General features: G+C 58.3%; 49 protein-coding genes (1 of these 49 only partly in view). 16 read left to right on the top strand and 33 right to left on the bottom strand.

The window, feature by feature from the left end:
- On the bottom strand, positions 1–263 hold the start of the coding sequence (locus AB6729_RS13840; protein WP_371082210.1) for a glycerophosphodiester phosphodiesterase family protein. The gene continues 910 nt to the left of window position 1, outside the view; 263 of the gene's 1,173 nt are visible here — the first part of the coding sequence; its start codon is at positions 261–263; its stop codon lies off the left edge, out of view.
- A gap of 126 nt (positions 264–389) precedes the next feature.
- Between AB6729_RS13840 and AB6729_RS13835 the strand changes: the two genes are divergently transcribed.
- Complete coding sequence (locus AB6729_RS13835) at positions 390–1,697, top strand: aspartyl protease family protein (protein ID WP_371082209.1); 1,308 nt, start codon at positions 390–392, stop codon at positions 1,695–1,697.
- A 115-nt stretch (positions 1,698–1,812) separates the two neighbouring features.
- On the opposite strand, the gene AB6729_RS13830 is transcribed toward AB6729_RS13835, so the two are convergent.
- From AB6729_RS13830 to AB6729_RS13810, 5 genes are all read right to left on the bottom strand, one after another.
- Complete coding sequence (locus AB6729_RS13830) at positions 1,813–2,307, bottom strand: DinB family protein (RefSeq protein ID WP_371082208.1); 495 nt, start codon at positions 2,305–2,307, stop codon at positions 1,813–1,815.
- An 18-nt stretch (positions 2,308–2,325) separates the two neighbouring features.
- Positions 2,326–4,017 (bottom strand): acido-empty-quinoprotein group A, encoded by a 1,692-nt coding sequence (locus AB6729_RS13825; protein ID WP_371082207.1) that lies wholly within the window; start codon positions 4,015–4,017, stop codon positions 2,326–2,328.
- An 11-nt stretch (positions 4,018–4,028) separates the two neighbouring features.
- The gene (locus AB6729_RS13820) at positions 4,029–4,985 is read right to left on the bottom strand and encodes a c-type cytochrome (protein WP_371082206.1); all 957 of its coding nucleotides are present in this window, start codon (positions 4,983–4,985) and stop codon (positions 4,029–4,031) included.
- A 485-nt stretch (positions 4,986–5,470) separates the two neighbouring features.
- Positions 5,471–7,090: an acido-empty-quinoprotein group A gene (locus tag AB6729_RS13815; RefSeq protein ID WP_371082205.1), complete on the bottom strand. Its 1,620-nt coding sequence runs from the start codon at positions 7,088–7,090 to the stop codon at positions 5,471–5,473.
- Positions 7,087–7,935, bottom strand: coding sequence for a c-type cytochrome (locus AB6729_RS13810; RefSeq protein ID WP_371082204.1), 849 nt, complete (start codon positions 7,933–7,935; stop codon positions 7,087–7,089). The genes AB6729_RS13815 and AB6729_RS13810 overlap by 4 nt, the downstream gene beginning before the upstream one ends.
- 165 nt (positions 7,936–8,100) lie before the next feature.
- On the opposite strand from AB6729_RS13810, the gene AB6729_RS13805 reads away from it, so the two are divergent.
- From AB6729_RS13805 to AB6729_RS13780, 6 genes are all read left to right on the top strand, one after another.
- Complete coding sequence (locus AB6729_RS13805) at positions 8,101–10,212, top strand: M14 family zinc carboxypeptidase (RefSeq protein WP_371082203.1); 2,112 nt, start codon at positions 8,101–8,103, stop codon at positions 10,210–10,212.
- 46 nt (positions 10,213–10,258) lie between these two features.
- Positions 10,259–11,482 (top strand): hypothetical protein, encoded by a 1,224-nt coding sequence (locus AB6729_RS13800; RefSeq protein WP_371082202.1) that lies wholly within the window; start codon positions 10,259–10,261, stop codon positions 11,480–11,482.
- Positions 11,483–11,671: 189 nt separating this feature from the next.
- On the top strand, positions 11,672–12,790 hold the full coding sequence (locus AB6729_RS13795) for a reverse transcriptase family protein (protein ID WP_371082201.1): 1,119 nt from the start codon (positions 11,672–11,674) through the stop codon (positions 12,788–12,790).
- Between the two features lie 459 nt (positions 12,791–13,249).
- Positions 13,250–13,597, top strand: coding sequence for a PadR family transcriptional regulator (locus AB6729_RS13790; RefSeq protein WP_371082200.1), 348 nt, complete (start codon positions 13,250–13,252; stop codon positions 13,595–13,597).
- Positions 13,598–13,611: 14 nt separating this feature from the next.
- A complete protein-coding gene (locus AB6729_RS13785) occupies positions 13,612–16,359 on the top strand; it encodes an ADOP family duplicated permease (RefSeq protein ID WP_371082199.1) in 2,748 nt (915 codons plus the stop codon).
- Positions 16,360–16,504: 145 nt separating this feature from the next.
- Positions 16,505–18,391, top strand: coding sequence for a hypothetical protein (locus AB6729_RS13780; RefSeq protein ID WP_371082198.1), 1,887 nt, complete (start codon positions 16,505–16,507; stop codon positions 18,389–18,391).
- A gap of 10 nt (positions 18,392–18,401) precedes the next feature.
- On the opposite strand, the gene AB6729_RS13775 is transcribed toward AB6729_RS13780, so the two are convergent.
- Together AB6729_RS13775 and AB6729_RS13770 are read right to left on the bottom strand one after the other, a co-directional pair.
- Positions 18,402–19,469 (bottom strand): hypothetical protein, encoded by a 1,068-nt coding sequence (locus AB6729_RS13775; protein ID WP_371082197.1) that lies wholly within the window; start codon positions 19,467–19,469, stop codon positions 18,402–18,404.
- A gap of 53 nt (positions 19,470–19,522) precedes the next feature.
- On the bottom strand, positions 19,523–20,128 hold the full coding sequence (locus AB6729_RS13770) for an HIT domain-containing protein (protein WP_371082196.1): 606 nt from the start codon (positions 20,126–20,128) through the stop codon (positions 19,523–19,525).
- Positions 20,129–20,200: 72 nt separating this feature from the next.
- On the opposite strand from AB6729_RS13770, the gene AB6729_RS13765 reads away from it, so the two are divergent.
- On the top strand, positions 20,201–20,398 hold the full coding sequence (locus tag AB6729_RS13765; RefSeq protein WP_371082195.1) for a hypothetical protein: 198 nt from the start codon (positions 20,201–20,203) through the stop codon (positions 20,396–20,398).
- Positions 20,399–20,403: 5 nt separating this feature from the next.
- Here AB6729_RS13765 and AB6729_RS13760 read toward each other — a convergent pair whose 3' ends face one another.
- Complete coding sequence (locus tag AB6729_RS13760; protein ID WP_371082194.1) at positions 20,404–20,979, bottom strand: hypothetical protein; 576 nt, start codon at positions 20,977–20,979, stop codon at positions 20,404–20,406.
- A gap of 243 nt (positions 20,980–21,222) precedes the next feature.
- Here AB6729_RS13760 and AB6729_RS13755 point away from each other — a divergent pair, with 243 nt between their 5' ends.
- The gene (locus AB6729_RS13755) at positions 21,223–21,471 is read left to right on the top strand and encodes a hypothetical protein (protein ID WP_371082193.1); all 249 of its coding nucleotides are present in this window, start codon (positions 21,223–21,225) and stop codon (positions 21,469–21,471) included.
- Positions 21,472–21,556: 85 nt separating this feature from the next.
- On the opposite strand, the gene AB6729_RS13750 is transcribed toward AB6729_RS13755, so the two are convergent.
- The 3 genes from AB6729_RS13750 to AB6729_RS13740 form a co-directional block, all read right to left on the bottom strand.
- Positions 21,557–22,123, bottom strand: a complete 567-nt coding sequence (locus tag AB6729_RS13750) for a nuclear transport factor 2 family protein (RefSeq protein WP_371082192.1) — start codon at positions 22,121–22,123, stop codon at positions 21,557–21,559.
- 198 nt (positions 22,124–22,321) lie between these two features.
- Positions 22,322–22,609 (bottom strand): putative quinol monooxygenase, encoded by a 288-nt coding sequence (locus AB6729_RS13745; RefSeq protein WP_371082191.1) that lies wholly within the window; start codon positions 22,607–22,609, stop codon positions 22,322–22,324.
- On the bottom strand, positions 22,606–23,928 hold the full coding sequence (locus AB6729_RS13740; protein ID WP_371082190.1) for an adenylosuccinate synthase: 1,323 nt from the start codon (positions 23,926–23,928) through the stop codon (positions 22,606–22,608). The genes AB6729_RS13745 and AB6729_RS13740 overlap by 4 nt, the downstream gene beginning before the upstream one ends.
- A gap of 156 nt (positions 23,929–24,084) precedes the next feature.
- Between AB6729_RS13740 and AB6729_RS13735 the strand changes: the two genes are divergently transcribed.
- Positions 24,085–24,411, top strand: coding sequence for a hypothetical protein (locus tag AB6729_RS13735; protein WP_371082189.1), 327 nt, complete (start codon positions 24,085–24,087; stop codon positions 24,409–24,411).
- A 166-nt stretch (positions 24,412–24,577) separates the two neighbouring features.
- Positions 24,578–25,735, top strand: coding sequence for a hypothetical protein (locus AB6729_RS13730; RefSeq protein ID WP_371082188.1), 1,158 nt, complete (start codon positions 24,578–24,580; stop codon positions 25,733–25,735).
- Between the two features lie 4 nt (positions 25,736–25,739).
- Here the strand turns inward: AB6729_RS13730 and AB6729_RS13725 are convergent, their stop codons facing one another.
- Positions 25,740–26,099, bottom strand: a complete 360-nt coding sequence (locus AB6729_RS13725) for a YidH family protein (RefSeq protein WP_371082187.1) — start codon at positions 26,097–26,099, stop codon at positions 25,740–25,742.
- Between the two features lie 208 nt (positions 26,100–26,307).
- Positions 26,308–26,883, bottom strand: coding sequence for an elongation factor P (gene efp / locus AB6729_RS13720; RefSeq protein WP_371082186.1), 576 nt, complete (start codon positions 26,881–26,883; stop codon positions 26,308–26,310).
- A 501-nt stretch (positions 26,884–27,384) separates the two neighbouring features.
- Between efp and mutM the strand changes: the two genes are divergently transcribed.
- On the top strand, positions 27,385–28,200 hold the full coding sequence (mutM, locus tag AB6729_RS13715; protein WP_371082185.1) for a bifunctional DNA-formamidopyrimidine glycosylase/DNA-(apurinic or apyrimidinic site) lyase: 816 nt from the start codon (positions 27,385–27,387) through the stop codon (positions 28,198–28,200).
- A 1-nt stretch (position 28,201) separates the two neighbouring features.
- On the opposite strand, the gene AB6729_RS13710 is transcribed toward mutM, so the two are convergent.
- Positions 28,202–28,777, bottom strand: coding sequence for a thiamine phosphate synthase (locus tag AB6729_RS13710; RefSeq protein WP_371082184.1), 576 nt, complete (start codon positions 28,775–28,777; stop codon positions 28,202–28,204).
- 108 nt (positions 28,778–28,885) lie between these two features.
- Between AB6729_RS13710 and AB6729_RS13705 the strand changes: the two genes are divergently transcribed.
- On the top strand, positions 28,886–31,393 hold the full coding sequence (locus AB6729_RS13705; protein ID WP_371082183.1) for a glycogen/starch/alpha-glucan phosphorylase: 2,508 nt from the start codon (positions 28,886–28,888) through the stop codon (positions 31,391–31,393).
- Here AB6729_RS13705 and AB6729_RS13700 read toward each other — a convergent pair.
- The 4 genes from AB6729_RS13700 to AB6729_RS13685 form a co-directional block, all read right to left on the bottom strand.
- On the bottom strand, positions 31,390–32,544 hold the full coding sequence (locus AB6729_RS13700) for a serine hydrolase domain-containing protein (RefSeq protein WP_371082182.1): 1,155 nt from the start codon (positions 32,542–32,544) through the stop codon (positions 31,390–31,392). The two genes, AB6729_RS13705 and AB6729_RS13700, sit on opposite strands and share 4 nt — an antisense overlap.
- A gap of 312 nt (positions 32,545–32,856) precedes the next feature.
- On the bottom strand, positions 32,857–33,519 hold the full coding sequence (locus AB6729_RS13695; RefSeq protein WP_371082181.1) for an OmpH family outer membrane protein: 663 nt from the start codon (positions 33,517–33,519) through the stop codon (positions 32,857–32,859).
- Between the two features lie 188 nt (positions 33,520–33,707).
- Positions 33,708–34,634, bottom strand: a complete 927-nt coding sequence (locus tag AB6729_RS13690) for an ROK family protein (RefSeq protein ID WP_371082180.1) — start codon at positions 34,632–34,634, stop codon at positions 33,708–33,710.
- A 193-nt stretch (positions 34,635–34,827) separates the two neighbouring features.
- The gene (locus tag AB6729_RS13685) at positions 34,828–36,756 is read right to left on the bottom strand and encodes a M2 family metallopeptidase (protein WP_371082179.1); all 1,929 of its coding nucleotides are present in this window, start codon (positions 36,754–36,756) and stop codon (positions 34,828–34,830) included.
- Between the two features lie 464 nt (positions 36,757–37,220).
- On the opposite strand from AB6729_RS13685, the gene AB6729_RS13680 reads away from it, so the two are divergent.
- The 3 genes from AB6729_RS13680 to AB6729_RS13670 all read left to right on the top strand — a co-directional run bounded on the left by AB6729_RS13680 (position 37,221) and on the right by AB6729_RS13670 (position 39,736).
- Complete coding sequence (locus AB6729_RS13680; RefSeq protein ID WP_371082178.1) at positions 37,221–38,228, top strand: hypothetical protein; 1,008 nt, start codon at positions 37,221–37,223, stop codon at positions 38,226–38,228.
- 61 nt (positions 38,229–38,289) lie between these two features.
- The gene (locus AB6729_RS13675; RefSeq protein WP_371082177.1) at positions 38,290–39,078 is read left to right on the top strand and encodes a class I SAM-dependent methyltransferase; all 789 of its coding nucleotides are present in this window, start codon (positions 38,290–38,292) and stop codon (positions 39,076–39,078) included.
- Positions 39,079–39,208: 130 nt separating this feature from the next.
- Positions 39,209–39,736 carry a GNAT family N-acetyltransferase gene (locus AB6729_RS13670; RefSeq protein ID WP_371082176.1) on the top strand — a complete coding sequence of 176 codons (528 nt, stop codon included), beginning with the start codon at positions 39,209–39,211 and terminating at the stop codon, positions 39,734–39,736.
- A 54-nt stretch (positions 39,737–39,790) separates the two neighbouring features.
- Here AB6729_RS13670 and AB6729_RS13665 read toward each other — a convergent pair whose 3' ends face one another.
- The 14 genes from AB6729_RS13665 to AB6729_RS13600 all read right to left on the bottom strand — a co-directional run bounded on the left by AB6729_RS13665 (position 39,791) and on the right by AB6729_RS13600 (position 57,417).
- A complete protein-coding gene (locus tag AB6729_RS13665) occupies positions 39,791–42,466 on the bottom strand; it encodes an ADOP family duplicated permease (protein WP_371082175.1) in 2,676 nt (891 codons plus the stop codon).
- The gene (locus tag AB6729_RS13660) at positions 42,463–42,810 is read right to left on the bottom strand and encodes a PadR family transcriptional regulator (RefSeq protein WP_371082174.1); all 348 of its coding nucleotides are present in this window, start codon (positions 42,808–42,810) and stop codon (positions 42,463–42,465) included. The genes AB6729_RS13665 and AB6729_RS13660 overlap by 4 nt, the downstream gene beginning before the upstream one ends.
- A gap of 284 nt (positions 42,811–43,094) precedes the next feature.
- The gene (locus AB6729_RS13655) at positions 43,095–43,487 is read right to left on the bottom strand and encodes a cytochrome C oxidase subunit IV family protein (RefSeq protein ID WP_371082173.1); all 393 of its coding nucleotides are present in this window, start codon (positions 43,485–43,487) and stop codon (positions 43,095–43,097) included.
- 79 nt (positions 43,488–43,566) lie between these two features.
- Positions 43,567–44,316, bottom strand: coding sequence for a cytochrome c oxidase subunit 3 family protein (locus AB6729_RS13650; RefSeq protein ID WP_371082172.1), 750 nt, complete (start codon positions 44,314–44,316; stop codon positions 43,567–43,569).
- 78 nt (positions 44,317–44,394) lie between these two features.
- Positions 44,395–46,056, bottom strand: coding sequence for a cbb3-type cytochrome c oxidase subunit I (locus AB6729_RS13645; RefSeq protein ID WP_371082171.1), 1,662 nt, complete (start codon positions 46,054–46,056; stop codon positions 44,395–44,397).
- On the bottom strand, positions 46,053–47,105 hold the full coding sequence (gene coxB / locus AB6729_RS13640) for a cytochrome c oxidase subunit II (protein ID WP_371082170.1): 1,053 nt from the start codon (positions 47,103–47,105) through the stop codon (positions 46,053–46,055). Before coxB ends, AB6729_RS13645 begins: the two co-directional genes overlap by 4 nt.
- 87 nt (positions 47,106–47,192) lie before the next feature.
- On the bottom strand, positions 47,193–48,110 hold the full coding sequence (locus AB6729_RS13635) for an SCO family protein (protein ID WP_371082169.1): 918 nt from the start codon (positions 48,108–48,110) through the stop codon (positions 47,193–47,195).
- Positions 48,111–48,134: 24 nt separating this feature from the next.
- A complete protein-coding gene (locus AB6729_RS13630) occupies positions 48,135–48,869 on the bottom strand; it encodes a hypothetical protein (RefSeq protein WP_371082168.1) in 735 nt (244 codons plus the stop codon).
- Entirely contained in the window at positions 48,859–50,211 is a 1,353-nt protein-coding gene (locus AB6729_RS13625) for a hypothetical protein (RefSeq protein WP_371082167.1), read from the bottom strand. Before AB6729_RS13625 ends, AB6729_RS13630 begins: the two co-directional genes overlap by 11 nt.
- Before the next feature lie 31 nt (positions 50,212–50,242).
- On the bottom strand, positions 50,243–51,328 hold the full coding sequence (locus tag AB6729_RS13620; RefSeq protein ID WP_371082166.1) for a cytochrome c: 1,086 nt from the start codon (positions 51,326–51,328) through the stop codon (positions 50,243–50,245).
- A gap of 53 nt (positions 51,329–51,381) precedes the next feature.
- Complete coding sequence (locus AB6729_RS13615) at positions 51,382–51,924, bottom strand: DUF3341 domain-containing protein (protein WP_371082165.1); 543 nt, start codon at positions 51,922–51,924, stop codon at positions 51,382–51,384.
- Positions 51,924–53,372 (bottom strand): NrfD/PsrC family molybdoenzyme membrane anchor subunit, encoded by a 1,449-nt coding sequence (gene nrfD / locus AB6729_RS13610; protein ID WP_371082164.1) that lies wholly within the window; start codon positions 53,370–53,372, stop codon positions 51,924–51,926. Before nrfD ends, AB6729_RS13615 begins: the two co-directional genes overlap by 1 nt.
- A complete protein-coding gene (locus tag AB6729_RS13605; RefSeq protein ID WP_371082163.1) occupies positions 53,372–56,491 on the bottom strand; it encodes a TAT-variant-translocated molybdopterin oxidoreductase in 3,120 nt (1,039 codons plus the stop codon). The genes nrfD and AB6729_RS13605 overlap by 1 nt, the downstream gene beginning before the upstream one ends.
- Before the next feature lie 20 nt (positions 56,492–56,511).
- Positions 56,512–57,417, bottom strand: a complete 906-nt coding sequence (locus tag AB6729_RS13600; RefSeq protein WP_371082162.1) for a cytochrome c3 family protein — start codon at positions 57,415–57,417, stop codon at positions 56,512–56,514.
- Positions 57,418–57,671: the final 254 nt, after the last annotated feature.

Genomic DNA, 57,671 nt, shown 5'->3' with positions numbered 1-57,671 from the left:
CACGGCACCACGTGAATGCCCAAGGCCTGCAACTGCTTCACCGGCACCAGTGGCATATCCGCTGGCAAACCCGGCGAACGCACCACCGTGCGATCCAGCGGCGACAGCAGCGGCATACGCCCGCCATGCTGCTTCGCATGTGCGGCGGCCTTCGTCATCAACGTGATCCACGGATTCTCCATACCTGAGGTAGATGCGGCCTGCTGCGCAACAAGCGGCGCAGTGGCAAAAAGAAAAACAGCAGCAGAAAGTCGAAAGTTCATAGCATGTCCACCATGGAGCATTCAGATGAAGAGAAGGTAAATCACCCACGGACCGATATGGAACTCGACAATATCCCGCAGGGGAAACCTCTGCGATAGAAACTGCTCAAATACACCTGAAATCAAGTGACGAAAAGTGCATTTCACGGGACCGATCATTTCAGAAGCCCATGCAAGCCTTATAAAAAGGATATGGATTCTGTGACGCGCCTTCTTCCCAAAGTCTTATTGCTCTGTTCCTTCTTTCTGCGTACAGGCGTGGCGAACTGCCAGCAGAGCTCAGCAGAGTTGAAGAAGCTATATGACGCACATTCCTGCTTCCAGATGAGGGAGAAGGTACATGCATCCAATACGCCCTTGTTTTACCGCGCCGTCGCGGCCTGCAATTTTCGAGAATCGCGTTGCGCAAAGGAACTTTCCAAGGTTCAAAGGCAGAGCACCTCTGCAGATGAAGTATGGGAAGCGACTTCGCTGCTGGCTCAGGATGCACTTGCGGACGGACACTACAGCGAAGCCCTCAAGCAAGTCGAGGCGTTGCTGAAGCTGCGTCCAACGGACAAGGATGCGCAAAATGCGCAGGCCTTCTTCGGGGCCCTCACCACATCTGGAGATCAGCGGGTGGTGCGGCATAGGCGCGGACAGGCCTCCGTCGTACAGTTCGATGGGAACGTCGGGGCGAAAATTCTGGTCAACGGGCGCTCGACGGCCTTCATTTTTGATACCGGAGCGAACGTCTCCGTCATCAGCGAAGGTCAAGCAAAGTTGCTGGGTCTTGAGGTCCATGCTGTCGATGCCAGGATGAACGTCGTAACGGGAGCGAAAATCGGTTTCTGCGTCACAACTGCCACCAGTCTGCGGTTGGGAAACGTGGAACTGAAAAATGTCGCCTTTCTTGTGGTCGGCGACGATGCCGAACCCTTCGTCGAAATGCCGATTGGCCAACGTGGAATCCTTGGCTTGCCTGTCCTGCTCGCGGCAGAAACGCTGCGCATGCACGATGGTGTCTTTGATATCGGGTATAAGCCTGCCCGGTACACACGTGATGCTGCGAATATCTGCGCTTATGGCTCAACTCTGAATGTCGAACTCACACATGAGAGCAAACCGTTGACGTTTGCTCTTGACACAGGCGCAACCCACACTGACCTATACCCCCTTTTTGCCAGCGAATTCTCTGATTTGTTGACTAGCGGAAGCAAGGAAACCTTCACACAAAAAGGAATCGGCAGCACCCAGGATTTCCCGGTCGTCACGATCAAAGCCGTGGCATTCACTTTGGCAGGGCATCCCGTTGTTCTCTCACCGGCAAGAGTGTTCCTGAAGCCGAGTCTTGAAGGCAGCGAAACGCTGGCAGGCAATTTGGGTATGGACGTTCTAAGACAAGGTAACCAGTTGACCTTCGACTTTCACGCCATGCGCATTTCGCTCAAGTGAACGCGACGATCTTGAACCAAGCGACTCTGCTCGACAAAACTTAGGCGTCGCCGAGGCTATGGGCTTGTGTGAGGATTAGTAACGCTATGTCGTCTTCCGAGAAATAATCCATTCCCTATTCCCTCCCCACAACTCCCATAAACAGATAGTCCATAGGCCATCCCGGAGCAATACCCGCCTGCCGCACAAGCATGGCCATCTGCGCATAGTGCCGGATTCCGTGCAGCACAGTATGGTTCAACACCGTACGTCGCGAAGCCCGCAGCACTCCCATGCTTCGCGTTTGGAATGGAATGATCTGTTCCCAATCGAACGCGGCATCCGCCAGCAGTGCGCGAATGCGATTCAGCATTCCAACATGTGCCGCTTCCATCCCCGCCACATCCGCGGGAATTTCTTCATACGAAGTCTCTGCCTCGCCGCAAAGCCGTTGCGCATAACGCAGTTCCACGGCAACAATGTGGTGCAGCAGGCCATTGATATCCGCAACGCTATACACATCGCACGGCAGGCGCAGTATCTCAGGATGACGCTTCACCAACTCCATCCATCGGATGAAGGTAGCGTCGCTCCACGCAAGCAGTTCTTCCCCACTCAATCCTGCTGACACTGCGCCTCCCGGTTCGAACTACTGCAAACGGAACGCGTACACCATGTCACCCGCACCGGCCAGCACATACTGATGACCATCCAGCATGTACGTCTCCGGCGCATTGCTGACACCAATCCGCGTGTGCCACAACTGCTTGCCCGTTGCCGATTCATACGCGACCAGGTTTCCATGTTGATCGCCGCTGAACAACAGCCGTCCCGCTGTTGCCGTCACACCAATCAGTGAACCGCCACCGACGCCGGGATAACGATGCTTCCATGCAGCCTTGCCCGTCTTGTAATCCATGCCGATGAGATACGTTCCCAGCGTGCCCAGCCCAACCTCATCCTTACCACCCAGCCCCATCGCACCGCGCGGGTCCGTCGTGGCCAGGTAATACATGGCATAACTCTCGTTCGCATTCACATAGAACAAGCCCGTCTGCGGACTGAACGCCGGTGGAGGCCAATTCACAATGCCGCCATTCGCAGGCGAAACCAGCGCACCGCCATAGTCAAAGTCCTTCGCCGGAATGCGCACCGGAGCGCCGTTTTTATCCAGCTTCTCCTCCGCCCAGTTCGGCGAATCCACCAGCTTGCTCGTCAACAGATGCTCGCCCGTAGTGCGATCCAGCACAAAGAAGTAGCCGTTGCGCGCCGCAGTCATCACCATCTTGCGCGGCTTGCCCTTCCATATGCCATCGACTAACACCTGCGTCTGTGCCGAATCAAAATCATGCGTGTCATGCGGCGACGTCTGGTAATACCACGCCATCTTGCCGGTATCCACATTGATCGCCACCGTGGCGCATGTGTATAGGTTCGCGCCCGGTCCACGCATCTGCGACGTATACGCCGCCGTAGGATTGCCTGTGCCAAGAATGTAGAGATGTGTCTCCGGATCATACGACCCGTTCACCCACACATTGCCACCACCATGCGAAGCCGCATCCACGTTGCGCCATGTCTCCATGCCCGGATCATCCTTCTTCATCGGCACGGCAAACCACTTCCACTCCACCTCGCCCGTCTGCGGACTGAAGCTCTGCAACATACCCGGCTCGTCCAGGTCATTGCCCGTGCCAACAAGCAGATGATCGCCAATCACCACAGGAGCCATCGTCGAGAAGTACTGCAGATCGAATGATGCAATTTCCTTATGCCAGATCTCCTTGCCCGTCTTTGCATCAATGGCCACCAGGTAATCGTCCGGCGTCTCCAGGAACAAACGATCATGCCACATCGCCACCCCGCGATTGCCAATGTGCGTACCGCCGCGCGTCTTCCATAGGAAGTGCCACAGTACATGCCCATCCATGGCATCCATCGCCCACACGTTATCCGGCGTGCTGACAAACAGGTATCCATCCACCTGCAGAATCGCGCCTTTAATCGAACCCATCGGCGCCACCGCGGTTCCCACACCGCCAACATTCGTCGGCACCGCAGCCGGCCCAAATCCCGGAGGCCCACCGCCACCCGGAGCACCTTCACCACCGGTCAAACGCTGCGCCCACGCCAGCGTCAGCCCCTTCACATTCAGCGAATTGATCTGCGTCAACGAGCTATACCGGCGCCCGCTGTAATCACCCGAATACGTAGGCCAGCTATCCGGCTTGGGTTTAAGAATGTCCTTCGGGTCAAGCCACTGCGCGTTCAGCGCGGTGGTCACCATCGTCATCGCCGCGCACAGAGCAGCGGCACATTGAATCTTGCGAAGAATACGCATGTGGCTGTCCTTTATTTCAGCGACTCGAGGTACGCCGTGATGTCGTGGATATCTTTATCGGTAATGGTGCGGAACATCGCGCGATGCGCCTTCAGCGGATCGTGAATCTCCACCTTCGGCACACCGTTGTTCAGCGTGAAGCGATGCACCACGCCGTCGTCCGTGATGATCTCCGCATAGAAGTCATCCAGCACGCCCAGTCGCCCGGTCACCTTCTTCCCACTGGCCAGCGTCACCGTCGCCGTCGTCGGCGGCACATGAAGTTGCGGAGGAGGAGGCCCACCGCCGCCACGCCTTCCAAACGCAGCCACACCGGGCAACATCCACGCCTGCTGCATACCGCGCGGATCCTCATACTTCGCAGCAAACCCCTTCAGATCACCATCTACGGAGTGGCATGAAGCGCATAGTCGACCAAACGCCGCCTTACCCTCATCCGCCTTGCCGACAACGATGTTGATCTTCTCGGTGGAGCGCATATTGCCACCGGTCTTCAGGCTATGCAGCCACGCCGCAATGTCCACCACGCTGCTGTCGGGAATATCAATCTTTGGCATCCCCTGTTCTGCACGCGCACCGTGCACAATCGGCATGATCTTCTCACCCGCGGCATCCTGCAGCACCACTTCACTGCGCAGCAGATTCGGTCCCACCGATCCGCCACCCGCATCCGATCCATGACAGAAGGCGCAGTTCACGCTGAACGCCGTCTTGCCGCGATCCAAAACCTCTTTCGGCGCCGTAGGACGATCCGGGTAAGCCACAATGCCAAACGGTGCGGCCTGCTGCGTCGCGGCGCCATGCGACTGGTCCGCCGACTGCGCCTGCGCACCTTCGTTCGGTCCGGCAGCGGCACCACCTGTAGGACGTTCCGATCCGCCAGGACGTCCGCCTCCGCGTGGCTGCTGTTGTTGCGCATGGACCGCCATCGACGGTCGCACCGCATACCCCAGCACCAGAATTCCCACTCCTACAAAGGCACTGGATACAGCACCTTTGCAAAGACGATTCAAAGGAAACCGCATAAACCCCGCTTTCAGGCTTTCTTTTTTATGCGAACTGTTTGTAACACCTTCTCTCTACAGAAGAAAAGCTGCTGCCTCAAAGACGAACGGACGTCCGCTCAGGCCGCATGGCGAATAACACTTTCTCACCAAAACTATCTGGCCGTGATAAACACCAAAAGCACAACTCAGGTCCGAGCACCAAAGACACGACTCAGGCCTGAGCACCAAAGGCCACGACTCAGGCCTGAGCGCCAAAGGCGCGACCACATATTAGCCTGGGCCGAAGGCCCAGGTAGGGCACAGCCTCAAACGCAAGGGCCAAAGGCCCGCCCTATCTTCCCGCCACAGAACCGGGTGCCCCAGGTGCGCGAAGCTCACCTGGGATCATCGCGCAACGCGCGATCCCGCCGCCTCACTGAACTCGCTGACTCACTGACCTCGCTGACTTACGGCAAACGAAACGCGTACAACGTATCGCAGCCAGCTTCCAGCACATACTGCTTACCATTCAGCACAAACGTCTCCGGCGCATTCGATGCGCCGATATGCTGATGCCACAACTGCCGCCCCGTCGCCGCGTTGTATGCAATGAGGTTGCCATGAATATCCGGCGCAAACAGCAGGTGCCCGGCAGTCGTCATCACACCCGCCGCCAGCCCGCCCGTCACTCCGGGATACCGATGCTTCCACCGCGGCTTCCCCGTCGTGTAATCAATCGCCAGCAACCATCCGCCATTCGACGGCAGATTCATCAACTGCTCGCCGCCCAATCCCATCGCTCCGCGCGGATCAGTCGTCGTCAGGTAAAACATCTCCCACGTCTCTGAAGTATTCACATAGAACAAACCCGTCTGTGGGCTATAAGCAGGCGGTTGCCAGTTCACAACACCCTGCGTCGAAGGCGATACCAACGCTCCGGCAAAATCAAAGTCCTTTGCCGGAATCCGCACCGGCGCACCCTTCGCATCCAGCGTCGACTCAGCCCAGTTCGTAGAAGCAAACATCTTCGAAGTCAGTAAATGCTCACCCGTCACACGATCCAACACAAAGAAATAACCATTGCGCGCCATGGTCATCACTAACTTGCGTGGCTTGCCCTGCCACGTTCCATCCACCAGCACCTGTGTCTGCGCAGAATCGTAATCGTGCGTATCATGCGGCGACGTCTGGTAATACCACGCCAGCTTGCCCGTATCCACATTCACCGCAACCGTCGAACACGTGTATAGGTTCGCGCCAGGCCCACGCAGTTGCGATGTAAACGCGGCACTCGGATTGCCCGTACCAAAGATGTACAGGTGTGTCTCCGGATCATACGATCCATTCACCCACACATTGCCGCCACCATGTGACGACGCATCTACGCTGGCCCACGTCTCCAGCCCGGCATCGCCCTTCTTCATCGGCGTGGCGTACCAGGCCCACTCCACATGACCATCGCGCGGATCAAAGCTCTGCAACATCCCCGGCTCATCCAGGTCATTACCAGTGCCAACTAATAAGTGGTCGCCCACCACATGCGGAGCCATCGTGGAGAAATACTGCAGATCAAACGAAGCAATTTCCTTGTGCCATATCTCTTCGCCGGTCTTCGCACTTAGCGCAACAAGATAATTATCCGGCGTCTCAAAGAACACGCGATCCCGCCACACACCCACACCACGGTTGCCAATGTGCGTACCGCCGCGCGTCTTCCACTGATAGTGCCAAAGCACCTTACCCGTCGCAGCGTCCATCGACCACACGTTGTCCGGCGTGGTCACAAACAAAACGCCATCCACCACCGCAATCGATCCCGAAACACGCCCCAACGGAGCAACCGTCGTCCCAACGCCACCTGTATGCGTCACCTCAGCAGGCAGCTTCTGCGACCACGCCAGCGCAAGCCCCTTAACATTCGAAGTATTGATCTGCGCAATCGGACTAAACCGCTGCCCCGTGTAATCGCCAGAGTAAGTAGGCCATGCCTTCACATCGCGATGAAGCATCGACGAAGGATCAAGCGACTGCGCAACCGCTGGCATCGCACACACGGCCATCATCGCTGCATAGAAAAAACGCATCATCGCAACGACTCCAGGTACGCCGTAATGTCATGAATCTCCGCATCCTTCAACGTCGGCAACATCTCCCGATGCGCCTTCAAAGGATCATGCACCACAACACGCGGCACACCGTTATCCAGCGCCACCGTATGCACAACACCATCGGTCGTCGTAATGGCGACAGAGAAGTCGTCATAAGCCCCGAGCTTCCCGGTGATCTTCCTGCCCTTGGAAACGACCGTGGCCGTCACCGAAGGCACATGCAGCGCAGGCATCCCCGGCCCCTTGATCACTCCGGGCGAAATCCACGTCTGCTGCATCTGCAACGGCTGCGCAAACTTCGCAGCAAATCCCTTCAGATCACCATCAATCGAGTGACAACCCGCACACCGCCGCGTAAACGCCACCTTCCCCGCCACAGCATCGCCCGTCACAATGTTGATCTGCTCCGTCGGCGTCATATTCCCGCCCGTCTTCAAACTGTGCAGCCACGCCGCAATATCCGCCACAGTCAGATCCGGCAGATCAATCTTCGGCATCCCCTGCGCCAGACGCGCACCATGCACAATCGGCAGAATCAGCTCGCCATGCACATCGCGCAGCACCACCTCACTGCGCAACAGGTTCGGCCCCACCGACCCACCCGCCGCATCCGCCCCGTGGCAGAACGAGCAGTTCACGCTATACGCCGCCTTGCCGCGATCCAGCACTTCCTTCGGCTGCACAGGCCGATCCGGATACGCCACCACGCCAAACGGAGCCGCCTCATGCGTCGCCTCCGTATGCGACACCGCACCCTGCTGCGCCCGCGCACCAACGCACAGCAGCGCCACAGCCAACGCACAACTTAACTTAATTCGAATCACAACGACTTTGGCGCTTCCATTTTGGGGTGAACTGTTTGTAGCATCTTCGTCATACCGCAGAAAAGCAGCACCCATAAGCGCGCACCGATAAGCGCGCACCACCGCAGCCATAGCCATAGCCACGGCCTGCGCTTTACGTTCTCTCGCACCACGGAAGGAATCCGCATGTTTCGCGCCACGTCACTCGCTCGCACCGCCGTTCTGCTCATGCCCATCGCCGCTCTCGCGCAGACCACGCAGCTCCGCCCGCACAGCATGTATGAGCCACCCGCCGCATCCGCCGCAAAATCCCTCGCCGACTCAACAAAGGGCGTCCCGCAGGACGAGCTCACCACCGGCGAAAAAACCAACTGGGAGAAGACCGGCCGCTACGACGAAACCGTCGCCATGATGCGTCTCTACGAGAAGCGCAGCAAGTTCATCAAGGTCATCCCCTTCGGCACCACGCCTGAAGGCCGCACCATGTACGCCGCCATCATCAGCAAGGACAAGGCCTTCACACCCGAAGCCGCACACAAAACCGATAAGGCCGTCATCCTCATCCAGAGCGGCATTCACTCCGGCGAAATCGAAGGCAAGGACACCGCGCTCATGCTCATGCGCGACATGGCAGTAACCAACCACCCCAAGCAGGCTGCGTGGCTCGACAAGGCCATCTTCGTCGTCATCCCCGTCTATGAGATCGACGGCCACGAAGACCGCAGCCCCTACAACCGCGCCAACCAGAATGGCCCCGACATCACCGGCACCCGCCCGCAGGAGCAGCAGCTCAACCTCAACCGCGACTACATCAAGGCCGACGCGCCCGAAACCCGCGCCTTCCTCAAGCTCTACAACACCTGGCTGCCTGACTTCATGTTCGACAACCACGTCACCGACGGCGCCGACTACCAGTACGACGTCACCTGGGATATGACCCACCACGACGACATCGGCCCCGGCTCACGCGACTGGGTCAACTCGCGCTTCATCCCGCAACTCAACAAACGCATGGAAGCCGACGGCCATCTCGTCAGCCCCTACGGCGCTTTAAGAGGTGACGGCATGGGCTTCGCCGGTGGCGGCGGCAGCCCACTAGCACCACCAGCAGCAGGAGGCCAGCCAGCCCGCCGCAACAACGCAAACAGCGGTAACAACACAAACAACGGAAGCTCTGAAGGGGCCCGGCTTCAGCCGGGCCGTCAAACCCAACCAGAACAAGCGGCTTTAGCCGCTGAGGGAACGCCCAGGTCCCCTTCCAGCGCCCCCAGTGGCGACGACCGCGCCGCACGCCAGGCCCCAGCCAGCACCAACGGCCAGCGAGACTTCATGGTCGAAGTCTTCTCCCCGCGCTACTCCCACTACTGGTCCGGCGCGCGCAATCGCCCATGCCTGTTGGTCGAAACGCACTCGCTCAAACTCCCCAAAACCCGCGCATGGTCCAACTACGACATCATGGTCCACTCCATCGACATCGTCACAGAAGACCCACAGGCACTGCGCAAAGCCGTGCGTGACAGCGACGCCGCAGACGCAGCCCTCGCCGGCAACAAGAACGAAAAGATGTTCCTCGGCGGCAAAACCAGCGCCGAGTCGCACCCCATCACCTACCACTCCCTCAAGCGCGGTACGGAAGTAAGCCCCATCACTGGCAAACCCGTGCAACACTTCACAGCAGAGAAGGACGATTTCACCGTCAACATGCACGACGGCGTCGACACCACCGCCTCTGCGCCCGTCCCCACCGGCTTCCTCATCCCCGCCGCATGGAGCAACATCGCAGAACTGCTCGCACTCCAGGGCGTCACCATGGAGCGCACCACCAGGGACCTCTCCGACCAGACCTTCGACACCTGGCGTTTCACCGACGTCAAGAAGCAGACCGCCCTCTTCGAAGGCCGCACCTTTACCGACTACACACCCATGCCGGTCAAGGAAAAGATGCACATGCCCGCAGGCAGCTACTACATCCCCATGAACCAGCCCCGCGCACGCATCATCATGGCCATGCTCCACCCGCAGGCACCGGACGCACTCCTCCGCTGGGGCTTCTTCGACGCCGTCTTCGGACCCGGCGGCCGCATCGGCGCAGCCGAATACCTAAGCGTCCCGATCGCAACAAAAGAAGCCGCCGACCATCCCGAACTCTGGAAAGAATTCCAGACCAAAGTAGACACCGACCCAACCTTCGCCAAAGACCCCGACGCCCGCCTAAAATGGTGGATCGAACGCAGCAACTACCAACCCCCAGCAGTAAACAAATACCCCATCGCAGAAGTCTGGACTAAGATTTGGTGAAATGCTCTTCGACGGAGGTTTTTCTTAAGAAAGCCGGAGCCTTCTCATGAGAGAGATAAATCAAAAGTTGCTCCTAACGGAGCGCGGGCAGCAGTGGGTTGGACAATTCGATGACGAAGATGTCGAAGCGGCGTCGCAACTTGTCTGGGCGTTAACTCTCGTATCTCATTCTTCTTTCCAAAGGGACCTTAGCCGTCGAATCCTTGATACGGCGACTAAGGTTGGAGCACCTGTGGCGTTTTTTTCCGCTCGTGAGATCGAAGATATATGTGATTTCGCGAAAAAGCTTAATGCTGCTGAGGGCCCCTCTGAAGTGGATGGTGTTAACCCTGGGCATGATCTTGGAAGCGAAGCGAGAGTCGCAGCGACGATTCGATCTTTATGCAAGACAAATCCTAGTCAGCTTCTAAATCACCCCAACAAAGCAGAGATGGTGGCATCACAGTGTGACGCGATCATCGTTGTGGATGACCTGATCGGTTCGGGTAAGCGTGTATGCAGCTATCTGGATGCTTTATGGGATAACCGCAGTTTGCGTTCATGGAAGTCTAGAAGTGATATCCGCTTCATCATACTTGCATATGCAGTTACGGAAGCTGGCCTTGATCGAGTATCAAAGCACAAGTGTGCCCCAGAAGTTATTTACGGACGAATTTGTCCCACATTGCGAACAGTTCCATGGTTTGAAAGTAAAAAAGACCTCGTGAGCGGCATTTGCAAGAAATATGGCGCTCGTGTAGCCGCAAAAAGTTTTATCTTGGGGTTTCGTCGCTCTTCCGCCCTGCTCATCTTCGAGCACGGATGTCCCAATAATGTCCCTGCGATTCTATGGAGCGATCCTGCAAAAAATAAACAATGGGTTCCGCTTTTCCCTTCAAAAGCAGTCCTCCCACCAGAGACTTCTGCCTTCCCACTTGAGATTGTGAGACGAGATCCCCTCGACCTGTTGATTGATGCAGGTCAGACCCGACTTGCTGGGACTCTTCCGGCAAATTTATCTCTCAGCCAAGAAACCCTTCTCATACTTGCCTTTGCCGAGAAAGGGATCAGAACTCCTGGAGCGCTCAGCTTTGCGACTGGCTTAACAGAGAGCGAGTGTGCCACTCATCTAAAAAGTTGCATGAATTGGGGTTTATTGACGCAACGGCTTCGACTCACGTCTTCTGGTTCAGCTGAACTGAGGGCCGCTCAACGGAGCGAGCGTGTTAAAGTAATTGCGCCTCTCGGTAATGACGGTTATTATCCTCAAATGTTGAGAAAGACCACATAGTCGCTAGTGGTCGGTCGAAAGACCGAACAAAGGCATGCAGATCAATTTCTGCATGCGGGGGCTAGGATTTACCGAAACCCTATGGAAGTGCCTAGGCATAGCAGAGGACGAGGACAAATCCTCATTCCCTCGCATGCCTTAGGCGGATTCGTCCTCGTACTCTCCGCTTCGAAGCGTCAAAGTAGCCCTATGTGGTCTTCTCAGCTTTACACCAAGCTAGGCAAGTCTCAAGGAATCTCAGATGAGATTCTAGAAGCGGCAGTGCAGCAGATCGAGGCAGTAATTGAGCCTATCCCGCATCCTCCAGCTCTCTTGACGCTGAAGCATTTTGCGACTAGAGCAGATGTTTCTTACTCAAGCTTAAGACGCTTCGTTTCACATGACCAGAAAGCTTATCGCCATTTCTACATAAGAAAACGTGCGGGAGGCGCTCGATTAATTTTTGTTCCTGAACCTGAACTCCTGAAAGCTCAGCGATGGATTACGGAGCATCTTCTCAACTTAATCCAAGTCCATCGGCGCAGCTTTGCCTTTTCTCCGGGATCATCGATCGTCAAATGTGCTTCAAAGCATTGTGGAGCTCAGTGGTTAATAAAGTTTGACGTCAGAGACTTCTTCACCTCCATCTCTGAAATCCAAGTCTATCGCGTGTTCAGATCTTTGAATTATGGGCGTCTCGTTTCCTTTGAGCTCTCCCGAATCTGCACCTTCGCGCCGGAGATGAGTCCTCGCTATGAACTAGGTGCTTGGAGAAATTGGCATCAATCCAACATCGATTTTTATGAGCACAAGGGGATTGGGTATCTACCGCAGGGAGCACCTACTAGCCCCATGCTCTCTAATTTGGTCATGCGAGAACTGGATGAAGTGTTGATGCTCATCGGCAAGGAGCACGGTCTTGTCTATACGAGATATGCGGACGACCTGACATTTTCCACTAAAAGTACGAAGTATTCTCGCGCCCAAGCCAAAGCTTTACAAAAGAAAGTTCAAAAATGCCTCGTATCCGAGGGGCTTCGCCTAAAGGCTACGAAAACTACAATCACGCCACCTGGCTCCCGCAAGGTTGTATTGGGCTTGCTTGTCGATGGTGTAACTCCTGCACTACCTCGAGAATTCAAATCTCTTCTTAGGCAGCATTTTCATTACCTAGAAGACGATGTAGCCAAACACGCACGGAAAAGACAATTCGATAGCATCTCCGGCATGCGAAGACATATCAGAGGCCTAATTGATTTCGCGAACATGGTTGACAGCAGCTACGCTAGTCCTCTTCTCCACCGGTTCAATGAGATTGATTGGCCCTGACATAGCTCTGTGTGCTGACGATCAATACCGGTAAATGTCCCGCTGCCGAATTCCTGTCAAGCCCCCAAACCACCTAATCCACTCATTCCAATCCAAATACAGTTGGCATGTTTCCCCTCCAGCCTCACTACAATAGAAGCCAGGGGCTGTCTTCAGGCCTCGCCGCTCCGCTGTTCCCTGTTCCCTGTTCCCTGTTCCCTGTTCCCTGTAAAAACTAACCCCTTTAGAAAGACGATTTTGCCCCTAACCCCAATGGACAGACGATTTTGCAGCCACCAGCGCCGTAAGTCCAATCGAAAGACGATTTTGCAAAAACAGGGGGAGGGGGTACCCACCCCATGGTGATACGCGCGTAAAAAAGAAAAATTCCTTCCACCACCTCTTGACCATCAAGAGGAACTCTGCGACCCTTTGACCATCAAGAGGAGACTCCTCTTGGTTATCGGGAGGAAGCTGTACATGGGTCAGCACGACGTTGTTCAGGGCACGCTGGAGATGCTCATCCTCAAAACCCTCGCTCTGGAACCGACGCACGGTTACGGTGTCGCCACACGCATTGAGCAGGTCAGTCAGGGCGTCTTCCGCGTTAATCCCGGATCGCTGCTGCCCGCGCTGGCGCGCATGGAACAGGCCGGAAGCGTCAAGAGCGAGTGGCGCACCAGCGAGAACAACCGCCGCGCCAAGTACTACAAGCTCACCGCCCGCGGCCGCAAAGCGCTCACCACGGAGCAGGAGACATGGAACCGCCAGGTCTCCGCCATCGCCCGCATCATGCAGGCCAGCGCCAACGCCAGTTCGGAAGCCTGATCTACAGGAGCGCGATGCCGATGCTTACCAACCTGATCCGTGGAGTAAAGAGCCTGCTGCGTTCCGCCCATGTGGAGCGCGACCTCGACGACGAGTTACAGGGCTTCCTCGACCAGTCCATCGCCGACAAGCAGCGCAACGGCCACTCGCCGCAGCAGGCCGAACGTCTCGCCCGCGTGGAGATTGGCAGCACCAACACCGTGAAGCACCACATACGTTCCGTGGGATGGGAGACACGCATGGAGAACCTGCTGCAAGACCTTCGTTACACCATCCGCACACTGCTGCGCAGCCCGGGGTTCACCGCGGTCGCCATCCTCTCACTCGCACTCGGCATCGGCGCCAACACCGCCATCTTCACGCTGCTGCGACAGGTAGTGATGCAGCAGTTACCCGTCCGCAATCCGCAGGAACTGGTCTCCTTCGGCACCGGCGAGTCTGCCGGTATCCTTGGCGGTGTGGACATGGGCACCGCAGACCTGTTCACCTACGACTTCGCCCGCCAACTGCAGAAGGACCCCGGCCCATTCCAGGGAGTCGCCAGCTACAGCAGCTTCGCCCCCACCGTAAACGTCCGCATCCCCGGCCTGGCCACAGCCATCCAGGCACCCGGCAAACTCGTCAGCGGCAACTTCTTCCAGGTACTTCAGGCCACGCCGCTACTCGGCCGGACCATCGAGAGCTATGACGCCACCGCCCCCGGCAGCAACGCCGTAACCGTCATCAGCTACCACTTCTGGGTACAGTCCCTGTCCGCCGACGCTAACGCCATCGGCAAGAGCATCACGGTGAACGGCCTCCCCTTCACCATCGTTGGCGTCATGCCGGAGGCCTTCCACGACCTGAAGCAGGGAGCGCGCCAGAATGACTTCTGGTTCCCTCTCACCATGGCGGCCACCATCATGGTGCAGAACGAGATCCTGCAGCCGGATCACTTCTTCCTGGACATGGTGGCCCGCCGCAATCCGCGGAATGCACTCAGTGCCGACCAGCAGTGGTTTGACCGACAGATCCGCACCCAGGTACGCACGGCCAGTGGCACAAACATCCCCCCGGCCCGTGAGCAGGAGATCGAACACCTGACCGTACGCCTGGTGCCTGCGGCAAAGGGCCTCTCGTACCTCCGCAGCCGCTATCGCGATTCCCTGCTGATCCTTGCGGTCATCGTCGCGGTGGTGCTGCTGATTGCATGCGCCAACCTGGCCAACTTCCTGCTGGCACGCGCGATTGCCCGCCAGCGCGAAGTCACCACTCGCCTGGCATTGGGCTCCAGCCGTGGACGCATCCTTGGCCAGAGCATTCTGGAGGCGCTGCTGTTGTCGCTCACCGGCGGCGCACTGGGTCTTGGACTGGCATTTCTCGCCACGCGCGCACTCATTGCATTTGTGATGCACGGCGTTCCCGCCAGCATTCTGAGCGCACGCCCCGATACAGCGGTGCTTGTCTTTACCTTTGCCATCTCTGTCTTCGCGGGCCTTCTCTTCGGATTGGCGCCGGCGTTGCAGTTCGCGCGCTCCTCAGACGTGGCAACACTTGCGCCAGCCGCACGAACATCCGCCAGCGCCGGAGGTGGTTCCGCGCGTTTCTGGCCGAAGGCGTTGATCACCATGCAGGTGGTGATGGCGCTTCTGCTACTCGTGGTGGCAGGCCTGTTCTTACGCACACTGCGCAATCTGCAGGGTCAGGACCTGGGGTTTGAACGCACCCATTTGCTGCTGGCACAGGTACAGCCCGACATCGCTGGTTACACGCCGGAACGCCTTCCTGCACTCAACCAGCGACTTCTGGAAACCATTACCGCAATTCCCGGCGTACGATCCGCTGCGCTTGCCGACGGTCCGCCGATCAGCACTGGATCGTGGCGTTCCAGCTTCCATCCCTCTAACTACACACCGGGCCCACGTGAGGAGATGGGTTCCACACTGAGGCGCGTTACCGGCCAGTACTTTGAAACCATTGGCAGCGACATCGTTGCAGGACGCAGCATCATCCCTACCGATACTGCCACCAGCATGAAGGTTGCAGTGATCAACCAGGCCCTTGCCAACAAGTACTACCCGCATGGCAACGCCATCGGTCAGACGCTGCAGATCGACCTGAATACGCCTGGCCCATGGCGCATTGTGGGCATCGCACACAACTCACGCTCACTCGATCTGCGCACCGTCCCGGAACCTCTGATTTACCTTCCGCTCTTTCAACTAACCGGCGCTCACGACGTGATCGCACCGACCATCCTGGTCCGCACTGCAGGCGATCCGGCGGACATGACACATACGCTGCGGAGCGCGATTGCTTCTGTCGACCCGAATCTGCCACTGCTGAAGATACAGACCATCCAGGAGCACCTGGGCGATTTCACCAGCACCGAAACGTTGATTGCGCGGTTGACGATAGCCTTTGCCGCGCTTGCCGTTCTTCTCGCAGCCATTGGTCTTTACGGTGTGATGAGTTTTAACGTGGTGCGACGCACCAACGAGATTGGCATTCGCATGGCCCTGGGCGCCAGCAACGCAGGCGTGCAATGGATGGTGCTTCGTGAATCGTTCCTTCTGCTGGTGGCCGGGTTGCTGATCGGACTTCCCATTACCGTGATCGCCGCGCGCTTTCTGCGATCGCAGCTGTACCAGATGAGTCCGTTTGATCCAGTGGTGTTTGTCGCTGCCACTGTTGGCATCGTCGCCGTAACCATCGTGTCCGCATGGTTGCCTTCACGACGCGCCGCGGCCATTGACCCCATGGTGGCCCTGCGCTACGAGTAAGTTTGAGCGTGCAGCGATCTCGTCCTACGGGAAGATATCTGCACGCTCTCTTCATCCATTTATTTCCCGCTGGAATTTTGGCCGCGAAACCGATAAGCACGCGTAGCATGGGTGGCACCGCCGCTTCATCTGGATTCTTCTCTCTATGCCCTTCAGCGTTCCCACACTCACTCCTGCGCAATGGCGCGAGCGCACGAAACTCACCTTTGGCAAACGCACCGCAGACACGCTGAAGCTGGACGCCGCTCACGATCTCTTTTACCTCTATCAGCGTGCCCCCACAGCCAACGATTACGCCTTCAAGTTCCTCCGCGAACTGCACGACTACATGATGCTAAAGAGCAGCGGCACGCGTGACTGGAATCAGGTCAATCGCAACAAGTCCAACGCCGGCATCATGCAGATCTTCTACGAAGGCCTGAAGAGTGATCTGACCGGATATCGCGGTGTGGCCGAACTCGCTCCTCCTGTGCCACTTCCTCCTCCAACTGCCCCTCTGGTTACAAGCTCCAGGAGCATTGGCGATGCCGTGGAAGCGCTGGAAGACGTGGACATTCCCAATGCACGCATGGGTGTGCTCTTCCTGCTGGCCAACATTGACGTCGAAGTGGACTTGAAGGGCGTCATCATCGACGGCCTGGGTAAAGCCGCCGTCATGGGCGCGACACTCGGCACCACCCACATGAGCGCATCGCACAGCAGCGTTTCCGCCACCGGCAACGTGCTGGCCAGCGATAGCATCGGCAGCGGACTGACGGCAGCACTTCCTATTCGTGGTGGCGGTGTCGGCATTACCCTCATCGGAGCCGTCAACAGCTCAGATGGAACGACCACGCATCTTCCCGCCTACTCTCACAGCGTGCGCCCCGATCTGAGTCCCGCATCAGGCCGCGGTCGCAGTGGCGGACTCTCTACGGGCGATCATCGCATGCCCATGCGGCCTCGTTCGGGTGGCGGAGCTCTGCCTCCCACACCCATCCCACAGTTTGAACGCGAAGCGCCTGCCCTGCCTCCGCTGCCAACACGCATGGAGCGCGTCGGCGATGCACTCTCATCCGCGGGAACAGCCATCAGCGGTGCTGCGTCTGAGGCAAAGGCCTGGCTCATCCAGCAACTCGAAGCTCTCTTTGCAAAAATCGCGCACCAGATCGAGAAGCGGTTCAAGCTGGATACATCGCAGACCATTGGTCTGATCGCGGGCCCCATCAAGGCAATCATCGGCGCGGCCATTGATGCATTAGTGCTGGCCGCGACTCCCTTTCTGGGAGCCAGCCTCGCCGTGGCAACCGGCATTGCACGCACCACCGATGCCGTCTGCGTCAAAGTTGCTTCATGGATGGACCGTCGCAAGATCCGCATTATGGAAGGCCATCCCTCCGCCATCGCCGATGCTATTGAATCCCAGATGAACTGGAACATTGGCATGGGCCTGAAGGACGTACTGCGCGGTGGCGCCAGCCTGGGTGCACAACTTGTCACACTTGGAGCTGGCGCATTGGTCGATGTAATTTTGAACGTCGTCGAATTTCTCGTGAAGACGCTGAACCGCTACATGGAAATCACCATGACACGCAGCTTCCTGCAGCTTGCGAAGCGTCACTACGAGAAGGCCACAGAACAAAGCCGCCGCACACGAATGCACGGCACCGGGCGCGATGTGCTGGGACTCCCCGAAAACCGTTCCACCAACGTCATCTACAACACCGAAGAATTCACCAGCTTCTTCGAACTGGGTTGTGAAGCCAGCGTCGTTGTTCCCATGCTGGTGCTGAACAGCAGTATTGCCGGCAGCCTGATGACAATGATCCACGTTACGGACAGCAAGGGCAGTCGCATCTCAGAGGAAGAGTTCGCCGCGGGTGATCGTTACTTCACGCGCCTGAAGCAACTTGGCAGGCAGTACATGCAGACCGCGGGATGGAAGTTCTCCGCGAGCAACACATACGTCTCCGGCCTGCTGGGGCATGCGATCCACGATCATCAGGCCCCAGCCTCTGTACTGGAAGGTGTGCGCGCCTTCGTTCGCGGTTAACCTTCGCAACTCATCGTTTTGTGTGCGCCACTTCCAGCGGCGGCGTGGTATTGCGATTCTTCAGCCATTCCAGCGAAACGCCCTGCGCTGCCGCTGCCGCGCCGGGCGGCAGGTGGTCCAGATCCGGCATGTACATCTCAACACCCGCCTGCGGAGTGGTGCGCATGGTTCCGTACACAAGCTGCGTCTGATAGTTCGCCAGGTCCAGGTCAAACCACTCATCGCTGGCTGCATCCACCAGTGTCAGGTCGGCCTGCTGCATAGTTAGTCTTCCAAACGAAACAGTTCCGCCGGAGAGCCGCAGAAAGTTATGCCACTGCGCCAATTGTTCCTCGCTTTCCGTGGCCCCTCCATAGATCACTCGTACACGGTCGTTCAGTAGTTGCACAGAAGTGATGTGGCCGTGAATATGCGGCGGTGGCAGAAGCGTCTGCGTGTCCAGGTAAATATCATCGCCGGAAGCCTGCATTCCGGCGATGCTCGTCTTTGGCATCAGGTCATCCAGCTTCAGATGGAACAGGCCAAACAATCCCTTCATCGGCACCTTCAGCACGTTCAGCTTTTTCACATGCAGCTTCAGCCGTCCATCGGGAAGCGGCGACAATTCCGCATCCAGCCGCACCGGTACGGAGATGACTTTATGGGCTGTTCCCATGATCTGCACTTCGCCGTCATGGTTCTCCACCCGGAGATTTTTCAGAGGCGGATTGCCTCGCTGGCCAGAGTTCAAGAACTCCGCGATATCAGAGAGTTTGGCATCCACCATACCCTTCTCAATCTCCAGCACAAAGGACTCCGGCACATCGAAGTCCGGCACACGATTCCGTTCCGTGCGCATCATGCGGCCGCGAATCCACCGCACGTAGACGCGGAAGTGTGCTCCTTTGTGCAGCAACACATTGTGTGCCCACAGGCGTGTCTGCTGGCTGTCGGGTGTCGTGCGATCAGCTTCGATCGGCTCTGGAACAGTCTGCGTCACCGTAACGGTGCGCGTTGTCCTGCGGCCCAGCCAGAAGGCAAGTGCCAGCAAGACCAGAACCCCTGCAATAACCAACACACGCCAACGTCGGAAATCCATTGCAGCGATGGATGCACAAAGCTGCAATTCCGCCGTATGACATGGGGAATGCACTATGCCACGGGCAATCCAAGCGCCTCACGCAGGCGTTCCCATGTAATGTCGAGAGATTCTGGCAACACACGCGTCTCAGCCGTCGCCGTCATGAAGTTGCTGTCGCCAAACCAGCGTGGCAACACATGCAGATGAAGATGCTCCGCCACACCGGCACCTGCCGCTTCGCCAAGATTCATGCCCAGGTTGATGCCGTCAGGACGATAGGTGGCACGCAACGCCGTCTCTATCCGTTGCGCCAGCGCCATCATCTCCGTAGCCGCTTCGGGCGGCAGGCTCGCCAGCGAATCCAGTTGCTGATACGGCACCACCATCACGTGGCCTGAAGTATAAGGAAACGCATTCACGCAGACGAAGTTATGTTCTGCCTGCAGAAGCACACCCGCCGCCTTTTCTGCCTGGGCCGCTGGCATGACACCAGCGTGAATTGCCCAACGGACAGAACGAATCATGTTGAGGAAGACGGAACGGTGATCTTCAGGATAGCCATCCAGTTCCGCGGGGACGCCCTGTCGCAATCTCTTCTTATCGCCGGTAATGTATGCGTAGCGCCACGGAGTCCAAAGCCTGTCCATCACCGCAGTATAGTCAGCGTGGTGGTTCATCTTTCCGCAGGCGTGCAAGAGACCCGAAATCGACGATCTGCATCCCATGCAAGCACAGGGTTCGGACAATCAGTGGCTATCTTTCGTGTCATCACATATCTGATTCACGCCATCGCTGCCGCGATTGCCGCATTGGCAGTGGCCATCCTGTCGCACCTGGTTCCAGTGCTTTTAATTGCTCTGGGGACCGTGGGCGCTATTGCGCTTCTGTGCGCATCCTGCGGCATCCGCGGCTTTGCGTTTTTACGCCGCCGCAAACAGGACGAATAGAGACCCTACCGCTGTCCTGCGCCAAACCGATAGGCTGCACCAATGGACACCTGGCCACTCCACGTGGAACCGCTCTGCAACACCGGCGTATTCCAGTGCTTAGCCTGAACATCCGCTTTCAAGGAAATCCAGGGTGCAATATCCAGTTCCACACCGCCACCGGCAGCGTAAATGTTCGACGCGGTCTGCGTGTACAGCAGATTCCCTATGGCATAGCCCTTGTTCTGATAGGTCATCTGGCCACGCCCGAACAGACCATCCACGTACGGACGAAATAATCGGCCCGTCTCGTAGGACAGCCGCGCGCCGCCGAGAATATCTTTTTCGCCAACGATCTTGCCGCTATCCAGCGGGTAGCTGCCACGCACTTCCGCGGCTAGCAGGTAGTGTCCGAAGGTATGAAATCCCAGATCCAGACCACCCGTAAGTGTCAGGTTCTTGCCGCCATCGGTGAGCGACGCCTGCGAGCGACCAGCAACCCCGGTAGCAGTTCCGCCCACCATCACGAAGGCAGAGGGTACAAGTGTGCGGACCGCAGTAGGCTGATTAGCCTGCGCAACGGCCTCGAAATTTAGGCTCATCAAAAAAAGAAGGGCAAGAAAGAAAAAGACAGGCTTCACTGATTTCATTATCACTGTTTGTTTTATGGTGGTTAGCGCTTTTGTATCACATTTGCGTGAGCCGCTTTTTGAATTTCTCGCCCGCACGGCATTTGGCGACACAAAACCCAGGGCGTCAGCACCAGGGCAACTCCATTGCTGCTTCGTCCATCCCAATCTCTTGTGGACGCGTGCTGCTCCAACTCTGACAGTCGGGAGATTTTTATGATCGGGACGAAACGTTCCTGGCGCACCGATGCAGGCATCCGACCCGGCTCCGCTCTTCGCCGGCAGGACTCCTCCGAGATGGCCGCTTCCCTTCCGGGACGCCGTTCCGCCATTGCCATGTCTGAACCAGAAGATGCACAACTGACCGGCATGACGCGCTCCCTCGATCGCCGTCTGCTGGCCCTTAACCTTAAGCCCGTCGCTTCTGCCTCTTCCCAGCCCGTTACGGCTCTGAAGGTGGCTTAGACGGACCGACCCTCCCCCTGGGTACGAAAAAAGCCCCGCAGCACATGCGGGGCTTTTCTTGTCTTCAAATCCGATAGGTCGAAAATCAATGCTCCGGGCTGGGTTTCCGGCTCAACGGCATCCCGCGGTGCATGCCCATCTCGTCCGGTCCGGAGACACGTGTTGCCTCCAGATTCAGCACACGCCATTGTCCATTCGACGCCCGCCCATACACCTTGGTATAGCGGAAGACGGCATTGACCGGATGACTGTCCAACTGCCCCAGCACGCGCACCTGTGACACCACCACTGCGGCAGATGGCTGCATCCGCACCTTAATGTCCATCACATCAATGGATCGAAAGCTGTTAACTCCCGTGCTCACACGCTGCAGATACTGCTGCTTGTCAGAAAGTGTTCCGTTTGCAGAGATGGCCAGAAAGTCCTCCGCCATCAACTTCTCCAGCACCGCAGTATCCGCTTTCGTCAGTGCCTGCAGCCAGCTTTGCTCCAGCATTTCAATCTGGTGCGACTCGGCGCGACGGTTTTCCTTCTTCGGTTTTGCCGGCTTGTCAGCGCAGGCACTCAGCACCACGCTGCCGCAAAGGAGCAGGCACAGAACGGCGGCGACCGCGTGGGTGGAACGAGACGGGATGTCCATGCGCCAGTGCATTGAGAATCGCATCCTACTCGGGGGATTCCGGTTTCGTCAAAACAGTTGCACGGAACTGCGTGAGACAGCGGCTGACCAGCGAATTTGGCCAGCCATTTCCCAACAATCACAGATCAAGTGCGTATCGCCATCCTGACGCAAATCCAACGCCGCGTCCAATGCTTTCGCACGAACGCATGGCGCAATCGCCAAACCTGGCTAGACGATTTCCTGCAGCGTCTCCAGCGTGCGTTCCCGCACCTTGCGGTACAGCCCGTTCGTGGCCCATTCGTCAAAGTGGGCCGATGAACGATGTGCCTCCAGTGCCTCCGCGTCCTGATACTGCTCGTAGATCAGGATGGTGTCTGGATCAGCCTCCACAAAGTGCGCAACGTAGCTGACGCAACCCGGCTCCTGGCGCGAAGCCGCTCCCAGGTTCTGCAAAATGGAACGGATTTCCGCGCGGTCTTCCGGCACAAAGCGCATACGAACGGTAAACGAGATCACAGTCCCGCCTCCACATTCGTTGCCGCATCAAACTCCGGCACGGAGAAGGTCTCGTTACGATCAGGACCAGTGCTGACCATGCCAATGCGGGCACCGCTGTTCTCTTCCAGGAAGCGCAGGTACTTCTGCGCATTCACCGGCAGCGACTCAAAGTTCTTTGCGCCCACCGTCGACGTCTGCCAACCGGGCAGATTCTTGTACACAGGCTCAATCTGAGCAAAGCGGCGAATGTCTGCAGGGATAACGTCCGTCTCCACACCGTCAATGCGATAGTGCGTGCAGACCGGAATCTCCTTCAGCGAATCCAGCACGTCCAGCTTGGTCACCACCAGCCACTCCGTACCGTTCACCATGTTGCTGTAGCGCAGCAGCGGCAGATCCAGCCATCCGCAGCGACGCGGACGCCCAGTCGTAGCACCGTATTCCTGTCCACGCGCACGCAGCTCATCGCCTGCCGCAGTAAAGTCTTCCGTCGGGAACGGGCCTTCGCCCACACGTGTGACATAGGCCTTGGTCACACCAATGACGGTGCCGATCGTCGTCGGTCCCACACCGGTGCCGATCACCGCACCGCCAGCCGTCGCGCTCGACGACGTTACAAACGGATACGTGCCGTGGTCAATGTCCAGCAGGGCGCCCTGTGCGCCCTCAAACATCACGCTCTCGCCATCCTTGATGGCCTTGTTCAGCAGCACGGCCGTGTCCGTAACATACGGCGCAATCTGCTCCGCATAAGCTGCGTACTCTTCGTAAATCTTCAGCGGATTCAGCGGCTCTGTACCGAACAGCGCATGGGCAATCTGGTTCTTCTCATTGCAGGCATTCGTAATGTGCGTGCGCAAAAGCTGCGTGTTCAACAGGTCCACAATGCGCAGACCGTTGCGGTGCATCTTGTCTTCGTATGCTGGTCCAATGCCGCGCGACGTGGTGCCAATCTTCGTGCGTCCCGGCGCATTCTCTGCAGCCAGTTCGATCATGCGGTGGTACGGCAGAATGACCTGCGCGCGATTCGACACAAACAGTTGACCGTCGATTGGAAGACCCTGCGCCTTCAGCATCTTGATCTCATTCAGCAGAGCCGCCGGATCCACCACCACACCATTGCCAATGATGCCCAGGCAGCCTTCACGCAGCACGCCGCACGGAATCAGGTGCAGCACAAACTTCTTGCCATCAATGATGACTGTGTGGCCCGCGTTATGCCCACCCGCATAGCGTGCAACTACCTTGTAACGCTCGCTGAGGACGTCGACAATCTTGCCCTTGCCCTCATCGCCCCACTGCGCGCCCAGAACCACTGCTGTCTTCTTCATAGCCATTAAAATCTCCACACGCACACACCACTGGAACGGCCCGCAACAGCGCCGCAGAGGACTTTCGCGCAATGTCAGTTGGATGCGTTCGACAGGCGAACGGGGACGAACTGCCGCCTGCCTCATTTTATACTGGCCGCCAGTACTGCAGGAGACTTAACCGTGGAGACACCCGAAACCAGCTTTCACGCCTGGATTCTTACCGGCAACGCGCTGAATCTTCTGCTACACGGTGTCTCCCCGGATGCTTTCGCAGACCCCACCGTGCGGGACCACCTGGTGCGGCTTGAGGAAGAGCTGAAAGACTTCCCGCCCGACGAAATGCTTACCCGTCTCCACGCCCTGCCAAAGGAAGACAAGAAGTTGCTGGCCACCGCCTGCCGCCAGGCGATGACGCTTGCCGGGGAAAACGCCGAGACCACGCTGGGTCTCACGCGTGAGGAAGCCGAGGCCGTCCTGCGCCTGCTCGCACACGAGAGCGCTCACTAACGCCTCCTGAAAGCCTTCCTCCACCAACCGCATTCATCCGGCGTCCATCTTCCCGTTACATCCCTTGCACCGACTTTTGTGCAAGCATTCGTTTTCTGGTGACCTCCCATTCGCACATTCTGCGCAAGCTGAATGCAGACAGCGACTCGGCCTGGAGGAGCACATCATGAAAGCGACGCACTCGACCATCTCGTGCCTCTGGAAGAACAAGGAAGCATCCTACGCGTACACCGCGGGCGTTTCCCTTCACAGCCACACCAGCATGTCAGAGGAGAGTCTCTCCTTCATTCACGACATGAGCCAGGGTCTGCCGCTGGTCCGGAAGGTGTTCGATCACTACATCGCAAAGTGCCGCGACCAGTATGGCTTCACCCTGGATTTTCAAAGCGCGCACTGGCGTCCGCCGCTTCGTCCCCTGATGGCGTATGACCTGGAAGAAAACCAGATCACCAGGCTGGGACTGAAGCCTCTGGTCTCCATCAGCGATCACGACAACATCGACGCGCCGCTGCAAATCCGCATGGTGCCACACGCCCGCACCGTGCCCGTCTCCGTGGAATGGACCGCGCCGTGGGGACGCACCTGCTTTCACCTGGGCATTCACAATCTGCCTACAGCCGATGCACGCGCATGGATGGATCGTCTGAGCAACGCCACCGCCAGCACGGATGAATCCGAAGTCGAGTCGATCCTCCGCGACCTGCACGCCATCCCGCAGGTGCTTCTCATCTTCAATCATCCGCTGTGGGACCTCTACTCCGTAGGCAACGGGATCCACATGGCAGAAGTACACAGATTCCTCGCTGCAGTCGGCGACTGCATGCACGCGATGGAACTCAACGGCCTGCGCCATGCCAGCGAGAATCGACAGGTGAGCGCGCTGGCACGCTCCACCGGCCATCTGCTCATCAGCGGCGGCGACCGTCACGGCCTGGAACCCAACGCAAACATCAACCTGACCCACGCACAGAACTTCCACGAATTTGTGCATGAGATTCGCGTGGAACGGCTCAGCCACGTACTGTTCATGCCGCAGTATGCGCAGCCGTGGAAACGCCGCATCCTTAGCTCCACGCTGGACGCGGTCACCGACTATCCCGATTTCATGCCGGGATGGCAGCGCTGGGACGAGCGCGCCTTCCACAAAGACCGCGAAGGTGTGATGCGTCCCATGAGCGAACTGTGGGAAGGTGGCAAGCCGCCGCTTCCGCTCTTACTCGGAGTACGCGCAGTGAGGATGGCGCGGCACGGAACAGTGGCACGCTCCATCGGCGTCGCATTTCCGGGAAGCAACGACTTCCGTCCCGATTACGAAATCCTGTAACCGCTCAACGCGACACCAGAAGATAAACCGCCATGATGGTTCCAATGAGAGCCAGCAGCACTGCAACGACAACCGCCATACGCGACACCACTGGCTTCCATGATCCTTCGCGCAACTGGCGAATGAGCTGGAGGTGCTGCCCAACGGACACCACCAGTACCATCACGCCCAGCACAACCACCGCATCGCCGACGTAGACAGAAGGTCCTGTCCACTCATCGCCGCGAATCTGCCGCAGAAACAGCGCAAATCGCGCAATCGCAAAGCCCACGCCCATCATCGCCAGGCCTGTACGTATCCACGCAAGAAATGTGCGCTCCGCGGCCAGGTAAATGCCCGGATCATCATGCGGCGAATCTGCCATGAACGGAGCTCCTGAAAACGCGGCTAGATGTGAAGTTTCAATAGGCTGTTGTCCATCGGACCAAGAACGAAGAAGCTGATTGTGTCGAGCAAGCAGTGATCTTCGGAGGACCGATGGACTATCACCATCATGCCCGTTTGACGGTGCATGGTCGAGAGCAGACGTGTCTGGCTGTGTTGGCAAGCCACCGCATCAGGGGAAAAATACTTTAGACGCGGCCTGCGAATTCCTTTGTTTCCGGCGCCACCTTGATCTTGTCGCCCTCTTTCACAAACGCAGGCACCTGCACCACCGCGCCGGTTTCCAGCGTCGCAGGCTTATACGTAACTCCGGTCGCTGTATCGCCTTTGAAGCCCGGTTCTGTCTCTTTCACCACCAGCTCCACATGAATCGGTAACTGGATACCAATGGGATTACCTTCGAATTTCTCAATCTGAACAGCCGTGCCTTCCAGCAGCCAGTCCAACGCATCGCCCAGCATCTCATTGTTCAACTGCAGCGTCTCAAAGCTGGTCTGGTCCAGGAAGTATGCGCCATCGTTATCGCTGTAGAGGAACGTCGCCTCCACATCTTCCAGGTCAGGTTCCTTGAACTTCTCGTCTGCCTTGAAGGTCTTGTCGAAAACTGCGCGCGTCAGCAGATTGCGCATCTTCAGACGAACCAGCGTTTGCCCGCCACGCGCCGTGGGCGTGGAGATTTCCTTATCCAGGCAGTGATACGGCACGCCTTCCAGCTCGAAATACATCTTGCGCTTAACGTCGATGGCTTCGATCAATCCTGCCATGTTGCTTGTCTCCTGAATGCTTATAAGCCTCATCCAGCATAGCGGAACCAACATCCGTGTGCCCGCGCTGAACAGAGACCGGGTGCCCACGTAAAGCAGAGCCGGGTGCCGTATTGAAGCAGGGGCCAGATGTTGAACCAACATCCGTGTACCCGTGCCGAACAGAAACCGGGTGCCCCAGGTGCGCGAAGCTCACCTGGGCATCGCGCAAAGCGCGATCTTACGAACGAAGTTCGTCACCGTGAGCGCAACCCCAACAGCCAGGCCCCGTCATTCTGAGCGGAGCGAAGAATCCCGACGAACTCTCATCCTGCCAAGACCTTTGCAACCTTTCCAGCCACCAACCCAAACCAGCTTCGCAAGGCGAAGCTCATACGGTCGAAGACCGTCATCCTGAGCAAGTCGAAGGATCTGCTCTCTTCTCCCACAACTACGCTTTCGCCTTGAGCCGTCGTCGTAGAGTGCTCCGAACAATCCCCTTATCGCGTCTAATGTTCTGGTATGCCCGAACTCCCCGAAGTCGAAACCGTTGCCAATGGCGTAAACGAGCGCGTCCGCGGTGAGCGCATTGATGCCGTCACCATCGGCCCGCACAAAGAGCCGCTGAAGTCCACGCCATCGCACATCGAAACTACGCTGACCGGCGCAAAGATCGAGCGTGTCCACCGCGTGGGCAAAACCATCGTGATGGACGTGAAGCAGCGCAACGGCAAGTCCGCACAGGCCACCATCCACCTCGGCATGACGGGACGTCTGCTTGTCTCGCAGCGCGACGTTCCCGTGCCTCCGCACACGCATGTCACTCTGCATCTGCACGATGGTCGCGATGTCCGCTTCGTCGATCCGCGACGCTTCGGCCGCGTAGGCATCGTCGACGAAGGCACCACCTACGAAGGCCCAGGCAAAGAGCCGCTGACCATCTCCGCAGATGACTTCGCCGCGTTATTCGCAGGCCGCAAGACAGCCATCAAAGCCGCGCTGTTGAACCAATCGCTACTGCACGGCGTAGGCAATATCTACGCGGACGAAAGCCTCTTCCGCGCAGGCATCCGCCCCACACGCCACGCAGGCCGCATCAAACGCGCGGAGCTTGACAGACTGCACACCTCACTACAAGCCGTGTTGCATCACGCAATCAAACTCGGCGGTTCCTCCGTCAGCGACTACGTCGATGCCGACGGCGTCCGCGGCTTCTTCCAACTGGAGCACCGCGTCTACAGCCGTACCGGCGAACCATGCATGAATTGCGGCAAACCCATCCAGAAAATTGTCGTAGGCGGACGATCCACGCACTTCTGCAAAACCTGCCAGAAGTAGATCAAACAAACAACCGAATCCCAGCCACACCCGCAGCCCCTGCATCCACGCACGCCTGCATATTCGCTTCCGTCACACCGCCCAGCGCCAGCACCGGAATACCCGCCGCTGCATCACACGCCTCGCGCAGCGCATCCAGCCCAACGCCCTCTGTCACCACTTCCCCACGCACACGTTTTTCAAACACCGGCGCAAACAGGATCAGCTCCGCAAACTCCGCAGCGCGGTGAACATCGCTAAGCGTATGACATGAGACGCTGACGATCAGTCCATGATGCGACTGCAGATTCTGCGAGAACGTGGTGGACGACAGATGTACACCATCTGCCCCGGCCCACTGCGCCAGCGCGGCTGTTCCATTCAGCAGCAGTTTCGTCTCGCCGCCGCCATCGCGAATCGCCTGCATCAGCGACCGCGCAAGATCCGCCTGCGCTGCTTCACCCAGGTCCTTCTCACGCATCTGGATATAGTCCACGCCTTCGCTCGCCAGCCGCGCCACCTGCGTGATCAACGCGTCCTCGCGCGAGCGTTCATCACCTGGAAACATCTGCCTGTCCGTAATCGCATATCGCAACATGACTTTCACGATACGTCGATTGGCAGCCTCTCCGCACGTCTTTCCTGTTTCCTTCCTGCGTTCCCTGCATCCCACATACGACAGACCTTCGCAGGAGAATCCGACACAATGCCCCTTCAGGACCAGGAAGCACCGCACCCGCAACAGTTCCAGACAGAACAGCAGGCGCAGACGCACCCCAGCGAAAACCGTGCAGGCACCTCTGCGAAAGACCTTGAGATCTCCTTCCATAACCACATGACGCACACAGTGGGTCGCCCGCTGGAAAACAGCAGCCTGCTGGATCAGTACCACGCACTGGCCGCCGTCGTGCGCGACCGCATGATGGATCAATGGCTGGAGACCATTGAAAAGTACAAGCAACACAATGTCCGTGTGCTCGGCTATCTCAGCGCGGAATATCTCCTCGGTCCACATCTTGAAAATGCGCTGGTGAATCTTGAACTAAGACCCCAGATGGAAGAGGCATTAAAAAATCTGGGGCTTGATCTGAACACCATCGCGGCACAGGAGCCGGAGCCGGGTCTGGGCAACGGCGGCCTTGGCCGTCTCGCCGCATGTTTCATGGACTCGCTGTCTACACTGGACGTACCTGTTCTTGGCTACGGCTTGCGTTATGAATTTGGCATCTTCCGCCAGGAGATCGTCGATGGCTGGCAGGTGGAAAAATCTGATAAGTGGTTGCAGTACGGCAATCCCTGGGAGATCGCCGCGTCCACAAGCTATGAAGTCTGCTTCTTTGGTCACACAGAAACTTACAACGACGAGCATGGCTTGCTGCGCCATCGATGGGTTCCGGACCAGACCATAAAAGGCATCCCGTACGACACACCAATCCCTGGCTACCAGACGCGTACTGTGAACCGCCTGCGGCTATGGAAGGCAGAGGCCGTCGACAGTTTCGACCTCGGCATGTTCAACAGCGGCGACTACATGGGAGCTGTCCGCCAGAAGATGGAATCCGAAACCATCAGCAAAGTGTTGTACCCGTCCGACGATCAGATGCAGGGCAAACGCCTGCGCCTGATGCAGCAATACTTCTTCACCTCCTGCTCACTGCAGGACATGCTGCGCCTGCACGGCATGCGCGGCGAAAAACTCACCACCTTCCACGAGAAGTGGACCATCCAGCTCAATGACACACATCCCTCCATCGGCATTCCAGAGCTGATGCGCCTTCTGATGGACGAGAACAGACTCTCCTGGCAGGACGCATGGAACGTCACGCAGAAAACCTTCGGCTACACGAATCACACGCTTCTGCCGGAAGCTTTGGAACGTTGGCCACTGGAGCTTTTTGGTAGCCTGCTTCCGCGACACCTGGAAATCATCTACGAGATCAACGCGCGCTTCCTCGCCGACATGCGTCTGCGTTACCCCAACGACGATGCGCGGATGCGACGCATGAGCATCATCGGCGAAGAAGGTGGCCGTAGCGTGCAGATGGCGAAACTTGCCGTCGTCGGCAGCAAAGCCGTCAACGGCGTCGCGGAACTGCACACGCAACTCCTGGAACAGGACACACTGCACGATTACTACGAAGTTTTCCCGGAAAGGTTCAGTAACAAAACGAACGGTGTAACACCTCGCCGCTGGCTAATGCTCACTAATCCGAATCTGGTTGAACTTATCAACGAAACCATCGGAACGCGATGGCACAAAGACCTGTACGGACTGCGCGGACTGGAGCATTTCGCAGAAGACAGCAACTTCCTCGCCCGCTGGCGACAGGCGCAGGAAGGCTGCAAGACAAGCCTCGCAAAATACATCGCGCAGAACCTCAGCATCGCAGTCGATCCCACGTCCATGTTTGACGTACACGTGAAACGCATTCACGAGTACAAGCGCCAGCACCTGAAAGCCCTGCACATCCTCTCGCTCTACTGTCAGATCAAAGCAGGAACGCTGAAGAATCCCACGCCCACCACCTACCTCTTCGGTGGCAAAGCTGCTCCCAGCTACATCATGGCAAAACTCATCATCAAGCTGGTGTGCAGTGTCGCGGACCTGGTCAATCACGACCCCGCCACGCGCGACCTCATGAAGGTAGTTTTCTTACCAAACTATTCCGTGTCACTGGGCCAGCACATCTATCCCGCCGCCGATCTCTCGGAACAGATCTCCACGGCAGGCAAGGAAGCCAGCGGCACCGGCTGCATGAAGATGATGATGAATGGCGCCGTGACGCTGGGAACGCTGGATGGAGCCAACATCGAAATTCGGGAAGAGGCTGGCGAACAAAACTTCTTCCTCTTCGGGCTCACTGCGCCGCAGATCGCTGAGACGTTGCACAACGGCTATCGGTCACGCACGTTTTACGAACGTAGCCCTCTTCTGAAAGAGGTGTTGGATGGCATCTCCTCAGGCCGCTTCTTTGGCAGCGACAGCGCGCTCTTTACACCGCTGGTGGATAACCTTCTGAACTGGGATCCGTTTTTTGCGCTCGCCGATTTCGACAGCTACGATAGCGCGCATGCACTGGCAAGCGATGTCTATCGCGACCCAAAGGCCTGGGGCCGAATGTCACTGCTGAACACCGCTCGCTCCGGCAAGTTCTCCTCCGACCGCACCATCCGAGAGTATTGCCACGACATCTGGGAACTTCCCGTCGGCTAACGCTCCGCGTCCACGGCCTGCTGCACCGTGTGCCAGAAGGCAGCGCGTGCCGTGCTGTGTTCGCTGCCGGTAGCCTGATCCCAGTCCCCCAGCATCACCACCACCAGCTTTCGCTGCGGATCGATCAGGATCGATTGACCGAAGATACCCAGCGCCGCAAAACTGCCGTCGGGCTGCGGCCACCAACCGTAGCCATACGTTGCTCCCCCTGCCTTCACCTGCGGCCTCGTCGCCTCCGCAAACCAGCCCTCGGGCACCTGCGATCCGCCGTCATCCAGCACCCACAGCCCCAACCGTCCAAAGTCACGCAGCGAAGCCGACAATCCCGACCCACCAAACTCCGCACCCGCCGAACCAGCATCATTTGCGATCCATGTAGCGTCCTGCTCCATCCCCGCATGGCTCCAGATGGCCCCGGATAACTGCGCGGCAAGCGTCTTGCCCGTCGCTCGACGCAACAGCACCCCCAGCAGGTCCGTCTCACCCGTGTTGTAATGCCAGGCCGTCCCCGGTGCGGAACCACGCGTCAGCGTCCGCATGTACTCCACCGTGGAGTCTTTCCCCCGTGCCACAGCCGTCGTGTACAGCCGAACATTGTCCGCATCGGTCGAGGTGTAATTCTCATTCCACCGAACACCGCTGGTCATGGTCATCAACTGCCGGACGGTCACGCCATCATAGGCGCTGCCCTTCATCTCCGGCAGGTACGCCGTCACATCGTCGTCCAGCGAGTGTAGTTTTCCCTGCCGCAATGCCACACCCACCAGCGTGTCGGTAACCGCCTTGGTCATGGAAAAGCTCGTCCAGTGCCCCGCACGTGTCAATCCCAGGCCGTACCGCTCATTCCGGATGCGTCCGTCCTGCAGCATCAGCACGCCGGAGAGATGCTCCGCCAGCATCAGATCGCCAACCTGTGAATCCGGCAGCAGCGATTTCTCGGCAGGAAGCGGTCGAACCACCCCGCCTCGAGCCACCCGATGCACCGGAAAGATGCGATCCATGTGCGCAAAACGCTGGTCCCGCTGATCCTGCGTCCAGGTCAGATCGGCTGCCAGGCGCTGCCCCACGGACAACTCCGGCTGCTTCTGCGCCAGTCCGCTACGAGCCGCAAATAACTCCACCAAAACCAGAAATGCAAGCGAAAATCGCACGAAGACTCCTGAGGAAGCCTGTGGTGATCTGTGGAAAGCGTCTTTATCGCTTCACGGAACTGTAACTTTGCCACAGATTGGATGCAATTCGAGAGCTTCGTATAACCCACTTGTTACGTGCAGCTTCCACGCAAATTCTGACAGGTCGTGAACATCGACGAAGCCTAAGGGCCTGGAAGTGACTTATCCTGCCGCCCGTCTTCCACAGTTTTTTCCACAGAAAACCATCTCTGCGGGAGCAACCATGCGGGCACGACAACGGGGAGCAGAACCATAAGTTCTGCTCCCCGTTTTTGTTGCGGATGACGCAGTTTACTTCACGGGTGTCTTCGCAGCCGGACGCGGAGTTGTCGCACGCGGTGCCGACGGAGCAGATGCTCCGCCTGCCGGAGCCGCAACGCCAGCCTGCGCGTTGTACGCTTCGATCACAGCGCGGGTTACGTCCGTCTTCTCGGCAGCCCACAGGACATTGCTCTGCTGTCCGCTGACATCCAGCACCAGGGTGAAGCCATTCTCAGAAGCGTACTTCTGCATCACGGCATTTACCTTGCCGGCAATGCGTCCATAGGCTTCCTGCAGATCGTTCTGGTAGGCGGCCTGGGCATCCTCACCGTCGCGCTGCAATTGCTTCTGTTTCGCGTCGATGGTGCGTACGCGGCTCTGACGATCATCGTCGGAGAGGGTGGTTGCGGCCTGGAGCTGCTTCTGCAGGCTCTCCACTTCCGTCTGCTCAGCCTGGATCTTGGCCTTCTGGGGCTCATACTTCTTGCCCAGGGCGCCAACTGCCTGCTGACCTTCGTTGGTGGCAAAGACAGCCTGTTCAAAGGCGATCAGGCCAACCTTCGCCGGAATGGCTTCGGGCTTCACTGCAGCCGGCGCTGCCGGTGCGGGCGAGGCCTGCGCGAAAACAGCGGGAGAGGACACAAAAGTGATGAGGCCGACGGCGAGCGTCGCAAACTTCGAGACACGGTTCATGAGATCTGGTAAAGCTCCTTGGGACACCTGAAGGTCCGTCGAAGGCCCGACGCCGTGGAAGCGGTCGCCGTTAGCCCTTGCCGCGGTGGCCGTGGTTCCCGAAGACGCACCAAAATGGGGCGTCCGGGGAGGTCGCGCGCAATGCACCGATTATATCCCGCACTGTTCCTTCGCGGTCAAACGGCGGATTATGCCGCCGCCGTCGGCACCAGCGAAGCTGTCCGCCCAATCACAGCCGCCCCCGTCACCACTGTTTCCGGGTTATGTGGATGAATCTCCACCGAGAACGCCTGCAGGGGGCTCAACCGCACCATCTGCTGGATGTAGTGGTTCAACAGCGGCAGTTCCACGAAGCGGACGTTGTAGCCCGTCAGGTAAAACTTGCCCGCGCCGCTGATGTGGATGGAGCTGGCCGTTCCCGCTGCCAACGCCTTGTGCCATAGCTTCTTGAACTCAATGCAGCGCTGGTCGCCGTTGTCTGCCGCCTCAAAAACATCTTCTGGCTCCATATCCAGGAACCGCAGACGCATCGCCCGGTGGCCCATGATGCCTTCCATATGGCCGCGCCCACCGCATCCGCAATAGGTTTCGCGATCATCCAGCGTAACAACGGTATGGCCACCCTCGCCAACACCCTCCACCAGCGGATAGCGCCCAAAGCCGATACCGGTGCCAATCGTCCACACGCGGATCATGCTGTCCAGCTTGCCCTGCTGATGTGCCAGACCGGCAGCCACCGCGTCCGCATCGTTCACAGCGGTTACCGGCAGGTCAATGCCATGCTCCTTCAGCAGGTGGCAGATCTCCGCCACAATCCGCGCGCCTTTCATCTGCGGCAGATTCGGCGAATCCTCCACCACACCATGTCGCACCAGTCCGGGCAGCGCAACCCCAATGCCTTCCAGCACCACATCCGGATTGGCCTTGATCACGGCAAGAATCTGGTCGCACAGGGCGGCAGTCAGGTGTTCGCGCGGCATCTCCACCAGCGCGTCTTCATACAACTCATCTTCCGGGTAGGAATGAATGCGGTCCAGCGTCCCATCCGGCCCCAGTAAACCCGCGAGGATGCGCTTGGAAAGAACAACTCCGATGGTGCATGCCTGACGACTCATAACAGCAACCTTTGCTTTCCCGGCAACCGCTGACCCCAAAGTGAACGCGAGGAACAAGGGGATGAAAACAGCAGGTGCCGTGCCGGGGATTATCCGCTGAGAAACAGACCAGACGCAAGCAAAAAGCAGCTGGATGCTTCGCGATGGCGCAACCATGTGCTGTACAAAGGTCCACATCCTGACCCGTAAGCGATTACTTTGCCGCCGCGTTCTGCTGCTTCAACCAGTGGTACAGCGGCGCAAAGTAATCCATCATCGGCCCCGCATCCAGATGATCGCTGCCGGTCATCGTCTTCAGCGTCTGCTGCCACGGCTGCGACTGCCCCGCCATTAACATCGTGTTCAACTTGTCGCCCGCCGCCTTCGATCCATAGAACGAACAGCGATTCAGCGGCCCTTTGTAACCGCTGGCATCGCACATCGCCTTGTAGAACTGGAACTGATAAATCCGTGCCAGGAAGTAACGCACATACGGCACGTTCGCCGGCACATGCATCTTCGCACCCGGATCGAAATCTGCTTCGCTGCGTTCCACCGGCGGCGCCACGCCCTGATACTTTTCGCGCAACTGCCACCATGCCTTGTTGTAATCCGCAGGCTTGATCTCGCCGCTGAACACCTGCCAACGCCACGTATCCAGCGCCAGCGCAAACGGCAGGAACGCAATCTTATCCAGCGCCGTGCGAAGCTGCAGCGGAATGTCCGCTTCCGCAGGCGGCTCGCTGTCCGTCAAGCCAATCTGTTTCAGGTACGCAGGCGTAATGCTCAAAGCAATGGCATCACCAATGGCCTCATGGAAGCCATCATTCGCCCCATTGCGGAAGATCATCGGTTGCTGGTTATACGCACGGCCGTAGAAGTTATGACCCAGTTCGTGATGCACCGTGGTGAAGTAATCGTCATTCACCTCGATGCACATCTTCACGCGCAGATCATCCACCTGGTCCACGTCCCACGCGCTGGCATGACACACCACATCACGATCCCGCGGATGCACAAACTGCGACCGCTCCCAGAATGTCTTCGGCAGCGGCTGAAAGCCAAGTGAAGTAAAGAAGCTCTCGCCATACTTCACCATCGCCTTCGCTGCAGCCAACTGTCCGGAATAGTACTCATCCGAGTTTGCAGTCATGCATGCTTCCGGTAGAACTCCTGATACATACCCCTGCTTCTTGGTCCTAATGCATGTAAAGACGGCCGCCGCATCCTTATTTTTGTCCGCAATCGCCCATTGCAGTTTGTCCTCAAGATTCACCGGCCTGTACTGCGACAGCTTAGGATCAGCAGGCGCAACAACGTCATAGATATTGCCCCACTCCTGCGCCCACGTATTCCCCAGCAACTGCGCGGGAATCATGCCGTCCTTACGATCCGCCGCAGCACCATACTTCGCAATCAACCGATGACGCACATACGTATGCAACTCGCGATACAGCGGTTCCAACTGCGCCCACGCACGATTCACCTCTGCAGAGAACTGCGCAGGAGTCATGTCATAGCCCGCGCGCCACAGATCGCCCGTGTCCTTGTATCCCTGCTCCTTCGCGCCAATGTTCTGCAGCTCCACGAAGCGCTGGTAATCCTTGCGCATGGGCGCACCCACACTGTGCCAACCCACCCACACTTTCGTCAGTTCATTCGCATCGCGAGTCTTCGCCATGAACGTATCCACGTCGTCCACGCTCATGCACTTGCCCGCGGCATCGCAGTATGTGCCCTTGCCATATGCGCCGGTCAACGAAGCTGCCAGCTTCGTCTCTTCCGCCAATAACTTCGGATCATGCGGCGCAGCAGGCGCACCCACCTGCAACAACATCATCTGCCGACGCATCTCAGCAGGCAGTGTCAGCTTGTCAAAGCGATGGCTCTCTGCAATCAGATCCAACGACAGCTTCGACGACTGCTCATTCAGCAGCGCCGTCGTCGCTTCACTGTCTTCATTGATGTACGTCTCCGCCAGCCACTCCGCATGACTGCCATCCGTTGCAGCCTTCAACAACGCAGCATTCGCGCGATCCAGAAACGCCTTCGCCTCTGCAACAGTGGGCGGTGCGGTGGAAGGCTTCTGAGCAACAGCGGAGACAGCAAGCGAACAGGCAAGAACAACGGCGGAAATACGCATGCCCGGAGTCTACACAAAGATTCCTCTGGCAACGACAAAGGCCCGGCAACTTTCACCGGGCCTATTTCCCAAGGGGAGGAGTTACGCCTTTGCTCTGTGAAACCGCTTGGAGGAGACGGTCAGAGACAGGCGGTGAAAGCAAAATCCTGCGACTATACCTCGGCCTTACCGGAGAAAGTAGCCACAGCACACGGAATCATCATCATGGAGATAAACGCGAAGGCAACAATCAGATCATGCATAACGTTTCTCACTTCCTGAGAGGAACTGCCCTCTCTGACAAGATAAGAATCGCGCCGAACAAACATCATCACCATTCACCAAAAGCTACCTGCAGGAATCCTCTGTGGCATATGTCATAACACGCCGCAAACACAGCGATACCACCTACGGGTGAGGGCTATCATCAGTAAGCACATGGGCAGCACACTGCTGCGCCGCGATCTCCCCGAACGAGGCCCTCATTGCGATCTCTTCTTCTGGCCTGCGCTCTGCTGGCAACGTGCCTGTTGTCGCACGCACAAACCATCGACAGTGATCACGATGGCTTGCCCGACGCATTGGAAACAGCACTTCTCCAGCAATTCGCACCAACGTTAATGGTCAGCACCAGCGACTGCTCCGCACTCCCCGCACGCTTCATGCCCGGCATCGCAATTCCCACCCCGGAAGCCGATAACGGCACTCTCTACGGGCAGGCCACACCACGCCGCGTAAACGGTCAGAACGCCATCGAGCTGCACTTCTACCATCTGTGGCGCAGAGATTGTGGCCGCCTGGGTCACACACTGGATACCGAACATGTAGCGGCTCTATTGCTTCCCGAAGGCAAACAGCACGATGATCCGAAGATGTGGAAAGCGAAGTTCTGGTACGCGGCAGCACACGAGGACACAGTCTGCGACGCCAGTCAGATCACCCGCGCCTCCACCCTGCACGCGGAACACGACGGCACCATGATCTGGGTTTCCGACGGCAAACACGCATCGTTCCTCAACGCCGAGCTCTGCAATCACGGCTGTGGCGGCGATATCTGCCGAAACAGCTACGCAGCACCACGTCTGCCTGTGGTGAATCTTGGCGAACCCGGCGCAGTGATGAACGGCGCCAGATGGATGACTTCGACACAATGGCCGCTCATGGACAAGGTAAGTCGAAGTGACTTCACCGAAGCACGACTGAACCGCCTGTCGCGATTACCCACAACGGACGTGGCGTGGGCCACCCCCGAGAAGCGTCCCGCGCAGGGAGCCATTCTGGGCGGCAATGCCGCCATCGACGGCGCACTCACAGGCGTGCGTTCCACAGACACGGCCATCGCCATCGCGGGAAACCACACTGGCGGCGCACTCGGCACAGCAACCCAGGCAACCGGCCATGCACTGTCGCGCTCGTTTCACGCCGTAGGCAGAGCACTCGGCGCAACTCCGGATCCCAACACATCAGAAACCACGAAGTCTACGGGCAAGTAAGCCAGACACGAAGAACTACGCAGAGCAACACCAGATCGTCACGCCACAGTCGAGGAGCACCATGAGTACGGATACCGCGGGATTCTACGATGATCTGGCAGAACACTATCATTTGATCTTTGAGGATTGGGATCGCTCGATTCAACGACAGGCGGCTACGCTCGGGCCGTTGCTCGAAAACAGGCTGACTCCAGGCCCTCTCAAGATACTCGACTGTGCCTGCGGGATCGGAACACAAGCCATCGGGATTGCCCAACGCGGTCATACGGTGGTTGCCACTGATCTAAGCAAAGCGGCAGTAAGGCGAGCAGCCCGTGAAGCGCGCAAATTAGGCGTGGATATCAAATTCCATGTGGCCGACATGCGAGATCTTTTCGCTCTGCCCAGGTCAGAGTTCGACGCGGTACTGGTTGGGGATAATGCTCTGCCTCACCTGTTGTCCGATGAGGATTTGAGCCAGGCGCTGGAGAATATCTCCATGCGACTAAAACCTGGAGGCGTTCTGCTCGCCACGGTTCGCGACTATGACAGCCTGCTATCCACCCGTCCATCCTTTCAAGGTCCCACTTTTTATTCAGAGAATGAGACCCGGCGCATTGTTCATCAGGTGTGGGACTGGGATGGGAACCAATACGACGTTCATCTCTACCTCACCTGGAAATCAGCCTCACTCTGGACAAGCAGGCATTATGCGTCTCGATATCGCGCCATAACGCGTGCCGAGCTTACGCAGGCTCTTGGATCCCACGGCTTCAAAGAAATCGAATGGCTGATGCCAGAAGCGACAACGTTCTATCAACCGATTGTGCTCGCCCGCAAACAAGACAACTCTGCGGTCGAATCTACCTGATATGGGCGGGCCTTCTCATGGAAGGGAGCGATACAGGATTAGAGCAGGGGCTTCAGATCCCTGAAACAACGAGAAGAAAGCAAGGGCTTCAGCCCCGGCCATATCGTGCAGGAACCGCTATCCTAAACGAATGAGCGAGACTCCATTCCGCCTGCGCCAGTGTGGCCCGGGCGATGAACCGATGCTGTCGCTGGTAGGCGGCGCCAGCTTTCTTGAGGCCTTTGCCGACGTGCTGGATGCGGACGACATCCTTGCCCACTTCCACAAAAACCATTCGCCGGAGATGTATGCGAAGTACATGGCCATGCCCACCGGCCGCGTCGCCGTCGCAGAAGTTCCACCGGGCAATGTCCCCGTGGGTTACATCATCTGCTGCGAACCAGACTTCCCCATCGAAACACTTCCCACCGACTATGAACTGCGCCGCATCTACCTGCTGCACCGCTTCCAGGGACTTGGCATCGGCAAAGCGCTGATGGATCGCGCCATCGACTACACCCGCGAACTCGGTCGCAAACGCCTGATCCTTGGCGTCTACGGCAAGAACCACGCCGCCATCCGCTTCTATGAAAAGGCTGGCTTCACCCAGATCGGCGAACGCTTCTTCACCGTAGGCAGCACCACCCATCACGACGCCGTCATGGCACGCGAAGTTTAAATCGATACCTCTTTGTGTAGTTAGGTAAGTTACCTAACTACACAAAGACGAGATTCAGCTATACCGCAAAGCTTCAATGGGATGCACTTTTTCCGCGCGCCACGCCGGAACCCAGCACGCCAGCAGCCCCACTCCTAAAAACAACAGCCCCACAACGAGCAGGGTGACAGGATCGGTCGGTCGTACTTCATACAGAAACGCGCTCAACACCTGCGATGAGATCAGCGCCAGGACGACGCCAAAAAACACGCCGCCTCCAATCACCCGAATGCCTTCATTGAAAATGAGTCGACGAAGATCGCTCTGCTGCGCTCCCACCGCAGCGCGAATCGCCAGTTCCCGACGCCGCGAAATCACCGACAGCGAAAGCACACCGTAAATTCCCACCAGCGTCAGCACGCTTCCAATAATCGAAAAACCCACCAGCAGACGCATAACGAAGGTGCGTGATGCAAGTGAGTCGTCGCGAATCTGTTCCAACGTCTTCACATTCTCAATCGCGGCAGAAGGGTCCACACTGCGCACTTCCCGCTCCACTCCGGCAACAATGGTGCTCGGATCCGCCGCTATTCGAATCACAAGATGTTTTGAGAAAGGCCCCGCCTGCCAGAACGACAGGTACACCTCCGGCAAGGCCTGGCGGGTCAGGTCGTCGGTGCGCCCATCGGCAATCTCTCCAACGATCTCCATCCCCGGCTTGTCGCGCCCGTTCAACCATATCTTTCTTCCGATGACAGGCTGGCCCGAAAAGAAGCGACCGGCAAATGCCTTGTTCACCACCGCCACCCGCGGTACTTTCTCATCATCGGTCGAGCGAAATGCGCGGCCGTTCAGCAGAGCCAGCCCCATCAGCTTGAAATAGTCAGGCGTAACCGAACGAAGCGGCAAAGCGATCTTGTCGCTTTCCTTGATCGCGGGCGGCTGCCCTTCAATCTCCACCGTGGCGGGCCAGTTGTTCCCGGTCAACGGCACTCCCCACGCAAACGCTGCATATTGCACACCGGGAATTGCGGCCACGCGTTCCAGTGCGCGGTGATGGAAATCATTCCATACGGCCTGGTCCTGATTCTGCACCTCGGTCACACTCATCGTAAGGATCTTGCTGGTGTCGTATCCCGACGGTGCCGCCGCGATCTTCGCCATCGTCCGGATCAGCAGACCTGCTCCCACCAGCAGCGCCAGGGTCAACGACGTCTGCAGTACCACCACTGCGCGCAGCAACCGTCTCTCTCCAACGCCTGCCGTCCCTTTCGCTCCGCCGTCCTTCAGCACCTCCATCGGGTCCAGCCGCAGCACGCGAAGCGCCGGAATGGTTCCAGCGATAAAGGCCGCAAGCACGGCAGCGGCAAATCCCCATCCCAGCACCGCCGTATGCGCCGTCACTGCATCCAGCCGAGGCACGGCGTGGATCGCAATCAGCTTGAACAAAGTCACCGCCCCAAAGGCTAACCCGACGCCAAGTGTGCCACCCGTCAAGGCCAGCAGCAGGCTCTCCGTCATGATCAGTCGCAACAACGCGCCGCGCCCCATCCCCATCGCAATGCGAATGGCATATTCCTGCTGGCGCTGCAAACCACGCACCAGTAACAGAGCCGACACGTTTCCACAGGCGATCAGCAGCACAAGTGCCGCGGCTCCCAGCAGAGGCAGCAGAATCTTCTGTCCCTCCTGGTTCATCTCCGCAGACACGGTTTGGAGTTGCGGCGTGAACCCTTCAAACGTCTTCTCGGAACCCGCCTGCTGCGCCGTCAACACCGTCAGTTCCTGTTGCGCCTTCTGCACGGTCACGCCATCGCGTACCCGCGCCACCACATTCCAGTCCGGAGACTTCATCTCCTTCAGATCAGGTGCGACCGGTATCCAAAGATCGACCGTCGCATTGACATCGTAGTTCGGTTCCTTCGAAGCTCCCGGCGCAGGCAGGAAGCGCACGCCGGGTTCCATAATGCCGACGACAGTCACTGGAGAGCTCCAGCGACTGATGCGGATCGTCTTGCCCAGCATCTGCGGATCACCACCCAGCACACGCTGCCAGAACTCATATCCCAGCACCACCGACTTCACCGGACCCGACCCGTACTCCGAGTCTTCAAAAAGCCGCCCGGTAACCGTCTTCACACCCATCAGTCGTAAATATTCCCTGCTGATCTTCATCCCCTGCATCGACTGACTGCCGTCGTTGCGAATCAGAAAATTGAAGGTCCATGTGTATCCCGCGACGCCCTGCAGGGTCGTTGCATTCTTGTCCCAGTCCATCCACTGCTGCGCCGCCCAGCCCCTTGTGCTGTCCATCTTGTGACCGTCGGTGCGCACGGCCGAAACCAGCACCAACTGGTCGGGCTTCTGATAGGGTGGTGGCGTCAACAGCACACCTTGAATCAAGCTGAAAACAGCCGAGGTGGCGCCTATCCCCAGTGCAAGCGTGATCGCCGCAAGTGCCGTGAAACCCGGCGACTTTCGCATCATGCGCAGAGCGAAGATGCAGTTCTGCAGAATGGTCTCCATAACGTGCAACCCTTTCTCTGAGTGATAGCTCTCACGGATCGCTTCAACCGGGCCAAATTTAATCCTTGCCGCACGGTGAGCTTCCGCGGTGGTCATGCCTGCCCGGATGTTGTCGGCCGTCTCCAGTGCAATGTGCTGCTCTATCTCCTCACGCAGCCGCTGTTGGCCGCTGCGACCAGATACAACATTCCACGCACGCAACCATAGCCGCCGCAACGCTCTCATCCCAGTTCCTCCGCCTTCGCTGTGAGAAACCGCGCCATGATCTCAGTCGTCTGCTGCCAATCCCGAACCTCGCTCTGCAATTGGCGGCTTCCTACTTTTGTCAGCCGATAATAGCGAGCCCGTCGGTTGTTCTCCGACGCACCCCAATCCGAGTCAATCGAACCTTCATGCTCCAGCTTCAGCAGCAGCGGATAGAGCGTCCCCTGATTGACCGACAGCAGATCGCCACTGATCTGTTCAATGCGGCGCGCAATGCCATAGCCGTGCAAAGGGCCAAGCACGTCCAGCGTCTTCAACACCATCAGAGCCAACGTGCCCTGCTTTACATCGGTCTTCTGCGCCATCTGCCCCATCCTGTAGGTAACCAACAGAAACGTACCACGCTTTCCTTTTGGAAAGCAACAGGAACCGCAAAACATCGACTGAAGAAATGAAAACATCGGATTTAAGAGATGGTTCCACGACGAGAAACACGTCTTTGCATCCTCGAACGCCTTACCTCTCAGCCAGCCAATCGAATCACCTGAGTCAGTGGCGCGAGCATCCCCACAAATCGACTTCACTGCAAAAACAAAAGACACATGGCAAGCCATGTGTCTTTGTCGTTCTGACTACAGAATGCTGTGTCTTACCACTGACCCCATGCGCGCGAGACATAGTCCAGCAGGCTCATGAACACAAGGACCAGGAAGGTGAAGAACCCTGCCGCCACCGTCAGCTTCACCAGCCGCGAGCTGTACTTCACATGCATGAAGAACAGCACCACGAAGACGGCCTTGGTCACGGCAATGCCAATAGCAATCGGCGCGTTGAAATGTCCCAGGTTCACCATGGAAGCACCAACGGTCAGCAGCGTGCCCACCATCAGCACGCCAAAGATCATGCCGTAGACCGCCGGGCTCACAATGTGGTGAGCAACGTGTTCCGGGTTCGTAATGTTCGCCGGATCGTGCACATCCAGGTTGTCGTGGTGTGCGTCGACGGGCGTCAGGTTGTGCGATGTTGCCTGGTGGTCGCTCATGCGCTTCCTTTTACTGCGATCTCTTCGATGTTACTGGGCAGACATACCGTCTGCCCTTTGTTGCATTATTTGCCCGAACTCAATGTCGATTGATCAGGTAGAGGAACGGGAACAGGAAGATCCAGACAATATCGACAAAGTGCCAATAAAGGCCGAAGTTCTCAATCGGTTGGACATATCCCGTGGTGTACAAGCCGGTGCGCGCCTTCCACAGCAAGACAAACAGGATGGCGATACCAATGATCATGTGCAGCGCGTGAACGCCCGTCATGGCGAAGTACAGCGAGAAGTAAATCTGCGTCTTGTTCGCCATGTCCACGGTCAGCGGCTTTTCCAGGCTGTCCTTGGGCGGGTTCACAAAGTCCTTGATGTCGAACGATGCTCCCGGAACATGGTGTTCTACGAACTTGTCGTGATACTCCACCGTCTTAATGCCAAGAAAAACAAAACCGAGGACAATGGTGGCAATCAGCGAAATCTGCAGATACTTCTTGTTGCGGATCTCTGCCGACCACACACCCATCGCCATCGTGAACGAAGAAGAGATCAGCACAATCGTGTTGATCAGGCCCAGCGGCATGTTCAACGAGTTCGAAGCCGACACAAAGGCCTCGTAATACCAGTTGCGATACAGCAGGTACGCGAAGAACAGCCCGCCGAAGAACATGATTTCCGTCAGCAGGAACAGCCACATGCCGAAGCTGGCAGCTTCACGCTGCTGTTCCGCCGTCTCGAAGTGGTGCTTCTGGTAGAACGGGTGCTCATGCACGTCATGCGACGGATGGATCTCCGGCTCCGGCGGATGCGTAATGGTCGAAGCGATCGACATCGAATACCCTCTCGTACTGCGTAAATCTTATGTTGCCCGGGCTGGGTTCTTCGCCGCAGCCCGGTGAATCAAATTCCGTTAGCCAACGTGCTGCAGTTCGCGTTCCTGCTTCTTTGCCAGCCACTCGTAGTCGTAGGCTTCCTGCGTCACAATCGGCGTCTCGGTAAAGTTTTCCGTCAGCGGCGGCGACTGGATCTGCCACTCCAGGCCCGTTGCCTGCCAGGGGTTCGAACCCGCGATAGCGCCATACTTCAGCGACCACGCCAGGTAGAACAGCGGCAGCATATAACCAACACCCAGAACCGTAGCGCCAGCCGTCGAGAGTACATTCAGCACCTGGTACTCAGGCGGATACGCAGCATAGCGGCGCGGCATACCCAGGTAGCCCACCACAAACTGCGGGAAGAACGTCAGGATGAACCCGATGAACGTCACCACAGCGGCGAACTTCGACACACCTTCCGGATACATGCGGCCGGTCATCTTAGGCCACCAGAAGTGGATCCCCGCGAGGAACGCCATCAACATGCCGCCCACCATCACGAAGTGGAAGTGCGCCACCACGAAGTAGGTCTCCGTCAGCATCACGTCCATACCCAGCGAGCCAAGGAACACGCCCGTCAGGCCACCGATGGTGAACAGGCCGATGAAGCCGAACACATACAGCATGGGGGTCTCAAACGTGATGGAGCCCTTCTGCATGGTGAATGCCCAGTTGAAAATTTTGATGGCCGAAGGAACCGCCACCAGCATGGTCAGCAGTGAGAAGACCAGAGCCGAGTAGTTCGATACGCCCATGATGAACATGTGGTGCGCCCACACAAAGAAGCCGAACACCGCAATCGCCACAGAAGAGAACGCCACAGCCGTGTAGCCGAAGACGCGCTTGCGGGTGAAGGTGGAGACCACTTCCGAGATCACGCCGAAGCCGGGCAGAATCATGATGTACACGGCAGGGTGCGAGTAGAACCAGAACAGATGCTGGAACAGCAGCGGATCGCCACCCTTGGTCGGGTCGAACACGCCGATACCGATCGTGCGCTCCAGAGCCACAAGGACAATCGCAATCGCCAGAACCGGCGTGCCCAGAACCATCAGCACCGAAGCTGCATAGTTCGACCACACGAACAGCGGCAGCCGGAACCACGTCATGCCCGGCGCGCGCATACGGTGCACGGTCACGATGAAGTTCAGTCCCGTAAAGATCGAAGAGAAGCCCGCGATGAAGATGCCGGTCGCCGTCGTCGCCACATGCGTGTTCAGGTAATGCGTGGAGAGCGGCGTGGTGAACGTCCAGCCCGTATCCACACCACCCAGCACCAGCGTGGTGATCACGAAGATGCCGGCGGCCATATACAGGTACCAGCTCAGCAGGTTGATCTTCGGGAAGGCAAGATCCTTCGCACCGATCATGATCGGCAGGAAGAAGTTACCCAATGTGGCAGGCACCGACGGCACCAGGAACAGGAAGATCATCACAATGCCGTGCATCGTGAACATCTTGTTGTAGGTGTCAGCGGCCATCAGGTCGCCGGCCGGGGTCAGCAGTTCCAGGCGGACCATGCCTGCAAAGAAACCGCCGATGAAGAAGAAGAACGTGATGCTGAACATGTACAGCAGCGCGATCCGCTTGTGATCTGCGGTCAGCAGCCAGCTCAGCAGGCCGTGCTCTGCGTTGATGTAGTTCTTCTTCGGCAGCGTGGCCGTGCTCTGATCAGGGAGCGAGACGATGGTACTCATTGCGTCACCTTCTGCGAGGCCGCGGGTGTGATGGGCGCCGCGTCATCGGACTTGGACGTGTCCAGCGTCTGCTGCACACGATAGTTGGTCTTCAAGCTCTTGATGTATTCCACCAGGTCGATCAGGCCTTCTTCGCTGATCTGCCCCTGGTATGTCGGCATGATCGGCTTGTAACCGTAGGGAACGTGCTGTGAAGGATTCAGGATCACGTCGCGGAGGAAGCCATCCGTGGCCACCTGCTCCGTGCCGTCATCCATCTTGATTTTAGACCCGTAGATACCAGCCAGATTGGGGCCGGAAGCCGTTGCATTGCCGGAGTGGCAGGAGATGCAGCCCAGCGAAGCAAAAAGGCGCTCGCCGTTCTGTGCCAGGCTCATGCCGCTGGTCGACTCTTCCGTCCACTTCTGATAGTCCGCCGGATCCATCACCGTGATCTCGCCCACCATGCCGGAATGCAGCGTACCGCAGTACTGCGTGCAGAACAGGTGGTACGTTCCCGGCTTGGTCGCATTGAACCATACCGTGGTGTAACGGCCCGGGATCACTTCGCGCTTCACCCGGAAGGCCGGGATCGAGTACGAGTGGAACACGTCCTGCGAAATCATGGTCAGCTGCACCGGACGTCCCATAGGAACATGCAGTGCGTTGATCTCGTGCTGGCCGCCTGGATGCTCGGCCTTCCACATCCACTGCTTACCCACCACGTAGACCTGCATGGCATCAGCCGGTGGGTTGTAGATGCGGAAATAAAGCCATGCGCCCCACACGAAGACAAACAGGAAGATGCCCAGCGGGATGATGGTCCACGTGGCTTCCAGCAGTGTGGACCCTTCGATCTGCACCGCCTCCGGATGACGCTCCTTGCGGTAGCGGATGGCAAAAAATAGTACAAGCGCGCCCACCAGGATCACGCCCACCACTGTCATCAGCCAAAGGAAGATGTAGAGCGCGTCCGCCCAGGGCGCAATTGTGGAGGCCTGGTCGGGCCAAAGCGCCGAGCTGGTGAGCCATTTGGTTAGGAACTGCCAAAGCACTGGACTGATCTGCATCGTTGGCCTTTATCTCTTCCTGTCCGTTCTCTCGTTCGGGTCCTGCGGTCTCATTCCGCAAAGTTCAATACGCTGGTGCGCCGGTCGTTACGTCCGGTCGTCCTTGCGGGTCAAAGCATTCTCGCGGCCAAGCTTCAGGTCGCGGCGAAACATCAAAAACATAAATCCGCCCAGCCCCGCCACGGTAATCATGCCGCCAAGCTGGACAACGCGGGCGACGATCAGACTGTGCTTGTTGCGGTGCGGATCGTAGTGGTAGCAATACGTCAAAATGTTGGCGACCGGCGATCCGATCTTGTGATCCGACGCCTCCACCAGCCCCAGAAGAAGATCCTTCGGGGCATACTCAACGCCGAGGTAGTACTGCGCAATCTTCGCCTCGGGCGTCAGAATCTGGATTGCGCTGGCATGGGCAAACTGGATGGTCTTGCCGTCCGGGCTGGGAATCTTCACATAACCAAAACCCACAGCCTTCGTCACAGCGTCGATCGAAGCCTGGTTGCCCGTCAGGAAGTGCCAGCCACCCTCGGTACCGGGACGCGCATACCGCTTGGTGTAGAGCTTCTTTTCCTTCAGCGCGTCAGCCGCCGTATCGGTCGGATCGATGCTGACCACCAGGACATTGAAGTCCTTGGCTGGATCAAGATGAACCATCGCCAGGCCCTGCACCAGACCGTTCAACTCCTCGGAGCACAGCATGGGGCACTTGAAGTACACCAGTGCCAGAACAGCAGGCTTGCCGTTGCCAAAGTAATCGGCGGTATTCACCGGCTTCCCTGTCTCATCCACAAAGGGAACGGACGGCAGGGTCACATTCAGATGCTGATCAATGGAAGCGCCCTTCAGCACCGTGGGAAGTTCGCTGCCGTACTGATCGCCGGTCTGCTTATCCCCAATGGCTGCAACCTGGGCGGAAACAGCCGCAGGCAACAGGCCGAACAACAGCGCGAGCACACCCAACAGGCCAGCCGTACGCTTTCTCCGGATTGTCTTTTGCAGCTTCATTTCCTTCTCCATCAACTGACTTCTTTACTTCTTGGCTTCCTGTGCTTCTTTTTCCACGGCCATCTTCTGCTCGCGGCTTTCGATCTGCTCCAGCTCATAGCCGGTGCGCGCAAATCCGTTGGTCAGCGGAGCAACAGTCTGGAACTGTTTATCGCCAGCCATCTTCGTCTGCACTGCGGAAGCCGGAGTTGCCGCCGTTGGAAGACCACGCTTCACCACCAGGGCCATCGCCTGTTCCACCGGAATGTGGATGGTCCCTTCCGGGCCCTCCGACGGATCGGCGTAGGTGTAGTGCTCCAGCAGCAGATCCTCACGGGCATGCATGTCCGCGGTCTCCTGGTCATCGTCGTCCACCGGAATACGGGGCGAAGGGAAGCTCTGTGCGATGCGTGCTGCATCCGCCTGCTCCTGCTCCGGATTGTTCGCCAGGCTGGCGCCACGATGCTGGATCGCCTGAGGGCTGCCGCCCGCATAAGGCGACTTCGACGCATCCTGGATGTCCTGCTTCAGAAGACCATAGTTGATGGCTTTACCCATCACGTAGCACAGGCCGAAGAAGATGATCAGGAAGCCAACCAGGCCACCGATGAAGACAGCCACGCCGTTCGTGTTGACGTCCGACACTTCGTAGCCCGGATGCTCCGGGTCAAACTTCGCCGAAGGATGCGGTTCCGGCTTCGGGAGACCGTGTTCGTCGTGAGAGGTCGAAGGTCCCTTGACGCTCTCGAGGTGATCGCGTTCGTTGAACTCAGTGGGCATGTTCGGGCTCCAGGACCTCCGCGGTGTGCGGATCGTTCAGAACGATCAGCGGCCGCGAGGCGAGGTTCGTGAAGTAGAAGTAGAGCCAGATGCCGCCGATGGCGACCGGCACAGTAATGTACGCGAAGATTCCGGCGCTCAGGTGGAAGTTCCGCGCTGCATCCGGGAAGTTCGGCTCAATCAGCCAGAACAGATCGAAGCAGCGGGCGAACATCATCCACATGGTCAGGCCAATCATCTTGCGATTGTCGTACTTGAAGCTGCGGCTCAGCAGGCAGACGAACGGCACCACCCAGTGGAAGATGAAGTTCAGTGAAGTGAACACCCACCATCCGCCGCCAATGCGGTTCAGGTACCACGGAATCTCTTCCGGCGAGTTAGCCGACCAGATGATCAGGAACTGCGCAAAGCTCAGGTAAATGTTCAGCATCACGAAGCCCAGCATGAACTTACCCAGGTCATACTGTTCCGTCTTGCGCAGCACCGTGGCAAGCGGCTGGAAGTTACTGAGACGAACGATGCTTTGAACGCCCAGCGCCAGTACCGCATAGCCCTGGCCAACCAGGAAGATCAGGCCAAACATCGTGGAGTACCACGTGATGTCCAGCGCCATGACGAAGTCAATGACAACCAGCGTAAGCAGGCCCGAGTACAGCAGGATACCGATACCGGAGAGGTTCTCCGACTTGATGCGCCAGTACTCGAACGATCCCTGCGTGCCACGCTCGGGGTCGGCGTCACGTTGCAGCGACCAACGGTTCAGAAGCGTCGTCCAGATCGCCATGAAGGCCAGGACAACCGCAATTTGAAGAGTCACGCTGGCAGGCGAAAGCATGATGCGCTTCCAGTCCAGCGAGTGCGCCTGACCTTCGGTCAGCAGGCCGCCGTGCACAGCATTCTCCACCGCTTCATGCGTCGGATAAGCAGCCCACAGCCACAGGCGCTTGCCAAACAGGAAGAAGGGCAGGCAGAGTGCAGCAACGACCCACCAGGTAGCCGCCATGGCTTCCAGCGGACGGCGCAGGACCAGGCCCCATTTACCGCCAGAGACATACTGCAGCATCAGCACGCAGAGTCCGCCGCCGCACAGGCCGAAGACCAGCATCCATGCCTGCAGATACGCGCGGGCAACATGGTTGAAGTCGGCAAAGCCCAGGAGTGCGGAGGCGACCAGGCCAACCACCGCGGCGATGAGGCTGCGCGTCTTCCATGCGGAGACCACCGGAGGTGCGCTCAAATCAGCGGGAAGGACGCGTGGTCCGTGATCGGCGTGCAGCGCACTATGGGCTGCGCCGTGATCGCCGGCTCCTTCCGGTGCGTAATGTTCGTGTCCGTGTGCCATTCGTTGCGGCCTTATCCTTCAGGGAACTCGATTACTTGCTTGCTGCCAGAAACGCGACGATGTCGTTCACGTTCTCGTTGGAAAGTTGCGGAAACGCCGGCATCGGCGGTTTCGATGTCGGTGACCCGTTGGCCACCTGCGCGTGAATATGTGCCGCTCCTACGCGGGACACAATGCCCACAAGCGACGGAATCATCGGCGGCATGCCCTGGCGTGTCGGCTGGTGGCACACGCTGCAGTTCGCCATGTAGAGCTTCTGCCCGTTCGCTACATCGCCCGCGGCGGCATGCGGAGCAGCCGCCGACGGAACCGTAGCACTGGCTTCCGTCTTGGCTGCCGCAGCGGTTGCCGCGGTCGGCTTGGCTCCAACTGGCAGGGCAGATGCCAGGGGAGCCGATTTAGGGTTTGCTTCAGATACCTGCGCGGGCTTCGCTGCTTCGGCTGCGGGCTGCGGCATGGGCTGCGGAAGAGGAGTAGCAATCACCTGCGACTTCTGAATCTGGCCAGCCGTCGCCGGCAGGTTCCAATCCTTCACGAAGTTCGCGGACAGGCCTTCTGCCTTCTCCACATCTTCCATCTTTTCAATCTTCGCCCCGCCCGCATCCGCCGTGGTGGCGTGCTGCGAAAGCTGCAGAGCGCGGACGTAAGCCGCGATCGCCCAGCGATCCTCGACCGTAACCTGTCCCTGGTAATCCGGCATCGCGCCATAACCATTTGAGATCACGTTAAAGAAGTGGCCCAGCGGAGCCGAACGCAGGCGCTCCGTGTGCAGATTGCCTGCGGGGAAGAATCCACGCATCACAACCATGCCACGACCATTGCCGGTACGCGAATGGCACGCGGTGCAATAAACGTTGTAACGTTCCTGGCCGCGTTCAATCAATTCCGCGGTCAGCGGTACTGGAAGGCCATCGCCCTCCGCGCCACTGATCAGGCCGGTGCGATAGTAGGAGCCTGCGTCTTCCTGGCCACGTGCCACGGTGCCCTGGACCTGCGGACGCACCGAACGACCGTCCGCATAGAACGATGTTCCGCGCTGCGGGAAGAACTTCGGCTGGTCGTGCATATCCTGACGGCAGCCGGCGAGACCGAGCACACTGGCGCATGCGACAGCCATGGTCGCAAACCGCCGGAACGCTGTTCCCTGTTGCCTGTTCCCTGTTCCCTGCATTACAGATCTACCTCCACCACGCTCACCGCGCGGAACTGCTCCAGGAAATCGCGCGTTTCGCCAAGGTCAAACTTGGGATCCGTCGCCTCCAGGCACAGGAAGAACTTGTCATCCGTCGCGCCAACACGGAAGTTGGGCGCGTTGAACAGCGGATGGTACGGCTGCGGCAGACCGTTCAGGCCCAGCATGCCGAACGCCGCCGAAAGTCCCGCGAACAGAATCGTCCACTCGTAGGCCGGGATAATGAAAGCCGGCCAGGAGAACAGCGGACGTCCCGCGATGTTAATCGGGTACGAGATCGCGGACATCCACGTCTGCATCAGAAAGGCCGTTGTCAGGCCCATCACGCCGCCCATCAGCGTCAGCAGCGGCACACGGTTGCGGTGTACATCCAGCGCTGTGGCAGCTTCTTCCACCGGGTAGGGTGTGTAGCATTCCATGCGGCGGTAGCCCGCGTCGCGTGCGGCAACGGTGGCTTTCACCATCGCCTGCGGCGTATTGAACTCGGCCAGGAGGCCGTAGACTCCCTCTTCGACCGGCATCAGGCAGTCTCCTCAATCGTCTCTTCTGCGTCCAGACCACCTGAGAACTTGGTCTGCGGCAGCATCATCTTGATTTCATTCATCGGGATCATGGGAATGAACCGGACGAACAGCAGGAACAGGGAGGTGAAGATACCGAACGTGCCGAGGTACAGCAGGTAGTCCCACTTGGTTGCGCGGTACGTGCCCCAGCTCGAAGGCAGGAAGTCACGGTAGAGCGAGGTGATAACGATCACAAAGCGCTCGAACCACATACCAATGTTGACCACGATCGACAGCGTGAACAGCCAGGCCACGTTCGTGCGCCACTTGCGCCACCACAGGGTCAGCAACGGAATCGCGATGTTGAACAGGATCAGCAGCCAGTAGCCCCAGCCGATGGGTCCAAACATACGGTTCCACATCATGAAGAATTCCCAGTGGCTGGCGGAGTACCAGGCCATGAAGACTTCCATGCCGTAGCCATACGCAACGATCAGACCGGTTGCCAGCATGACCTTGCCCATGTTGTCCAGGTGACGCAGGGTCACCAGGTCTTCCATGTGGTAGAACTTGCGGATCGGAATGGCCAGGGTCAACACCATGGCGAAACCCGAATACACGGCGCCCGCAACGAAGTAAGGCGGGAAGATCGTGGTGTGCCAGCCCGGCAGCGCTGCGACCGCGAAGTCGAAGCTGATGACGGTGTGTACTGAGAGCACGAGAGGCGTCGACAAACCGGCCAGCAGAAGCGATGCCGTCTCATAGCGCATCCAGTGGCGGGTCGAACCGCGCCAGCCGAGCGAAAGCAGACCGTAGAACCACTTCGCGAAGGGCATCTGCGCCTTGTCGCGCAAGGTTCCGAAATCCGGAATCATGCCGATATACCAGAACACTACCGAGATCGTCGCGTACGTGGACACAGCGAAGACGTCCCAGCACAGCGGCGAACGGAACTGCGGCCAGATGTTCATCGTGTTCGGCAGCGGCAGCAGCCAGTAGCCGAGCCAGGGACGCCCCACGTGCAGTACCGGGAACAATCCGGCGCAGACCACGGCGAAAATCGTCATGGCTTCCGCGAAACGGTTGATCGAGTTACGCCAGCTCTGCTTGAACAGCAGCAGGATGGCCGAGATCAGCGTTCCGGCATGGCCGATACCGATCCACCACACGAAGTTGACAATAGCGAAGCCCCACGCGCCCGGGATGGTGACACCCCAGATACCGGTGCCCTTCAGCACCAGCCACGTGATCGCAATGAGCGCGAGTGAGGCGACACCGCCCGCCACGATCAGGCCGAAGAACCAGCCGAGTGGCGTGTGCGAGGTCAGCACCACATTCGCAATCTTGCGGGTGACACTGGTGAAGTTATGTCCCGGGGCGAGGACCACGTATTCGCCCGTTACCGGGTCGATCATCGGGTCATTCACCGGCTGGCGGTATGGATCGTGAAGAGGTTTGGTCGCCATTACGCCATCTCCAGCTCAGGATTCGGGTTAGACACGCCAGCGGTGTAGCTGGTGCGCGGCCGGTAGTTGAGGTCGGCCAGAACTTGATAGTTCCGCTCCTCAGCCTTGCGCTTCGCTACCCGGCTGCTCTTGTCGTTGATGTTGCCGAAGACGATCGCGTCCGTCGGGCAGGCCTGCTGGCATGCCGTAACGATTTCGCCGTCCTGGATTGCGCGACCTTCCTTGTCCGCCTCGATCTTCACGGCCTGGATACGCTGCACGCAGTACGTGCACTTCTCCATCACACCGCGCGAACGAACGCTGACATCGGGGTTACGCATGAACTTGAGGCTCTCCGTATCGAAATCCGAGTACAGGAGGAAGTTGAACCGGCGCACCTTGTACGGGCAGTTGTTCGAGCAGTAGCGCGTACCCACGCAGCGGTTGTAAACCATCGTGTTCAGGCCTTCCGGCGAGTGCACCGTAGCGCCTACCGGGCAAACCTGTTCGCAACCGGCATTTTCGCAGTGCTGGCACAACATCGGCTGGAAGTGCGCCTTCGGAGCATGCAGATCGCCCTCGAAGTAGGTATCGATGCGGATCCAGTCCATCTTGCGGCCAATCTTCACCTGCTCACGGCCAACAACAGGGTTGTTGTTTTCCGCATAACAGCTCACCACGCAGGCGTTGCAGCCGATGCAGGAGTTCAGGTCGATCGACATACCCCAGGCATTCTGCATCTTGCCGCTGGACTTGTCGGTCTTGTCGTACTTCCAGTCATCCGGGAAGAACGAATCGTCTTTTGCCGGCGTCTCGTAGAGCAGGTTGCCCTCGTGCGCGTAGGCCGGATTCTTCTGAGCTTCCGCCAGCGTGGCAGTGCGGATCACACCGCGCTCCATCGCTTCGTGGCCCGGCTCGGAGATCGCAGCGTTCGCGTCCGTCGGATGCTGCAAATCGCTCTGTGCGAGCTTGCCGCGGTGATCCAGATCATGCACCTGGGTCACGCAGAGGTCATACACGCCCTCGGCCTTCTTCGCCTGCAGCCCCGGCTGCGACCACTGCGCGTTGATCGAACGCAGCTTGTTCGCATCGGAACCCACAAACTGACCCACGCGGCCAAACCAGCGGCCACCGCCAAGGTGAACCGTGATCACGCCATCCGGATGTCCCGGAATCATCAGTACGGGGAAGTTCACCTTCTGGCCGTTGATGTTCAACTCAACCAGGTCGCGTTCTGCCACCTTCAGGGCGTCCATCGTGTTCATGGACATTAGCGCGGCGTTATCCCACGCCATGCGCGTTACCTGCTTCGGAACTTCCTGCAGCCAGCCGTTGTTTGCAAACCGTCCGTCATACACCGAAGGATCGGCCTTGAACGCAATTTCGTAAGCGCCCGTCGCGGCAGCAAGGCCGGAGATGTCCAGCGAAACAGCCTTGCCGGAAACACCCGACTTCGGCTCAAACGCTGTTCCCTCAACCCAACCGTCGTGCAGGGCCTTCTGCCATGCAGTAGCGTCGCCGCTCTTTGCGTAGGTCTTGAAGTTTTCCTGAACCACCTGGTACGAGGTCTTCTGCGGATTATCCAGAACTGCCTGTAGAACATCGTGAGCTGTCTTGCCGCCATACAGCGGATCGATCATCGGCTGCACGATCGAAATCGTACCGTCGTATGCGCGAGCATCCGACCAGCTTTCCAGGTAGTGCGCCGCATTCACATGCCAGTGAGCACGCTGACCCGTCTCATCCAGATGCGAACCGAGGTGCGCAACGAAAGGAACCTTCGATGCTGCATCGCCGAAGCGAAGATCCGCCGGAGCGCTGTAGATCGGATTGACGCCGAGGATCACCACTACGCGAGCCTGTCCGGCATGCATCGCGGCAACCATCGCCTTCAGGTCATCCGCGCCGACAGACGGCAGCGCCTGCACCGTTTCGGTGTAGACCACGGTGGAACCCACTGCGCCAAGCTGCGCATTCAGAGCGTGCGCCGCAGCCTGGATGGCCGGGTGGCTCTGCTCGCCCGCGATCACCACCGCGCGGCTGCCAGCCTTCTTCAGGTCGGCCAGAACAGCCTTAAAGAATTTCTCCGCGTACTCATCGCCCGCGAACGATCCGCCATTCGCCAGCGCCGTCGCAAACTTTGCAACATCGCTCGGCTTCAGGCCCAGACGATGCTCTGCCTTCGCGCCGGTCACGGTTGGCATGCTCTCCACCGTGTACAGGCGGTTCATCACCTTGCCCGACTCGTAGCGATGACGCTCTGCATACGCAGCCGACAGCGGCAGGAAGCCCGGATACGCCGATGAGGACAGGAAGTCCGCATCCAGCGAGAGAATCACGTCCGCATTTTCCAGCTTGTACTGCGCGTCGTAATAGTCGCCCAGTGCAGCCTTCGAAGCGATACGCGCCGAATCGTTATTGACCGGCGACCACTGCACCAGCTTCGCGCTCGGATACTTCGCAACCAGCTGCTTCCACTGCGCCGCCAATGACGGCGAAACGATCGGCTCCGACAGGACATAGATACCCTGACCGCCGCTCATCTGCACAGCCGAACGAAGCGCATCGGAGAATGCTCCGAAGTCCGAGTTCAGCGTCATGCCGCCAACATGCTTCACCACATGCGCGGAACGATCCGGATCATACAGATCCAGCAGCGAAGCCTGCGCAAACAGATCGCTGCGCCCCTTCGATACCGGATGCTCCGGGTTTCCATCCACCTTGATCGGGCGGTACGCCTCGCTCTTCACCAGGACCGGCAGAGCTCCCGTTGGGAAGGGGTAGGCCGTTGCAAAATAGTTCGGCTTCCCAAGGACCAGATCTTCCGGCGCCTTCACGTACGGGAAGATCGGCTCATCCGGCTGCTTGGTGCAACCCGTGGTCGCAGCCAGAGCCAGAGAAGCGCCCATCACCTTCATGAAGCCGCGACGGCTGATACCGTCCGTCAGCTCCGAAGCCTGCTGCGGAAACTCTTCGTGCAGCATCTCGGTGAAGCCCGGCGCATCGGCCAGCTCATCCATGCTCTGCCAGAAGCGCTTGCCACGCTTACCGTCAAGCTTGGCGCGGACCTCCGCCAGCGTCATCTTGGCCGGAGCGATCGAAGTGATCACGGTTGCGCCGGTTGCATTGTTCTCAGCCATACCATTTCCGTTCGGGTTGCTCATCGGTGGCACACCTCGCAGCTCTGCAGCTCATTCGGTGTGCGGATGCGGTACTTGTCCGCCAGGTACGTTCCCAGCTCGCGCTGCGACGTGAACTTGTGATAGCTCGAAGGCAGGATCGCCATCGGAGGTACATCCGAAACCGTCTCGCCAGCGCCATTCAGAGCATGTGGCTGCAATTTCACACCGCCACTCGTATCCTGGCCGTCCGAAGCGCCCTTCTGCAGGAATGCCAGTTGCGGATTGCCCTGGCCCGGGTCCTTCGTGGTGCAGGAGACAGCCTGCGACGTGGGAGCCAGCTTGCCCGTCTCAGCGCACCAGACCGGCTTATCGGTCGAAGCGCCAGCCCATGCCATGTTGTAGATTTCGCTGGTCGGCCGCAGGTTCTTCACCGGGTCGCGATGGCAGTTCAGGCACCACTCCATCTGCAGCGAGTTCTCCGCATACATGATGGGCATTTCGTCCACGCGACCGTGGCAGCTTGCGCAGCCAATGCCCTTGTTCACGTGAATTTCGTGATTGAAGTACACGTAGTCCGGCAGATCGTGCACGCGGACCCACGGAATGGATGCGCCTGTTGCCCAGCTCTTGCGGACCGGCTCCAGCATCTCCGCATTCGTCCAGATCTCTGCATGGCAGTTCATGCAGGTCTTGGTCGGGGGAATGCCGGCATACATCGACTTCTCCACCGACGTATGACAGTACTGGCACTGGAGACCAACGCCCTGTACGTGGTGGCGGTGCGAAAACGGCACCGGCTGGTCAGCCCGCTGGCCTTGCCGGGTAACCCACGGGGAGCGCTGCAACTGGTTCAGTGCCACGCCCAGTGCGACCACGATCAAGCCCGTCAGCACAAGGGCTGCACGGGCCAGAGCGTTCGAACTGCGGTCAAAAACTTGCGCCATGTGAGTGCTTCCTGCTCTCTCTTATCCGTCCCGAAGGTCAGGCGGGGGACCACCCTTCGGAAAGATTCAAAACCTGCAAAACACCCAGGGAAACCCGCCAAGGATTCGCCCTGTCTAAATTCCGTCTGCGACCTTCAGGCCCAGGCGGAGTCTAAGTGTGATTCCACCTAAAACTATAGCAGCGTAGAAACCGCTTAAAGTGCCCGCCAGCATGTGTCGAAACGACTTTCTTTCATCGACTTCGATAATCGAAC

The sequence above is a fragment of the Terriglobus sp. RCC_193 genome, assembly GCF_041355105.1.
Classification (GTDB): Bacteria; Acidobacteriota; Terriglobia; order Terriglobales; family Acidobacteriaceae; genus Terriglobus.
This window is presented reverse-complemented; position numbering and strand designations above follow the sequence as displayed.

Coding starts and splice junctions, on each gene's coding strand:
- AB6729_RS13800 (WP_371082202.1), top strand. CDS start 10,259: ATGAGAGAGATAAATCAAAAGTTGCTCCTAACGGAGCGCGGGCAGCAG.
- AB6729_RS13660 (WP_371082174.1), bottom strand. CDS start 42,810: ATGGCGCAGAAGACCGATGTAAAGCAGGGCACGTTGGCTCTGATGGTG.
- AB6729_RS13675 (WP_371082177.1), top strand. CDS start 38,290: ATGAGTACGGATACCGCGGGATTCTACGATGATCTGGCAGAACACTAT.
- AB6729_RS13755 (WP_371082193.1), top strand. CDS start 21,223: ATGATCGGGACGAAACGTTCCTGGCGCACCGATGCAGGCATCCGACCC.
- AB6729_RS13620 (WP_371082166.1), bottom strand. CDS start 51,328: ATGGCTGTCGCATGCGCCAGTGTGCTCGGTCTCGCCGGCTGCCGTCAG.
- AB6729_RS13635 (WP_371082169.1), bottom strand. CDS start 48,110: ATGAAGCTGCAAAAGACAATCCGGAGAAAGCGTACGGCTGGCCTGTTG.
- AB6729_RS13600 (WP_371082162.1), bottom strand. CDS start 57,417: ATGGCGCAAGTTTTTGACCGCAGTTCGAACGCTCTGGCCCGTGCAGCC.
- coxB (WP_371082170.1), bottom strand. CDS start 47,105: ATGCAGATCAGTCCAGTGCTTTGGCAGTTCCTAACCAAATGGCTCACC.
- AB6729_RS13825 (WP_371082207.1), bottom strand. CDS start 4,017: ATGCGTATTCTTCGCAAGATTCAATGTGCCGCTGCTCTGTGCGCGGCG.
- AB6729_RS13670 (WP_371082176.1), top strand. CDS start 39,209: ATGAGCGAGACTCCATTCCGCCTGCGCCAGTGTGGCCCGGGCGATGAA.
- AB6729_RS13645 (WP_371082171.1), bottom strand. CDS start 46,056: ATGAGTACCATCGTCTCGCTCCCTGATCAGAGCACGGCCACGCTGCCG.
- nrfD (WP_371082164.1), bottom strand. CDS start 53,372: ATGGCGACCAAACCTCTTCACGATCCATACCGCCAGCCGGTGAATGAC.
- AB6729_RS13625 (WP_371082167.1), bottom strand. CDS start 50,211: ATGGCACACGGACACGAACATTACGCACCGGAAGGAGCCGGCGATCAC.
- AB6729_RS13650 (WP_371082172.1), bottom strand. CDS start 44,316: ATGTCGATCGCTTCGACCATTACGCATCCGCCGGAGCCGGAGATCCAT.
- AB6729_RS13685 (WP_371082179.1), bottom strand. CDS start 36,756: ATGCGTATTTCCGCCGTTGTTCTTGCCTGTTCGCTTGCTGTCTCCGCT.
- AB6729_RS13630 (WP_371082168.1), bottom strand. CDS start 48,869: ATGCCCACTGAGTTCAACGAACGCGATCACCTCGAGAGCGTCAAGGGA.
- AB6729_RS13790 (WP_371082200.1), top strand. CDS start 13,250: ATGGGTCAGCACGACGTTGTTCAGGGCACGCTGGAGATGCTCATCCTC.
- AB6729_RS13655 (WP_371082173.1), bottom strand. CDS start 43,487: ATGAGCGACCACCAGGCAACATCGCACAACCTGACGCCCGTCGACGCA.
- AB6729_RS13815 (WP_371082205.1), bottom strand. CDS start 7,090: ATGATGCGTTTTTTCTATGCAGCGATGATGGCCGTGTGTGCGATGCCA.
- AB6729_RS13730 (WP_371082188.1), top strand. CDS start 24,578: ATGAAAGCGACGCACTCGACCATCTCGTGCCTCTGGAAGAACAAGGAA.
- AB6729_RS13615 (WP_371082165.1), bottom strand. CDS start 51,924: ATGCCGGTCGAAGAGGGAGTCTACGGCCTCCTGGCCGAGTTCAATACG.
- AB6729_RS13665 (WP_371082175.1), bottom strand. CDS start 42,466: ATGAGAGCGTTGCGGCGGCTATGGTTGCGTGCGTGGAATGTTGTATCT.
- AB6729_RS13760 (WP_371082194.1), bottom strand. CDS start 20,979: ATGAGCCTAAATTTCGAGGCCGTTGCGCAGGCTAATCAGCCTACTGCG.
- AB6729_RS13695 (WP_371082181.1), bottom strand. CDS start 33,519: ATGAACCGTGTCTCGAAGTTTGCGACGCTCGCCGTCGGCCTCATCACT.
- AB6729_RS13690 (WP_371082180.1), bottom strand. CDS start 34,634: ATGAGTCGTCAGGCATGCACCATCGGAGTTGTTCTTTCCAAGCGCATC.
- AB6729_RS13805 (WP_371082203.1), top strand. CDS start 8,101: ATGTTTCGCGCCACGTCACTCGCTCGCACCGCCGTTCTGCTCATGCCC.
- AB6729_RS13775 (WP_371082197.1), bottom strand. CDS start 19,469: ATGGATTTCCGACGTTGGCGTGTGTTGGTTATTGCAGGGGTTCTGGTC.
- AB6729_RS13780 (WP_371082198.1), top strand. CDS start 16,505: ATGCCCTTCAGCGTTCCCACACTCACTCCTGCGCAATGGCGCGAGCGC.
- AB6729_RS13785 (WP_371082199.1), top strand. CDS start 13,612: ATGCCGATGCTTACCAACCTGATCCGTGGAGTAAAGAGCCTGCTGCGT.
- AB6729_RS13705 (WP_371082183.1), top strand. CDS start 28,886: ATGCCCCTTCAGGACCAGGAAGCACCGCACCCGCAACAGTTCCAGACA.
- AB6729_RS13605 (WP_371082163.1), bottom strand. CDS start 56,491: ATGGCTGAGAACAATGCAACCGGCGCAACCGTGATCACTTCGATCGCT.
- efp (WP_371082186.1), bottom strand. CDS start 26,883: ATGGCAGGATTGATCGAAGCCATCGACGTTAAGCGCAAGATGTATTTC.
- AB6729_RS13770 (WP_371082196.1), bottom strand. CDS start 20,128: ATGAACCACCACGCTGACTATACTGCGGTGATGGACAGGCTTTGGACT.
- mutM (WP_371082185.1), top strand. CDS start 27,385: ATGCCCGAACTCCCCGAAGTCGAAACCGTTGCCAATGGCGTAAACGAG.
- AB6729_RS13795 (WP_371082201.1), top strand. CDS start 11,672: ATGTGGTCTTCTCAGCTTTACACCAAGCTAGGCAAGTCTCAAGGAATC.
- AB6729_RS13710 (WP_371082184.1), bottom strand. CDS start 28,777: ATGTTGCGATATGCGATTACGGACAGGCAGATGTTTCCAGGTGATGAA.
- AB6729_RS13750 (WP_371082192.1), bottom strand. CDS start 22,123: ATGCACTGGCGCATGGACATCCCGTCTCGTTCCACCCACGCGGTCGCC.
- AB6729_RS13740 (WP_371082190.1), bottom strand. CDS start 23,928: ATGGCTATGAAGAAGACAGCAGTGGTTCTGGGCGCGCAGTGGGGCGAT.
- AB6729_RS13725 (WP_371082187.1), bottom strand. CDS start 26,099: ATGGCAGATTCGCCGCATGATGATCCGGGCATTTACCTGGCCGCGGAG.